The organism is Pseudonocardia sp. MH-G8 (assembly GCF_002262885.1).
Taxonomy (GTDB): Bacteria; Actinomycetota; Actinomycetes; order Mycobacteriales; family Pseudonocardiaceae; genus Pseudonocardia.
In genome coordinates, this window is sequence record NZ_NKYF01000042.1 from 1 (window position 1) to 57671 (window position 57671).

Below are 57671 nucleotides of genomic sequence, written 5' to 3' on the forward strand. Positions count from 1 at the left end.
CGATCACCGCGGACCGCGCCCCGACCGGCAGCAGCAGTCACAGGCGGACGATCATGATCGAAGATCGCCGACCGCCATGCGCCCATGCTCGAGGCAGCGCGGGAGCGGCACGGCCGGGACCGATTCTGCAACGCCCGCCCCCTGCCGCCCATGTCCCGATCCTGCCGACCATGGCCGGAAACACGCCTCGAACCTGCCCGATGATCACCGATAGGGGCTGGATCGGGACCACCGCAAGGTGCGCGAGCACGCGGCAGCGACGGGCTCGTCCCGGACAGGCCTGGGCCCGCGCCGGGAACGGCCGCCCACCCAGCCACGATATTCGGCAATTGCGCCAACCCGACCGCCCCGCCAACGAGCGAGAACAGGGAAAACCCGGCCGATCACATGGAAGGCCCAGACCTGGCGTGAGGCAGTGGCAGCGAGCCGGGAACGGCGCGCCCACAGGAGATTCCACGACGACGTAGACGTGAGAGGGGTTGGATCTTCCTCGATTCCCTGTCACGTCTATCTGATCATGAAAACGGGAATGTTCGGGGGAACGTGAGCGGCAATGATCGGCGAAAGTGCCGTCGAGTTCGGAACAGCCTTGTGTCGGGAACGGCCGCTCGCCCGGTCATCCTGCCGGTGGGGGAACGCGCAGATGACCGAGGTATGGGGCAGTGGCCCCGGGCCGGGGACGGCGTATCCACAGGAAATTTCATGACCATATAGACGTGAGAGGGCTGGATCTCAACCCCCTCACGTCTATCGGATCATGAAACGGGCGCGATAGCGGAGGGCAGGCTGCCATGATCGGCGAAAGTGGTGCGAGAGCGACAAATCTGACGCCCCCCACACCACTCCCGGCGATCATGACGGCGAGCCCGTGTGCGAGAAGTACGGGAGCGCGGCCACGAGGGCCCTGGTGTACGCCTCGCTCACCACGCGGCCGCTACAGCGAGCCGGGCCCGCTGCGAGACCACGTCCTCGCCGTCGAACACTGCGACCGATGGGACGACCCGCCGAACCCCGGGTGGCCCGCCGGGTTCGGGCCTTCGCCACGAACCCAGGGCGTCCCCTACCAGTCACTTCCGACGATCCGGACATTCGGGGTAAAGTCGGCGAGACCTGCATCACGGGTCGTCCTCCGAGAAGGGGTGGAGATCGTGCCGCCGCCCACGCCCGGCCCCGATGAACCACTGCCGCTGTCCGCCCACGAACGCGAGATCCTCGCCGGCATCGAGCAGGACCTCGACACCGACTCCCCCGCGCTCGCCCGGGCGATGGCGCAGCCGCTCACGAGCACCGTCCCGCTTCCGCGCCGCATGGTGCATGCGGGCTTCCTCGCCGCCGCGCTCTTCCTCGTGCTCGCGGTGACGGGCCTCGTCCCGGCCGTCGTGTGGGCGCTGCTCGCGGCCCTCGCCGCGATGGTCGTCATCCCGTGGGTGATGCTGCGCGCCTTCGAGCGGCTGGATCCGGGCCGCGACACCGATCGCGACCCCGGTCACAACACCGACCGCTAGCGTCGCTCGACGGTGCGTCGCCCCGTCCCGCGGACGGCGAGATCATCAGAGGTGACCTATCCTCGTAGTGCCGCCGAACAGCGGATACAGGCAGGTCAGGAGAGCTCGGCAGTGGTGGTTGTGACAACCGCAGTGGTTGTGATGTTGCAGTGGTGACCAATTCGCGGCACGCCGCCGATGCGCAGCACAACGCGCACGACCGGGGCCTGCGGCTGGAAAGCAACGGCATCAACGTCATCGGCGACAGCGAACGGAAGGGCACCCCTCGCCACCTGTTCTGGCCGTGGTTCGGGGCCAACATCTCCGTCTTCGGCCTGAGCTACGGGGCGTTCGCGCTCGGCTTCGGCATCTCCGTGCCCCAGGCCCTGATCGCGGGCGTGGTCGGGGTGGTCGTGTCGTTCCTGCTGTGCGGGTTCGTCGCGCTCGCCGGCAAGCGTGGGTCGGCGCCCACCATGGTGCTCTCGCGGGCCGCGTTCGGTGTGCGCGGCAACCGGCTGCCGTCCCTGATCTCCTGGCTGCTCACCGTGGGCTGGGAGACGGTGCTGACGATCCTCGCGACCCTGGCGACGGCCGCGGTGATCGAGCAGCTGGGCGGCAGCGCCGGCGCCGGCACCCACCTCGTCGCGCTCCTCGTGGTGGCCGCGCTCGTGATGGTGGCCGGCGTCATGGGATTCGACTTCATCATGCGGCTCCAGACCGTCATCACGGTGATCACCGCCGTGCTCACGGCCGTCTACATCGCGCTGGTCGCGGACCGGATCGACTGGTCGGCGGTCTGGGCGGCCCCGTCCGGGTCGGTGCAGCAGGTCGTCGGCGCGGTGGTCTTCCTCGTCACGGGGTTCGGCCTGGGCTGGGTCAACCTGGCCGCGGACTACTCGCGCTACCTGCCGCGCAGCGCGTCCAGCCGCGGCGTCGTCGGGTGGACGACGTTCGGCGGGGCGCTGGCCCCAGTCGTCCTGCTGGCGTTCGGGCTGCTGCTGGCCGCCTCCTCGGTCGAGCTGTCCGAGGCCGTCGCGGCCGATCCGATCGGCGCGCTGGCCGCCGCGCTGCCCACCTGGTTCCTCGTGCCGTTCGCGCTGGTGGCGGTGCTCGGCCTGATCGGCGGCGCCGTCCTGGACATCTACTCGTCCGGGCTTGCCCTGCTCGCCACCGGCGTGCGCGTGCCGCGCTGGGTCGCGGCCCTGATCGACGGTGTGCTCATGGTCCTCGGCACGGTCTACGTCGTGTTCGTGGCCGAGGACTTCCTGAGCCAGTTCAACGCCTTCCTGATCACGCTCGGCGTGCCTGTCGCGGCCTGGTGCGGCGTCATGCTCGCCGACATCGCGCTGCGCCGCCGCGACTACGACGAGGCAGACCTCTACCGCCCGTCGGGCCGCTACGGCGACGTGCGGGCCCTCCCGATGGGCATCGTGCTCGCCTGCACGCTGCTCGGGTGGGGCCTGGTCACGAACGCGAACGCCGGCTGGGTGTCCTGGCAGGGCTACCTGCTCGCGCCGCTCGGGCTCGGCGGGCGCGACGGCGCCTGGGCCGGCGCCAACCTCGGTGTGCTCCTGGCGATCGCGCTCGCCTTCGCGGCCACGCTCCTCACCGGGCGCGAGGCCGTGCGGCAACAGGAGGCACGGATCCGGTGACCGGTTCCTCGCCGACGACCGTCGGCCCCGACACCCACCACCTCGCCGTGATCGACATGCAGGTCGTCTTCGCCGACCCGGCGAGCGAGTGGGGTACCCCCGGCTTCGCGGCGATCCTGCCGCACGTCCAGGAGCTCGTCGCCGCACTGGCCCCGCAGGTGACGCTCACCCGGTTCGTCGCGCCGGCCACGCCCGAGGGCGCGTGGCGGGAGTACTACGCCCGCTGGCCGTTCGCACGGCAGCCGCCCGACGCGCCGCTCTACGACCTGGTGCCCGGATTCCCGCCGGCCGCCGAGCGGGCGCCGACGGTCACCGCCACCACGTTCTCCAAGTGGGGCCCCGACCTGGCTGCGGCCGTCGGGTCGCGCACGCTCCTGCTCGCCGGGGTGTCCACGGACTGCTGCGTGCTCTCCACCGCCCTCGCCGCCGCCGACGCGGGTGTGCCCGTGCAGGTGGTCGCCGACGCCTGTGCCGGCGTGGACGCCGCGAGCCACGCCGCGGCACTGCACGTCATGGACCTCTACGCTCCTCTCATCGAGGTGGTCGACATGGCCGCGGTGCGCGCGAAGGCCATCGGATGACGGATCCGGCCGGCCCGACGTTCCGGGACAAGCTCGCGCCCCGGATGTTCCTGATCCTGCACGACCCGTTCACCGGCAAGGCACTCGTGCGCGCGACCGCGGTGCGCCTCGCGGTCGCCGGTGCCGAGCTCGCCGAACTGGCGCTCGCGCGTCCCGACCGCGGCCAGCTCATCGCACTCGAGAACGACCGCGTGGTCCTGGCCGGCACCCGGCCGCGGCGCCTCGACTACATCTCCTCCTTCGTCGTCGACAGCATCCGCAACCAGCCGGAGGCGCACCCGGCGATGACCTGGGCCGCCGCGCTCGCCGACCACGTTTTCGACCTCGTCGTCACGCAACTGATCACCGAGGGGATCGTGCAGCGCCAGCAGAGCGGGCTGTTCGGCCGGGCCTCGCGCCGCTTCCCGGCCGTCGACCTGCTCGCGGCGGCGGGCCCGCGGGTCCGGCTGGAGCACGCCCTGCGCTCGGACGACGCGTTGACCGAGGAGACGTCCGCCTGCGTGGCCGTGCTCGCGGCCGTCGGCGGTGAACGCACCCTCGACATCGACCGCGCCGCCCGCCGGCGGCTCACCGCCGCGGCCCGCCAGGCCCTCCCGCTCGACCTGCGCAGCCTCGTCACCGGCATCGAGGTCGCGCACGCTTCCGGCGAGTTGCCGCAGTCGCTGCGCCTGCGCACCAGCGACAAGTAGCAGGCCCCAGGCCGGGGCCCGCACCAGGCCGGAGAGTCGTTCCGGCAGGATGTACGGCGGACAGGCGACGTTCGAACGTCGTCCATCTGCAGTTCACGGAGGTGTCGATGCCAGGATCGCGGGTCGCGGCCCTGCTGAACGGGTGGCGGGCACCGCAGCACCGCGACGGGCTCGCCCTCGTCGTCAGCTCGGGGCTCTCGTCGGCCGTCGGGCTGTTGTACTGGGTGCTGGCCGCGCAGATGTTCCCGCCCGACGTGGTCGGTGTGAACGCGGCGGGGTTGTCGGCGCTGATGCTGGTGGGCGGCATCGCGCACCTGAACATGTCGCACGCGCTGCTGCGTTTCGTCCCGATCGCGGGCGCGGCGTCGCGGCGGCTGGTCGTGCTCGGCTACCTGGTCGCGGTCAGCGTGTCCGCCCTGGCGGGCACCGGGTTCGCCCTCGGCGCGATCTGGTGGGCACCCGAGCTCGTCGACGTCGCCGGCTACGGCGCGCTGGTCGGGTTCTTCGCCGTGAGCTGCCCGGTCTGGACCCTGTTCAGCCTCAAGGACTACATCCTCACGGCCGTCGGCAAGGCCACCGCCGTACCGGTGCAGAACGTCGTGTTCTCGGTGCTCAAGATCGCCCTGCTCATCGCGGTCACGCTCGCGGCCGTCCCCGGCGGCATCGCGCTGTCCTGGGTGATCGCCACCGCCCTCGTCGTGCTGATGGCCAACGTCTGGCTGCTGGTGCGGCTGCTGCCGGCACACGGCGCGGCGACGGCGGACCGTGCGGTCCCGATCACCGTCGGGGCCGTCGGGCGGTTCCTCGGGGCCGACTACGTCGGCGCCCTTTTCTGGCAGGCCGCACTGATGGGCCTGCCGGTGCTCGTGCTCTCCCGGCTCGGTCCCGAGGCGGCTGCCGCCTACAACATGGTCTGGCAGTTCGGGATGGCGCTGTACCTCGTGCCCTCCGGCATGGGCCAGTCCATGATCGCGCACAACGCCGCCGATCCCGGGAAGGTGGAGAAGGCCCGCCGGGAGACCGTGCGCCGCGGTCTGATGCTCGTCGTGCCCGTCGCCCTCGTGCTCGCGCTCGGCGGGCAGTTCGTGCTGGCGCTGTTCGGCAAGCACTACACCGAGGCCGGCACCGGGGCGCTCGCCCTCGTCGCCCTCTCCGCCATCCCCAACGTGATCACCGGGTCCGCCACCAGCACGGCCCGGGTGCGCCAGCACCGGAGCGTGCAGTTCGGCGTGCCCACCGCGCTGTCCGTGCTGGCGATCGGGGTGTCCTGGACGCTGATGCCGCGGCTGGGCATCCTCGCGGTCGGCCTCGGCTGGCTGATCGCCCAGTGCGTCGTCGCCTCCGTCGTGCTCGTCATGTACGCGCGGTGGCTGCCCGGCCCGCTCGCCGGCTGGGTGGACGCCCTGCACAACACCGCCCTCCTGCGCCGCGTCGGGTCCGACGGCCTGCGCCGCACCGGCGGCCCGGCCACCGCCGGTTGGGAGATCGGGGACCGCATGGGCGGCGGGTCGGAGACGGTGGTCGTCGCCGTCGGCCCGCCCGGGGAACGGCGCGCCCTGCTCAAGGCCGCCGACACCGCCCACGGCCAGCACGAGCTGCGCCAGCAGACCGCCGCGCTCGCCGCGTTGCACGCCGACCCGCGGCTGCAGCACTGGACCCCGCTGCTGCCGCGCGTGCTCGGCACCGCCGAGGTCGGCGACACCTACTGCAGCACCGAGTCGATGCTCCCCGGCGGGTCCGGGCCGGAGGCGCTCGCCGATCCCGCGCGACGCGTGCCGTTCCTGTCCAGCGCGGTCGCGGCGATCAGCGAGCTGCACCGCCGCACGGCCACGCTGCGACGGGTGGGCGACGCCGAGCTCGACCGCTGGGTGCACCGGCCGATGGCGGAGGTCTCCCGCGTGCTGCCCGCGTCGCTGCGGCCCGACGCGGACCGGCTGGCAACCGTGCTGGACCTCCGGCTGCGCGGGCAGACCGTGCCCGTCGGCTGGACGCACGGCGACTACCTGCCGGTCAACCTCCTGGCCGCGCCGGACGGGCGGGTCAGCGCGATCGTCGACTGGTGCACGGCCGAGCCGGACGGCCTGCCCGTACTCGACGTCGCGCTGTTCCTGGCGATGGCCCACGCCGAGGTCGAGGGCGACGAGCTCGGGCCGCTCGTCCTGCGGTGGGCCGCCCGCACGCCACCGCGCGAGGCCGAGACGCTCGCCCGCTGCCAGGCCGCACCCGGCGCGAGCATCGTCTCCCCCGAGGTGCTCGTGCTGCTCGGCTGGCTCCAGCACGTCAGCCAGTGCGTCGCCCGCTCGGACCGGATGGCGGCCAACCCGGTGTGGAACCGCCGCAACGTCCGCCCCGTCGTGCGCGAGGCGGCCGACCTGCTCGCGAGCGGCCCGGTGCCGCCCGCCCGCTCCCCGGTCCGGGCCTGACCGGAACCCGTAGTCTGGCCAGCGGTCGAGGAGGGGCAGATGCACGGGTACACCCACGACAAGGACGCCTATCTCAAGCGCCTGCGGCGCGTGGAGGGCCAGGTCCGCGGGATCGCGAAGATGATCGACGACGATCAGTACTGCATCGATGTCCTCACCCAGGTCTCGGCAGCCACCAAGGCCCTCGAGGCCGTCGCCCTCGGGCTGCTCGACGAGCACCTGCGCCACTGCGTGGCCCAGGCGGCCGCGGAGGGCGGCCCGGTGGCGGAGGCGAAGCTCGCGGAGGCCAGCGCGGCCATCACCCGCCTCGTCAAATCCTGATCGAGCCCTGATCGCAGGCTGATCAGGGCGCGCGCACCCCGTCCAGCATCCGTCGGATCGTGACGCCGCACTCGTCGCGCACGGTCCGGCGATCGGCCTCGGCCGCCTCCGCGATGGTGCGCCCGGCACCGCCGAGCAGGTGGAACACGAGGTGCGTGGCGGTGTGCGCCGGCACCGGGGCGAGCAGACCGGCGTCCCGCGCGGCCTGCAGGAACGCGTCGATGAGCGCGTAGGCGTACTTCCGCTCGTACTCCATCCACCGCGTCCAGCCGAGCGCGATCGGCCCTTCCAGCCAGCACAGCCGCCCGTAGGGCGCCTCGCAGCACAGGTCGAGGAACGCGTCCAGCGCCGCCATGGCCGCCTCCCACGCGTCGGGCCGGCCGGTGGCCGCCGCCCCGACCTGGGCGGTCATCCGCTCCTCCAGCGCCTCGAACACCGCTTCGAACAGAGCCTGCTTGCTGTCGAAGTGGTGGTAGACCGCACCGCGGGTGACCTGCGTGGCGACGGCGATGTCGTCCAGCGAGGTCGCACCGAAACCGCGCTCGGCGAACATCGTGGTGGCCGTCTCCAGCAGCGCGGCGCGCGTGGCCTCCGAGTACAGCTCCCGGCGGCTCTTCGGCCTTGACATGCACGGAGTCTACGACATACTCAGAACACGTACGCAGTGTATGTAACAATCGCAGCGCTGGAGACCGACGCCATGTCTACCAAGTTCCGCCTGGTCACCGAGGTGTTGGCCGAGGTCGCACGCACCGGGCGCCCGGAGATCGCCCGTACCGACGAGGTCCGGGAGACGTTCGGCAGCGTCGAGGCGTTCCTGCTCGCCCTGCACCACCGCTGGCGCACCGCGCTCGTCGCCCACCTCGACACGCTGCTCGAGGACCCGCCCGCCGACCTCGACGCCGCAGTGCACGCCCTCTGGGCCGACCCGGGCCTCGGCGGTCGCGGTCTGCGCCCCCTGCTCGACGCCCACGCCGGGCACCCCGCGCTCGCCGCCGCCCAGGAACGGGAGCGCGTGCTGGTGCGCCGCGACCTCGGCGTCGAGATCTCCCCGGCGGTGGGGCTCCTCGCCGCCGGGTGAGCCGGTGCAGGATGGACCGCACCGATCCTCGGAGGTGCAGCAGTGGGGTTCCGCACGGTGGAGTGGCTCGACGGCACGGTCCCGGCCGTCCGCCTGCTCGATCAGACCCGGCTCCCGGCCGAGGAGGCCTACCTCGACGCCGCCGACGTCGACACGCTCGTCACCGCGATCATCCGCCTCGCCGTGCGGGGCGCCCCGGCGCTCGGCGCCGTCGGCGCGCTGGGCGTCGCGCTCGCCCTCGCCCAGGGCGCCCGTGAGGGCTGGCCCGACGCCCGCCTGCGCCAGGAGATCGGTCGCCTGCGCGACGCGCGTCCCACAGCGGTGAACCTCGCCTGGGGGGTCGACCGGGTGCTCCCGTTGCTCCCGCAGGGGCATGCCCCCGTCCTGGCCGAGGCCCGCCGCGTGCTCGTCGAGGACGAGGCCGCCAACCGCAGGCTGTCCGCGCTGGGCGCCGACTGGCTCGCCGAGCGCCTCCCCCGCCGTCCCATGCGGCTGCTCACGCACTGCAACGCCGGCACCCTCGCGACCACCGCCTGGGGCACCGCGCTCGGGGTTGTCCGGGAGCTGCACGGGCGCGGGCGGGTCGCGCTCGTGCACGTCGACGAGACCCGCCCGCTGCTGCAGGGCGCCCGGCTCACCGCGTGGGAGCTCGCCGCCGACGGCATCGACCACGTCGTGCAGGTCGACTCCGCGGCACCCGGCGCGATCCTGCGGGGCCTCGTCGACGCCGTCGTGATCGGAGCCGACCGCATCGCCGCCAACGGCGACACCGCCAACAAGGTCGGCTCGGTGGGGCTCGCCCTCGCCTGCGCCGACGCCGGGGTGCCCTTCGTCGTCGCCGCGCCGTGGTCCACCGTCGACCTCGCGACAGCCGACGGCACCCGCATCACCATCGAGGAGCGCCCGGACGCCGAGGTCACCAGCTACGGTGGGATCCCGAGCGCACCGGCCGGCACCCGCGCGTTCAACCCGGCCTTCGACGTGACGCCGGCCCGCATGATCGACGCCGTGGTCACCGAACGCGGCGTGGTGGAGCCCAAGACCCACGCGGACATGGCGGTGCTGGACAGGCCCGCAGACCCATCATGATCCGAAATATCGGTTGCTCATCGTCGTGCCGACAGCAATGGGCAACCGATAGTTCGGATCATGTGGCGCTGGACGGCTGTCAGAACCGCCGCTCGGGCCCGGCCTGGATGCGCTCGAGCTCGCTCTGGGCGCTGTCCTCGCGCACCGGCCCCTTGAACCACTTGCGGGCCGAGACCAGGTACCAGCCGCCGAACAGCACCAACGCCCCGCCCACCGTGATCGGCGCGTAGTTCACCGACTCCCACGCGAAGTCCTCCGCACCCGGCACGCCGTTCGGCGAGATCGGCAGCAGGAACAGCACGCAGACGATCGCGATCCACGCCACGGCGACCGTGGAGACCCACTTGTAGTGCTTGCCGAGGCTCCACGCACCCGGCTCGAACTTCGCGCCCGCCTTGATCCGCAGGATGATCGGCAACGCGAACGCGATGTAGAGCCCGATCACCGCGATCGAGGTGCCGACCGCGTAGCCGACCACGCCGTTGGCCAGCGTCGGGATCATCAGCGCCCACGCGGTGACGGCGATCGCGATCACCGAGTTGACGGGCACGCGGTTGCGCGCAACCCGGCGCCACAGCCGCGAGCCGGGGACCGCCTTGTCCCGGGAGAACGCGAACATCATCCGGGACGCCGAGGTCAACGAGGCCGTGCCGCAGAACAGCTGCGCGATCACTGCGATGATCAGCATGAACTCGGCCCACGCCTCGTTGGTGGCCTCGGTCCAGATGTAGATCACCGCGTTGCCACCCGCATCGAGCACGCCCTGCACGTCGGGCACCGCGAAGGTCACCGCGACCAGCAGGATGAACCCGAACACCACCGACGCCACGACGGCCCAGATCATGCCCAGCGCGGTGGCGCGGGAGGCCGAGCGGGTCTCCTCGCTCATGTGGGCCGAGGCGTCGTAGCCGGTGACGGTGTACTGCGACATCAGCAGCCCGAGACCGAAGACGAACCAGAACGCGTTGTCCGAGAAGCCCGAGTTGTTGATCGTCTCGGTGAAGACGAACGCGACCGACTGGTGCTCGGTGGGCACCACCAGCAGGATCACGACGATCAGTCCGACGCCGGACATGTGCCACCACGCCGAGAGCGTGTTGAGCTGGGCGAGCACGTTGACGCCGAGCAGGTTCAGCCCCAGCTGCAGGGCCACGATCGCGGTGAAGGTGATGAAGATCGCCGTGGTGTCGGTGCCGACCAGCGCCGGGAACCACAGGTTCAGCAGCGCCGTCATGAAGATCGCCGAGCCGTACTGGATGGCGGCGGTGACCGCGATCCCGCCGATCAGGTTGAACCAGCCGGTGAACCAGCCCCAGGCCGGCCCGCCGAGCTTGGACGCCCAGAAGTACAGCGCACCCGCGGTCGGCATCGACGAGGCGACCTCGGCCATCGCCATCGCGACCAGGATGCAGAAGCCCCCGACCAGCAGCCATCCCCAGGTGATCGCCACCGGGCCGCCGTTGTTGAACGCGAGGTAGTACGAGGTCAGGCAGCCGGCGAGGACCGAGATGATCGTGAAGGAGATCGCGAAGTTCGAGAACCCGCCCATCTCGCGGGTCAGGACCTGCGAGTAGCCCAGCCGCAGCAGCAACGCCTCGTCGCGGCGAGCGGTCTCGCGGTCGGGCAGGTAGCCGGGCACGGGGCGCGGCGGTGCGGTCGTCGACGCCGAACCCGATGGGGCGCCGGACGCAGGGCCGGGGGGATAGGCCGCCGGGGGGCGCGACGAGTAGCTGGGAGGGGAGCTCATACTGCCGCCTTCAGATCATCTGGGTCTGCGGCGCCGTCGGGGTGGCGCCGTCATCGCTTCAGTCGCGACGGGTCATGCCGATGCTCTCCGCACACTCGAGCAGCGCTTCCTGGTGCGGATGGCGCGGGGGGAGGGCCTGCTCGGCGTCGCGGAGCGCGGCCGCGAGCAGGGCGCTGGCCGACTCGAGGTCGCCCGCCGCGGCGTGGGCCCGTGCCATGCCCATGCGCGACGTGAGGGTCTCCGGGTGGGTCGGGCCCAGCGCGCGCCGCCGCTGCGAGGCGACCTGGGCGGAGAGCTCCACGGCGTCGTCCACGTCGCCCGCCAGCCGGTAGGCCACCGCGAGCGCGTCGCGGGCGGTGAGGGTGCGCGGGTCGTCGTCGCCCAGCAGGCGCGAGCGGTCGGCCAGGTTCTCCGCGATCAGCTCGATGCCCTCGCGGCGCCTGCCGGCCTCGACGCGGGCGGCACCGAGGTTGCCGGCGACCGTGAGCGTGGCGAGGTGATCACGTCCGAGCATCGCGAGACAGCCCCGCAGGGTGTCCTCGAACAGCGCGACCGCTTCCTTCACGTTCCCACCGGTGAACAGCGCCGCGGCGCGCGCGTTGCGCGCGGCGAGTTCGTGGATGTTCGTGCGAAGCGACCCCCGCGTGCCGTCCATGAAACCGGAACCGTCCGACGTCCGGGACCACCAGGGCATCCGACCCCCCGTTCGAGGATCCGTGACTTTCACGGAGACGCTGACGACGCTGATGCACCGTGCGTGACATCTGCTCGGCCAACCGGGGTAAGTAGACCCGATCTACCGATGGCAATGCAAGGCGCCCTGTGGTGGGCCCACCACAGCGTGCACCCAGGGCCCGATGCAGCTGCGCCGAACGGGCGATGCAGAATACGCGGCGATGGACGAGCCGGATCACGAGAAGCTCAGGCGGGAGCTGGAGTCCGCCGCGAGCAACGCGCGCGACGACACGGGTGCGCGCCGCTCCGTGTTCGGTCGCAACGCCCTGATCGGGCTGCTGGTCGCGGTGCCGGCGGCCACTGTGATCCTGGTCGCCGTCGGTGCCTCGGCCGAAGACGCCCCGCCCGAGCCGACCGGCCTCGCCCCCACCGACGCGGTCACGCCGCAACCGCCCCGGCCCACGAGCCCGCGCCCGCCCGCCACCTCGACCGGTCCCGGCGTCCCGCCGCACCCCGAGCCGCCGCCCGGCGCGGAGCAGCCGGTCGTCCACACCGTGGCACCCGGCGAGACCCTGGCCCGGATCGCCCTGCACCACGACGTCCCGCTCGAGCGGATCGCCGAGCAGAACGCCATCGCGGACCCCGACCACATCCGGGCGGGCCAGGAGCTCGAGATCCCCCGCGCGGCCCACGGCGAGGTCGTGATCGCCCCGGGCGCCACGCTCGGCGCCTACGCCGACCGCCACGGGACCACGATCGACTACCTCCTGAGCCTCAACCCGGACATCACCGACCCGAACCGGATCAGCGCGGGGGGCCGGCTGCGCGTGGCGTAGCGGCACGGCCCCTCCTGCCCGGTTGATCAACTCCGGCGCGACCCTACCGCGCGACGCCGAAAACCCGAGGCGAACGGTCGGTGCGGGCGGTTAGCGTTCGCGCGGAGACGAGATCGACGGCCTTCTCGGTGCGCGCCGGGCGGCACGGACGGGGGCCACGTGCGCGCGCAGCCACTGACCTGGCGACGGCTGGCCGAACGCACCTCGGCCATCGCCGTCACGCTCGCCGTGCTCGCCGCGGCGGCCGAGACCTTCGGCGCCGTCGTCGCCGGCGGGGTCGCCACCGGCCCGTCGGCGAGCGCGGTCGGCCTGCTCGCCGTGCTGCTGCTCGGCGCCACCCTGCTCGACACGCTGGGCCGCACCGCGTTCTCCGGGGTCGTCGGGCGCGCGGAGGGCCGGCTGCGCGCCGACCTCCTGCACGCCGCCCTGCACCAGCCCCTCCCGGTCCTGGAGAACCAGGCCGTGGGCGAGATGCTCGACCGCGTCGACGACGACGCCCGCCAGCTCGGCGTGCTGCTGCGACGCACGGGCTGGGCGGTGGGCACGGCCACGCTGCGCTCCCTGCTCGCGTGGGTCGTCGCCGGGCTCACCTGGTGGCCGGCCTGGGTCGCGTTCCCGCTCGTCACCCTGCTCGCGGCGGTACTGGTCCGCCCGCTCACCCGGGTGGTCGCCGAGCGCAAGCTCGCCGAGGAGACCGCCTGGTCCGACCACTCCGCGCAGTTCGAGGAGGCGGTGGCCGGGCGGGACGACGTCCGCTCCTCGCTGGGCCAGCCGCACGTCGTGCGCCAGTACGCGCGGCGGGCCCACGAGGTGCTGCGCCGCGTGCGGGCCACCTGCGCGGCGTCCACCCGCGTGGGGCGGCGCGCCGGTCTGGTGCTGCACGGGATGCTCGCCGCGCTCGCCGTGGCGGGCGCGGCCCTGGTGAGCGGCGGCCGGCTCGGTCTGGGCGAGCTGGTCACCCTGTGGCTGCTGGTCACCACGTTCGTGGGGCAGCTCGGCAACGTCAGCAACCAGCTGCCGGAGGTGCAGGCGGGCCTGGGCGCGCTGCAGCGCATCCGCAGCCTGCTCTCGGCACCACAGGAGCCGGTGGGCGGTGCGCCCGTGCCCGCGGGGCCGGCCGCCGTGGAGATCCGCGACCTCTCCTTCGCCTATCCCGGCGGGTTCGCGCTGCAGTCGGTGCACCTCACCGTGCCGGCGGGTACCACCTGCGCGCTGGTGGGGCGCACCGGCGCCGGCAAGTCCACCCTGGCCAAGCTGCTGTCGCGCGCCGTCGAGCCGCCGCCGGGCACCGTGTACGTGGCCGGGCAGGACATCACCGCCACGGACGTGGCGAGCCTGCGGCGCGCCGTCGGCGTGGTCACCCAGCGCACCGAGATCCTCGCCGCCACCCTCGAGGAGAACATCACCCTGTTCGCCGACGTACCCGTCGGCGCCGTCGACGCGGCGGTCGAGGCGCTGGGGCTCGACGAGTGGGTGGCGTCGCTGCCCGACGGGCTGCAGACCCGCCTCGGCGCGGCGGGCAGCACCCTGTCCGCGGGCGAGGAACAGCTCGTGGCCTTCGCCCGCCTGCTGGTCCGCGACGTCGCCGTCGTGGTCCTCGACGAGGCCACCGCGCGGATGGACCCGCAGACCGAGCGCCGCGTCACCGGGGCCACGCAACGGCTGCTCGCCGGGCGCACCGGCGTGCTGGTCGCGCACCGGCTCTCCACCACCCGACACTGCCACTCGGTGGCCGTGCTGGACCACGGGCGCGTCGTCCAGCACGGCGAACGCGCGCGCCTGGCCACCGAACCCGGTCCCTTCCGCGACCTGTTGGGCGCGGCCGGGGACGGCGCCGACGACGTGGCCGAGCGCCCGGCCCGGTTCGGCCGCGCGGAACGCCGCGCACCGGCCTCCCCTCCCCCGCCGACGCGTCCCCGCCTGTCCTCCGCCGTGCTGCGCACGGCCTTCGCCCACCCGCGCTGGGGCGTGCTCGGGGCCCTGGGCTTCCTCGCCTCGGCCATGCTGGGTGCCTATGGCGCCGTCACGGGCTGGCTGTGGGGCCGGCTGGTCGGCGCGCTGGAGCGGGGCGCCACCGCGTGGGCCGAGGGGGCGGGGCTCGCCGCCGCGCTGCTGCTGGCCCCCTTCGCGCTCGCGCTCGCCTTCCGCACCTACCCGCTGTGGTGGTCTGCGGTGACGCTGCGCATGCGCCTGGCCGTGCTGCGCGGCCAGACCATGCAGCGGCGCCTGGCGCGCACGCCTGCCGGCGAGGTGGTGGCGCGGGCCCTGGACTCCGACCGGATGGTGCTCTACGTCGACCGCTGGGTCGACGTCGTCAGCGGCATGGTCGTCGTGGTCGTCACCGCCGTCGCCGGGCGCAGTGTCCTGGCCGGCGCCGTGCTCGGTGCCGTGCTCGCCGTGTCGGCCGCCGTCTCGGGCCTCGGCGCGCCGCTGGCGGGCTCGGCGGCACGGGTGGCCGGCGACGCCCGCGCCCGGTTCGGGGCCACGCTCGTGTCCGTCCTCGACGCCGCCCGCACCGTCAAGCTGGCTGCGGCCACCGACGCGGTGCAGGCCCACCTGCGCCGGGTCGACGCCCACCGGGTGACCGCCATCGTCCGCGAGATGCGGGTGCGCATGCTGCTGGAGGGCGCGCCGGCGCTGCTCGTCCAGGCCGGCGTGGTCACCGCGTGGACGCTGCACCTCGGCGGCGTCTGGGACCTGGCCACCACCCTGCTCGTCACCACCGCCGTGAGCGGGGCGGGCTGGTTCGGCGTGGTCTTCGGCGCCGCCGTCACCGAGGCACCGGTCGCCCGGCGCTGGCTGCACGCCATGTCCGACCTGGCGGGTGGCGCCGACCTGATCGGCGTGCCGCCCGGCGTCGACCTCACGAACGGCGCCGCTCCGGCGCCGGTCTCCGCCGGGCGCGTGCCGCTGAAGCGCCTGTCGTTGGAAGGCGTCACCGCCGTGCACGACGACGGCACGGTCGGGGTCCACGACGTCGACCTCACGGTCGATGCCGGGTCCCTCGTCCTGCTCACCGGCCGGGTCGGTTCGGGCAAGTCCAGCCTGCTGGGCAGCCTGGCAGGGCTGGTCGACCACGAGGGCAGCATCCGCTGGAACGACCTCGAGGTTGACGATCCGCAGCAGTTCCTGCGTCCCGGCCAGGTGGCCTACGTCGGGCAGGTGCCGCGCGTGCTCTCGGGCTCCTTCTCCGACAACATCGGCCTCGACCACGACGAGCGCCTGGTCACCGCCTTCGGCACCGCCGTGGACGACGCCCGTCTGCAGACCGACGTCGAGGAGGCGGGCGGGCACACCGCCCTCGTCGGTCACCGCGGCGTCCGTCTCTCCGGGGGGCAGGTCCAGCGGCTGGCCCTGGCCCGGGCGCTCGCCACCGAGGCGGAGCTGCTGGTCGCCGACGACGTCTCCTCCGCCCTCGACGCCCGCACCGAGGTGGAGCTGTGGGACGCGCTGCGCCACCGCGGCGTCACCGTGGTCGGCGCCAGCGCGAAGCGCTCCGCGCTGGCGCGCGCCGATGTCGTCGTCGTCCTCGAGGAGGGACGCGTCGCCGCCACCGGTGCGTGGACGGAGCTGGCGCCCCGGTGGGGCCACCTGGCGGGCTGACCGCCGCTCAGGGCCGGGCGACCACGTGTTCGGCGACGGCGGCGTGACGCTGCCGGCTCTGCTCGTTCATCCCGGTGATCACCGCGGTCGTGCCGCGTGCGGCGTACTTCTCCGTGATGGCGCTCAGCGCGGCGACCGTCGAGGCGTCCCAGATGTGCGCCGCGGACAGGTCGATCACCACGTGCTCCGGGTCGTGCGCGTAGTCGAACCGGAACACCAGGTCGTTGCTCGAGGCGAAGAACAGCTGGCCGCTGACCCGGTAGATCTTGGTGCTGCCGTCGGGGTCGAGCACGCCGGTGACCTCGACGACGTGCGCCACCCGCCGCGCGAAGAGCACCATCGCGACCAGCACACCGACCCCGACGCCGTAGGCGAGGTTGTGGGTGGCCACGGTGACCGCCACGGTCGAGAGCATCACGGCCGTCTCGCTCCTGGGCATCCGCGGCAGGGAGCGCAGGCTGCGCCAGTCGAACGTGCCGACCGCCACCATCACCATCACGGCGACGAGCGCCGCCATCGGGATCCGCGCCACGACGTCGCCCAGCGCGACGACCAGGACGAGCAGGAACACGCCGGCGAGGAACGTCGACAGCCGGGTCCGGGCACCCGAGACCTTCACGTTGATCATCGTCTGGCCGATCATCGCGCAGCCGCCCATGCCGCCGAACAGGCCGGTGACGATGTTGGCGACGCCCTGGCCCCACGACTCCCGGGTCTTGTCCGAGTGCGTGTCGGTGATGTCGTCCACCAGCTTGGCGGTCATCAACGACTCGAGGAGCCCGACGAACGCCAGCGCCAGCGCGTACGGCGCGACGACGCCCAGGGTCTCCCCGGTCAGCGGGACAGCGGGCAGCCCGAGGACCGGGAGGCTGTCGGGCAGCGCACCCTGGTCGCCCACGGTCGGCACGGCCATGCCGAAGCCCACCGTGACCGCCGTGAGGACCACGATCGCCACCAGCGGCGCAGGGACGGCCCGCGTCAGCCGCGGCAACCCGACGATCACCGCCAGCCCCACCACGAGCAGCGCGTACACCGTCCACGGCACCCCGGCCAGGTGGGGCAGCTGTGCGAGGAAGATCAGGATCGCGAGCGCGTTGACGAACCCGACCATCACGCTGCGCGGCAGGAAGCGCATCAGCCGGGCCACGCCCGCCACGGCCAGCACCACCTGCAGCGCCCCACCGAGCACCACAGCGGCGATCAGGTACTCGGGCCCGTACTCGCGCGCCAGCGGCGCGACCACGAGCGCCACCGCACCCGTCGCCGCCGAGATCATCGCCGGGCGCCCGCCGGTGATCGAGATGGCGACGGCCATCGTGAACGACGCGAACAGGCCCATGCGCGGGTCGACGCCCGCCACGAGCGAGAACGCGATGGCCTCGGGGATCAGGGCGAGGGCCACGACGAGACCGCCGAGCACCTCCGTGCGCAGCACCCGGGGGGAGAACCAGGCGGGACGGGCAGGACGCAGTGGTGCAAGACGCAGTGGTGCAAGACGCAGGGCAGGACGCGGCATCGTCAACTTCCGGGGCGAGGAGGGAGCCACACGCACTGGGGCTCGACCTCGCAGCACCCTACCCTCACGCTACGGGAGGGTCGTCTCCGGTGCGCTGACCGATGCGACGGGCTACCAGCCCAGCCCCGCCTGCACCGGATCCGCCAACAACTCGGCCATCGACGTGCTGTAGGTGGCGGTGAGGTGGTTGTCGTCCATGTACACCAGGACGTTGCCGATCACCGGCGGGCAGCGGTCGATGGTGCAGATGGCGTCGGAGGTGTCGATGAAGGACACGTTCTCCGGGAGGTCGGGAAGGTCCGCCCACGGCGGGGTCGGCGCGTAGATCTCGGCGCGGTCCACCCCGCACCCGGCGATGTCCTCGGGTTGCATCTGCACGCAGTCCGGGATGGAGTGGTCGAACCTCGGGTTGTCACGCAGGGCGAGCACCGGGATGCCCTGGGCGTCGAGGCGGCGCCACTGCTCGACGAACCCGGCCGGGGTCTGTTCGGTGTGGCCCACGCGCGCGTCGCGGCTGGCCATGGTGACGACCGCGTCGGGCTGCAACGCGGTGATCTCGTCGGCGACCGCGGCGTTGAACGCCACGCATTCGGTTTCCTCGGGGTCGACCTCGGACACCGTGGAGTACGGGCACCCGCCGCGCAGCATGGCGATGAGCTGCCAGTTGTTCTGCTCGGCGATCGGCACCAACGCCGCGGTCATCTGCTGCGCGTGCGAGTCGCCGACCACCACGATCCGCCGCGACGGCGGCTCGGTCTCGTCGGCACCCTCCTCGGCGGGCGGCATCGGCAGCGCGCAGATGTCCCACGCGAACGCCGACATCGGGGAGCAGTCCCAGCGCTCGAGGCGCAGCCAGTCGTCGCCGACCTCCACCGGGGAGGGAAGCAGCGGCGCCGGCGTCACCTCCTCGTCGGAGGCCAGCGCGAGGGCACCGGGGTAGGCGAGGTCGCCGACGTCGGCCTCCGTGGTCGAGCGCAGCGCGCCCACGCCTTGCCAGACGGTGGCGGCGACCACCACCAGTGCGGTGCACGTGGCAGCCAACCGGAAACCCCGACGGGTGCTGGAGGAGCCGTGCCGCTGCAGCGGCTGCTCGACGAGCTCGTGGGTGAGCGCTGCGAGCACCAGGGAGGTGGCGATGATCAGCGCGCCCACGGCGAGGCTCGGGGTCTCGACCTGCCACGCGTGCAGGTACAGGACCAGCAGCGGCCAGTGCCACAGGTACAGCGCGTAGCTGATGTCGCCGAGGTAGCGGGCGACGCGCCCGGCGAGCAGCCGGTCGGCTCCGAACGCGGCGCCGGTGCGCCCGGCCAGCAGGACGAGGGCGGCGCACGTCGTGGGCCACAGCGCGGCGATGCCCGGGAACACGGTCGCCACCGGGATGAGGGCGCCGCACGCCACGAGCCCCAGCACCCCGGTCCACCCCGCCGCGACGCGAGCGCGGCGGGTGAGCACCACCCGGTCGCCGTGCAGGGCCAGCAGCCCGCCGAGCGCGAACTCCCACAGCCTGGTCAGGGTGTGGAAGTAGGCCAGCGGCTGGTTGCTGATCGTCAGCTCGATCGAGTAGATCAGCGACGCCGCGAACACGCCCAGCAGCGTGAGGGTGACCGAGTGGCGCAGCCGCGCCGGCGCCTGCCGGCAGGCCAGCGCGACGAGCGCGATCAGCAGCGGCCAGAGCAGGAAGAACTGCCCCTGCACGGACAGCGACCAGAAGTGCTGCGCGATGCTCGCCACGTTGTTGCGTGCCGCGTAGTCCACCGAATCGGCGGCGAGCTGCCAGTTCTCCAGGAACAACGCCGAGGCGACGACCTCGCGGACCGTCTGGCTCCACCGTCCCTCGGGCAGGACGAAGGCGGCGAGCGCCGCGGTGCTGATCAGGACCAGCGCGGTCGCGGGGGTGAGGCGCGCGAGGGTGCGGCTCCAGCGCTTCCGCACGTCGAGGTCCCCGCGCTCGGCCGAGCGCACCAGCTGGCCGGTGAGCAGGAACCCGGACACCACGAAGAACACGTCGACGCCGCCGGAGACCCGGTTGACCCAGACGTGGTAGACCACGACGAGGACGACCGCGAGCGCGCGCAGCCCCTGCAGCTCCGGCCGGTACCCCGGCGACGAGGCCGGCCCGGCCGCGCGACGGGCAGCCCCCTGCTCACGCGGCGTCATGCATCCCTCCCCCTCGGCGATCGATCCGCCATCCTAGGAGGCCGTTCGACGTACCGGTCACTCGGCCGCCCGGCCTCACGGCTCGACGAGCCCCGCACGGATGGCGTAACGGGTGAGGTCGAGCCGGTCGCGCATGCCGAGCTTCTGCAGGATGTTGGCCCGGTGGCGTTCCACGGTCTTCACGCTGATGCCGAGGGTCTCGGCGATCTCGCGGGAGGAATGGCTCTCCGCGATCAGCTTGACGATCTCCTCCTCGCGCGTGGTCAGGATCCGGTCCGGCTGCCGTTCGCCACGCCGGTCGCGCTGCAGGTAGTCGCGGATCAGCGCCGTCACCGCGCCGGGGTAGAGGAACGGCTCCCCGCGCACCGACGCCCGGCAGGCCTCGATCAGGTCCCGGTCCGCCACCGACTTCAGCACGTAGCCCGACGCGCCGGCCTTGAGGGACTCGAAGAAGTACTGCTCGTTGTCGTACATGGACAGCATCAGGATGTGGATCCTCGGGGCGCGCTGCGAGATCTCGCGGGCCGCCTGGATCCCGGTCAGCCGGGGCATCGCGATGTCCAGGATCGCGAGGTCCACCGATTCCGGGCCGGCGGCGTCGACGGCCTCGGCGCCGTCGGCGGCCTCCGCGACCACGACGAGGTCGGGCTCCGCGTCCAGGATGAGCCGCAGCCCGTGCCGGACCAGCGCGTGGTCGTCGGCGAGCAGGATCCGGGTCGGTGCCGGTGCCGGGGTCGTCACGCGACCCTCGCCGGCAGCGGCACGGTCAGCCGGACCTCGGTGCCGCGGCCCGGCACGGACGTGACCGCCAGCTCGGCCCCGATGAGCAACGCCCGCTCCCGCATACCCCTGATCCCGGCCCCTTCGTGGACGACAACGCCGTGCCCGTCATCGGTGATCGACAGTGTGACCGCTCCCCCGTGTACGTCCAGCGCGAGCTCCACCCGGCCCGCGTCCGCGTGGCGCGCCACGTTGGTCAGCCCCTCCTGCGCGATCCGGTAGAGGACGAGCTCGACGTCGGCGTCGAGCTCGGGCAGGACGCCTCCTGACCTGCGCTCCACCGGCACGCCCGCGGTCTCGGTGAACTCGGTGACCAGGGCCGAGAGGGCGCTCTGCAGCCCGAGGTCCTCCAGCACGCCAGGGCGCAGCCGCCGCGCCACCTGGCGCACCTCGTCGAGGCTGGCCCGCACGGTCTCCTGCACCGTGCGCAGCTCGTCGCGCAGGTCGTCGGGCGCCCGGTCGGCGGCCCGCTTGAGCCCGAGCAGCACCGCGGTCAGGCTCTGCCCGATCTCGTCGTGCAGCTCCCGGGCGATGCGCTGGCGCTCCCCCTCCTGCGCGGCGAGGGCGTGGGCGCTGCTCGCGGTGCGCTCCGCCTCGAGCCTGTCGATCATCGCGTTGAACGTCCCGATCAACCGCGTCAGGTCCCCGTTGCCGCGCTCGGCGAGCCGGTCGGTGGGCCGCAGCAGGTCCACGCGACCCATCACGGTCGTGAGCGCGTCGATGGGGGCGAGGCTGCGGCGCAGCAGCAGCGCGTTCGCGGTGAGGATCACTGCGAGTCCCACCGTCAGCACCGGGATCTCGGTGAGCTGCACGCGCGCGGAGACCGTGGCAGGCGAGACCGCCAGCACCAGCGTGCCGATCGTGAAGACCAGCCCGTTGATCAGCACGATCCGCCGGAAGAGGGGCCGTGCCGGGCTGCCCCCCGTCACGCCCGTGCCGGTGCCCGGCCCGGCTCGCTCGCTCATGCCGCCCAGCGTCGTCCCTCGCGCGGTGCCCGTCCATCGGTGGTGACCCCCGCCCGGACGTGCGGGCATGCATGTCCGACCCCCGGCGATGTGGGTGCTGGCACCGATGGTGCGAGGCCCGCTCGCTGCGAAGACTCGACATGTCCGACGGGGGGCGGACAGCGAGGGGCACGGGCGGCGACGGGTGGTGGTGCATGGGACAGGACGGCACGACCGCCGGCATCGGGCAGGCCGCCGCGTGGGTGGCCGTGCTCGCGATCGTCGCGCTGGCGATGCGTTCGGTGCGTTCCGTCGCAGCGGACGAACGCCTCGTCGTCGTCCGGCGTGGACGGGGCGCCCGGCTGCGCGGGCCCGGCCTGGTCGCCGTCGTGCCCGGCCTCGACCAGGAGGTGCGGGTCCCGTTGCGGGACCGCTGGTACGACGTCACCGAGCTGGACGCCACGACGCGGGACGCGGTCCGGGTCACCGTCACCGCGGCGGCGACCGGCGCGGTGTCCGACCCCCTCCGCTACGCACTGGCCTCCTGCCCCGACGCCGCGGTCGAGTGGGTGCTCGAGGCGGAGCTGCGCCGCTTCCTGGCGCAGCGGGACCTCGCGCAGCTGGCGACGCTCGCGACCACCGGCGTCCCCGCGCTCCCGGCCGCGGTGTCCGCCCGCACGGCCGGCTGGGGCATCGAGATCGCCGAGGTGCAGGTCGGCCGGCTCGACACGCGTGTCGATCCCGCCCTGCTGCGGTGGGCGGGCACGCAGCAGGGAGCGCCGTGATGGGCGCCGGACCCGCCCCCTCAGCCAGCTCCCGCAACGCAGAAGGGCACGACCTCTCCCGTGGAGATCACCCGAACCACCATCCCCGGCGTCGGCCACTCCCACGACTGCCGCACGCGCGCCGGTCAGCGATTCGGCGTGATCGTCGAACGCTCCGGACGACGCCGCCTGCTGACCTACGGAACGGGACGACCCGATGACGACGGCGCACCGGCGGAACAGATCCTCCTCGACGCGGACGAGGCCGACCAGCTCGCGGACCTGTTGCACCAGCGTTCCGTCGCCGACCGGCTCGCCGAGCTCGAGCGCCGCGTGGCCGAGCTCGGGACGAGCCCGGCGAACCCGCAGATCGACGCGTAGAGTGCCGGACGCCGCATTCGGGGTGCGCTCAGAGGGACGGTGTCATGAGGGCACGCGAGCTCGTCGAACAGGTGCCGACGGTCACGCGGGACGACCCGGTGGCCATGGCGGTACGGGTGATGGCGCAGGCGCACCTGCCCGGGCTGATCGTCGTCGACACGCGCTCTCGCCCCTGCGTGGTGCTCCCCGGCACCCAGGTGCTGCTGCTGACGGTGCCGCAGGCGCACCGGGAGGGCCAGGCCCTGGCCCGCACGATCGACGAGCCCCACGCCGATGCGTACTGGCAGGAGCTGGGCGACCTGTCGGTGGGCGACTGCCTGCCCCGCACACCCACCCGCCCGGCGACCGTCCGGGAGGACGCCACCCTCCTCGAGATCGCGGCGCTGATGGCGCGCATGCGCAGCCCGCTCGTCGCCGTCGTGGACGCCGCCGGGGAGCTGCTCGGCGCCATCACCCTCGATCGGCTGCTCAGCCGCCTCACCGCAGGAGGCCCGCCGACCTGACCCGCAGGCGGTGGTGCCCATGAGCGCCACCGTCGCCCTCGGGATCTTCGTCGTCGGCTTCTACTACATCGCCACCGAGAAGGTCGACAAGGTCAAGGCCGCCCTGGTCGCCGCGGGGGCGATGACGGTGCTGGGCCTGACGCCCGGTGCGGCCGTGTTCTTCTCCGAGCACGAGGGCATCGACTGGAACGTCATCTTCCTGCTGCTCGGGATGATGATCATCGTCGGGATCATCAAGCAGACCGGGCTGTTCGACTTCCTCGCGATCTGGGCGGCCAAGCGCTCCCGCGGGGAGCCCTACCGCCTGATGGTGATGCTGATGGCGATCACCGCCGTCGCGTCCCCGCTGCTGGACAACGTCACCATCGTCATGCTGGTGGCCCCGGTGACGGTCGTGATCTGCAGCCGGCTCGCCATCCCCGCCCAGCCCTACCTCATCGCGGAGATCCTGGCATCCAACATCGGTGGTGCCGCCACCCTCATCGGCGACCCGCCCAACATCATCATCGGCAGCCGGGCCGGGCTGAGCTTCAACGACTTCCTCGTGCACATGGCACCGATCGTCGTGGTGATCTTCGGCGTGTTCGTGCTGCTCACCAAGGTGATGTTCCGCAAGTCCTTCCAGTACCACCCCGACAAGGTCGCCGAGGTGATGGCGCTGCAGGAGCGCCGCGCCATCACCGACCCGCGGATGCTGGTGCGCAGCCTGGTCGTCCTCGCCGGCGTGGTCGCCGGGTTCGCGCTGCACACCGTGCTGCACCTGGAGCCCTCGATCGTCGCGCTGGTCGGGGCGGGCGTCATGCTGCTGGTCACACGGGCCGACACCGGCGACACCCTGCGCGAGGTCGAGTGGCCCACGCTGGTCTTCTTCATGGGCCTGTTCGTGATGGTCGCCGGGCTCGTGCACACCGGGGTGATCGCCACCATCGGCGAGTTCGTCATCGACGCCGTCGGCGACGACTACCTCGGGGCGGCCACCGCCCTGCTCTTCGGCTCGGCCGTGCTCGGCGCGTTCTTCGACAACATCCCCTACGCCGCCACGATGGCGCCCATCGTCGAAGGGCTCGTCGCCCAGGTCCCCGACCCGGACACCGGCCAGGCCCTGTGGTGGGCGTTCGCGCTGGGCGCCGACTTCGGCGGCAACGGCACCGCCGTCGCCGCCAGCGCCAACGTGGTGGCGATCGGGATCGCCGCCCGCATGGGCCACCCGATCTCGTTCTGGCAGTTCACCCGCTACGGCATCATGGTCACGGTGCTCAGCACCGCGATGGCGTGGGTGTACGTCTGGCTGCGCTACTTCGTGTGGGCCTGACGCGTGCCACGCCGTCGGGCACAATCCGACCGTGAGCCTCGACCACACCGCGGACCGGGCGGGCGACGACCTCGCGCGGGCCCGCGCCGGGGACGACGACGCCTTCACCCGGCTCGTCGAGCCGCTGCAGCGGGAGCTGCACGCCCACTGCTACGGCATGCTCGGCGCCGCCCACGACGCCGACGACGCGCTGCAGGACGCCCTGCTCAAGGCGTGGAAGGGCCTCGCGGGGTTCCAGGGCCGCAGCTCGCTGCGCTCGTGGCTCTACTCGGTCACCACCAACTCCTGCCTGGACAGCATCCGGCGCCGCGGCGCCCGCGCCCTTCCCGTCGACCTCGGCCCGTCCCACGAGCGGGCCGTGGTCGACGCCACGGCGCGCACCGACGTCGCCTGGCTGGGCCCGTACCCCGACACGGCGCTGCGCGACGGCCCGCTCGCCCCGGACGCCCGTTACGAGCAGCGCGAAGCCGTGGAGCTCGCCTTCGTCGCCGCGCTGCAGCACCTGCCGGCCAACCAGCGCGCGGCGCTGCTGCTGTTCGAGGTCCTCGCCTTCTCGGCCGCGGAGATCGCCGAGATCATGCAGACCTCGCGCGCGTCGGTGAACAGCGCGCTGCAGCGGGCCCGCGCGGTCGTGGCGGACAGGGTGCCCGAACGCACCCAGCAGCAGACCCTGCGCGAGCTCGACGACGACCGGCTCCGCGACGTGGTCTCCGGCTTCGCCGGCGCGCTCGAACGGGGCGACGCCGGCGCGCTCGTCGCACTGCTCACCGACGACGTCACCTGGTCGATGCCACCCCTGCCGCAGTGGTACCGCGGCCTCGGACCGGTCACCGACTTCGCCGTGCGGGTGCCCCTCACCGGATGCGGCAGCTGGCGGCACCTCACCACCAGCGCCAACGGCCAGCCGGCCGTGGCCTGCTACCTGCGCGGCGACGGCTCCGACACCCACCGGGCCTGGTCGATCACCGTCCTGACCCTGCGCGGCGCCCGGATCGCCGCGGTCACCTCGTTCATCGGCCCCGAGCACTTCGTGACGTTCGGACTGCCCCCGTCGCTGCCCTGACGGGACCACCCCGCCCGCACCTATGACGCATCCCACGACCGCGCGATCACAGCGGCCGCTCCCGGGCAGACTGGTCGCCGCTGTGATCACCGAACGCGCGCAGAAGGGCGTCCATGTTCTCGATCGGGTTCGTCGGGGCCGGCCAGTTCGCCGGCCAGTTCACCGAGTTGTTCCACCTGCACCCCGGCGTCGGTGACGTCCACGTCACCGACGTGATCCCCGAGCGGGCCCAGGAGCTCGTGGACCGGCAGGGGCTCGCGGGTACCCGACCGAGCTTCGAGGACATGCTCGCCTCCGACGTCGACGCCGTCGCCATCTTCACGCAGCGCTGGACGCACGGGCCCCTGGTCGTGCGGGCGCTGGAGGCGGGCAAGCACGTGTACTCCGCGGTGCCGATGGCGATCACCGCGGACGAGATCGCCGCGATCATCGACGCGGTGCGGGCCACCGGGCTCACCTACATGATGGGCGAGACGAGCTACTACCACCCGGCCACGGTCTACGCCCGCAAGCGGCTCGCCGACGGCGCGTTCGGCCGGGTCTTCTACGCCGAGGGCGACTACGTCCACGACATGGACCTCGGCTTCTACAAGGCCTACCAGTACAGCGGCGGCGAGAACTGGAAGTCCACCGCCAGCTACCCGCCGATGCTCTACCCCACCCACGCCATCGGCGGCGTCCTCGGCGCCCTGCCCACGCACGCCGTGAGCGTGAGCTGCATCGGGGTGCGCGACGAGCGCGGCGACGGAGTCTTCGACCGCTCGGTCAGCCAGTTCGGCAACGACTTCTCCAACGCCACCGCACTGTTCGAGCTGGCCGACGGCGGCGTGATGCGCACCAACGAGATGCGGCGCGTGGGCTACCCGTCGCACATCCGCGAGTCGCGGTTCCGATTCTTCGGCACCGAAGGCAGCTTCGAGCAGCTGGCGCAGGTCAGCGTGTGGCAGGACAAGGAGAAGGTCACCGACGTCTCCACCGAGCTCGAGCCCAGCTCCGCGCTCTCGGTGGACGACCCGTCGCTCGCGCACGTCGCCGCGGAGCTGCGCCCGGCCTTCGTCTCCGGGCACGCGCCCGTGCACGACGTCGCCCGGCTGCCCGCGTCCTTCCACGGCGCGCACAACGGCCACGAGGGCAGCCACCAGTTCCTCGTCGACGACTTCGTGCACGCGGTGACGACCGGCACGCCGGCCACCGTCAACCCCTGGGTCGCCGCCCGGTTCACGCTGCCCGGGATCATCGCGCACGACTCCGCGTTGCAGGACGGCGCGCGCCTGACCATCCCCGACTTCGGCGACCCGCCCGCGGCGCCCACCCGCTGATCACGTCACGGAGGCGACCGGCCTCACGCGGCGTGAGCGCGCCGCCCGACCAGCACCGACCAGCCCAGCTCGGCGCGCATCTCCCGCAGGTAGACGTCGCGGTGGTGGTGGGAGAGCCGCAGCAGCTCGGCGCGGTCGGGGTGGTCGGGGTGGTCGGGGTGCGCCTGCGTCCAGTCCGCGACGCTCGCCCAGTGCTGCGACTCGTAGTGGTCCCAGTCCGCGACGGTGGAGCTGACGAGGCCGGTCAGCTCCAGCCCGTGCGCGCCGAACGCGGCCGCGAGCCCGGCGAGGTCGTCCGCCTCGTGCCCGGCCACCTCCCGCGGGGCCCCGGCGGCGACGTGGATCTCGCCGATCGCGATCCGGCCGCCGGCCCCCATGGCCTGGGTCATCCACGCGAGGGCCGGGCCGGAGCCGTCGAGCGCGAACGAGGCACCCAGGCACGTGACGATGTCGGTGTCCCGCGCGTGGTGCTCGGCGGCCGGCCCGACGACGACCTCGACCCGGTCGGCCACCCCGGCATCGGCCGCCCGCCGCCGGGCCGCGTCGGCGAAGTCGGGGTTGATCTCGAGCACCGTGACCGACACCCCGTGGCGCACGGCGAGGTCCACGGCCCACCAGCCGCGGCCCCCTCCCACGTCGAGCACCCGCTCCCCCGGCTGCGGATCCAGGTAGCCCGCCACGCGCCGCAGACCGTCGACCGAGCACGGGTTCTGCTGCTCGTGCCCGGACTCGACCACCGAGAAGTAGTTGACCTCCACAAGGGCGCACCGTGCCAGCGACGATGCGGTGCGGCAATCGAGTTACCTACGCGGAGCACTCCTCCCGCTCCTCGGACCGAGAGGGACGGGCCGCCGGCCGCAGGCCCACCACCGCCACCGCCCCGAGCAGCATGAGGGCGGCCGCGGTGAGCGCGGTCGTCACGGAGAACGCCGTGTCGAACGCCTGTCGCGCGGCCACGAGCAGCGCGTCGCCGCCACGCCCGCCGGCCACCTCCACGGCTGCGCCGAGCGAGGTGCGCGCCGTCTCCCAGTCCGCGCGGTCCGATCCCGGCACCGGCGGGAACATGGACCGGTAGACCAACGACAGCACCGTTCCCAGCACGGCGAGCCCGAGGCCGGCCCCGAGGGAGAAGGAGGTCTCCTGGATCCCGCCGACCTCCCCGGCGCGTTCCGGCTCGGCCGCACCGAGCATGGCGTCGGCGCCCAGCGTCATCACCGCGCCCGCGCCGAGCCCGGCGGCCACCAACGCCACCACGGTGCCGGCCGGGCCGACCACGCTGAACGCCGCCAGCGCGAGCCCGAGCAGCACCAGCCCGCCGGACAGCCCGCGGTGCCGGCCGAACCGGGCGCTGAGGCGCGGCGCCAGTGCCGCACCGACCGCGTTGGCCGCCGCGAGCGGCACCAGCGCCAGCCCGGCCGCGAGCGGCGAGTACCCCTCCACGAGCTGGAGGCGCTGGGTGAGCAGGAACAGCAGCGTGGCGTAGGCGCCGTAGCAGCCCATCACGCACAGCGCGGCGAGGCTGAAGCGCCGGTCGGCGAACTGCGCGAGGTCGACCAGCGGGTGCCGGATCCGGCGCTGCCGCCGCACGAAGGCCACCAGCAGCCCGAGAGCGGCCGCACCGACGATCCACGTGACCGCCTCCGGCCCGCTCCCCTCCCCCAACTCCTGGACCGCGTGCACGAGACCGCCCAGGCCGAGGGCGGACAGCGCGGCGCCCGGCGCGTCCCACCGTCGAGCTCGCGGGTCCTTCGACTCCGGCACCAGGAGCACGCCGCCGACCAGCGCGAGCGCCACGACCGGCAGGTTGACCAGGAAGACCGAGCCCCACCAGAAGTGCTCCAGCAGCAGCCCGCCCAGCACCGGGCCGGCCGAGACGCCGACGCTGTAGGCCGCCACCCACAGGCCGATCGCGACCGTGCGTTCGCGGTCGTCGGGGAACACGACCCTGATGACGGCGGGCGTGCACGACATGATCATCGCGCCGCCGACGCCCAGCAGGACCCGCGCGGCGATCAGCGCCGCCGGGACGACCGAGGCAGCCGCGGCCACCGACGCCAGCCCGAACACGGCGAAGCCCAGCACCAGCACGCGTCGCCTGCCGTAGCGGTCGCCCAGCGTCCCGAACGTGAGGAGCCCCGCCGCGACGGTCAGGGCGTAGCCGTCGACGATCCACAGCAGCTCGGACCCGGACGGCAGGAGCTCGCGGCCGATCGTCGGGACGGCCACGTGCAGGACGGTCAGATCCATGCCGACCATCAGCAGGCTCGCGCACAGCACGGCCAGCGCGGCCCAGCGGCGGGGCGGGTTCGGGTCAGCAGGACCGGTCATGCCGCCACAGTGGGACGGGCGAACGGGCCGGACAAGTACGGTCTTTCCGGTGGCCTGGTACCACTCGGGACCGTGTGTACCAGCGTGGACGGGGGACGGGGGTCGGACGTGCGACGGGTGCGCGAGCGGGTGGAGGAGATGGCCGGCTACTGCGACACGGAGGTCCTCCTCGAGATCGTCGGCGGCAAGTGGAAGCTGCTGATCGTCAAGTACCTGCTGCGCGGGACCCACCGGTTCAACGCACTGCAGCGGGCGCTGCCCCCGATCACCCAGCGGATGCTCACCCGCCAGCTGCGCGAGCTCGAGGCGGACGGGCTGGTGGAGCGGACCGTGTACCCGGAGGTCCCGCCGCGCGTCGAGTACGCGCTCACCGACGTCGGCCGCAGCCTCGGCCCGCTCGTCGAGCAGCTCGACCACTGGGGCCACTGGTACCGCGAGCACCTGCGGACCCGGGCCGAGGCCCAGGAACAGGTTCCTCCCGCACCGAGCCGGTGATGGGCGGCGTGCCGGACCGGATCCGCTGGGCCGTCGACGTGCTCGACCCCGCCGGCGCGGACCGGGTCCTGGAGATCGGCTGCGGCCCGGGCGTGGCGGCGGCGCTGGTCTGCCCGCGCCTGCCGGCGGGGTGGATGCTCGCCACCGACCGCTCGGCCGTGGCCGGGCTGCAGATCCTGCGCCGGGTGCTGCGCCCCGGTGGCCTGCTGCACGTCCTCTTCGGTGCGGGCGGGCCCACCTCGGCCGCACGGATCACCGACCCGATCACGGCCGCCCCCGGGCACACCGCACCACAGGGCGGCCGACGTCTACCCGGCCCGCGCCCCGGGTAGACGTCGGGCATGGACGCAACCCTCGTCGTGGCCACCGAACCCGCACCCCCGATGCCGGGCCCCGATCCCTCGCCCCCGCCGGCGCCGCCGCCCGAGCCGATCGACCCCCGTACATGAGCGGAGAGACCGCGCGAGAACGCGCTGCGATGGTCGACCGTCTTCGGGCGCACGGCGTCACCGACGAGCGGGTGCTCTCCGCGATGTCGGAGGTCCCACGGGAGCGGTTCGTGCCCCCCGGCGCCGCCGCCGACGCCTACGAGGACACCCCGCTCACCATCGGGCTCGGCCAGACGATCTCCGCGCCGCTGATCGTCGCGTTCAGCGCGGCCGCGCTGCAGGCCGGGCCGGACGCCCACGTCCTCGAGATCGGCACCGGGTCCGGGTACGCCGCCGCGGTGCTCGCCCGCAGCCACGGCTCGGTGGTCACCATCGAGCGCCACGCCGAGCTCGCCGAGCAGGCGCGCGCAGCGCTCGCGGACACCGGCTACGACACCGTCGAGGTGCGCACTGGCGACGGCTACCGCGGCGCGCCCGACCGCGCCCCGTTCGACGGGATCGTCGTCACCGCGATGGCCGACGCCGCGCCGCCACCTGCGCTGCTGGAGCAGCTCGCCCCCGGCGCGGCGCTGGTCTGTCCCGTCGGCCACGGCGGGCACGGGGTGCTGACCCGCTACCGGGACGGCCGGGCCGAGGAGCTCCTCGACGTCGCGTTCGTGCCTCTGGTGCCCGGTTCCCCTCAGCCCGGGTCGTCCTGAAGCGGGCCGTCCTCGAGCAGGTCGCGCACCTGTCCGGCGATCACCAGGTCCTCCCGCGCCTCGAGCACGACGACGGCGCCGGGGTGGCCGTCCGCGCCGATGACCGCGTCGACCTCCCCGTCCACGCCCGCCGCGGCATTGCGCTCGGCGTCGAGCGCGAGCCCGAGGAACCCGAGGCCGTCGACGATCGCGGCGCGCAGCCGCGGCTGGTGCTCGCCCACGCCGCCGGAGAACGCCAGGACGTCCACACCTCCCATCGCCGCCGCCATGGCCGCGACGAGCGCCCGCGCCCGGTGCACCCACACGTCGAGCGCGAGGGTGGCGTCGTCGTCGCCGGTGTCGACGCGGGCCAACACGTCGCGCAGGTCCGACGAGCCGGCGAGCGCCTGCAGTCCCGACTTCCGGTCGAGCGCCGTCGCCACGTCACCCGCGTCCAGGCCCTCGCCGATCACGTACGGCGGCACGGACGGGTCGAGATCGCCGCTGCGGGTGCCCATCACCAGGCCCGCGGTGGGGGTGAAGCCCATCGTCGTGTCCACCGAGCGGCCCCGGTCCACCGCACACAGCGACGCGCCTGACCCGAGGTGCGCGGTGACGGTCCGCAGCTGCTCCAGCGGCCGCCCGAGCAGCTCCGCGGCCCGCCGGGCGGACCACTCGTGCGCCAGCCCGTGGAAGCCGTAGCGCCGCACGCGGAGCTCGTCGCGCCAGCGCGCCGGCACCGCGTAGGTGTGGGCCGCGGCGGGCATCGTGGTGTGGAAGGCGGTGTCGAAGCAGGCGACCTGCGCCACGTCGGGCAGGGCGGCACGGGCCTGGCGCAACGCGTCCAGGGCCGGACCCTGGTGCAGCGGCGCCATCGCGCGCAGGTCCTCGATCCCCGCCAGCACGTCGTCGTCGACGAGCGTGGGTCCGGTGAAGCGGGTGCCACCGTGCACCACCCGGTGCCCGACCGCGTCGACCCGCTCCTCCAGCACCTTCCCGAGCGCGTCCTGGGCATCGTCGGGCTCGACGGTCTCACGCGAGACGACCTCGTGCCCGTCGAGCAGGGCGATCTTCACCGACGACGAACCCGCGTTGATCACCAGTGTTCTCATCCTGGCCACACCCAGTCGGCCACCTCGGGCGCGTCCTCGCCGTGCACGCGCGTGTGCCGGCGGCAGCGCAGTCGCTGGTCGACCATCTCCTGGCGCAGCCCCGCGTGGCGCACCGCGAGCCCGGGCACGCGGTCGATCACGTCCATCACCAGGTGGTAGCGGTCCAGGTCGTTGAGCATGACCATGTCGAACGGCGTGGTGGTCGTGCCCTCCTCCTTGTAGCCGCGCACGTGCAGGTTGGCGTGGTTGCGCCGCCGGTAGGTCAACCGGTGGATCAGCCAGGGATAACCGTGGTAGGCGAAGATCACCGGCTTGTCCGTGGTGAACAGCCCGTCGAAGTCGCGGTCGGGCAGGCCGTGCGGATGCTCGCGCTCGTCCTGCAGGCGCATCAGGTCCACCACGTTCACCAGCCGGACCTTCAGCTCCGGCAGGTGGCGGCGCAGCAGGTCGACCGCGGCCACCGCCTCCAGCGTCGGGACGTCACCCGCGCACCCGAGCACGACGTCCGGTTCGCTGCCCTGGTCGTTCGACGCCCAGTCCCAGACGCCGATGCCGCGCGCGCAGTGCGCCACCGCCTCGTCCATGGTCAGCCACTGGGGGCCGGGGTTCTTCCCGGCCACGACGACGTTCACCAGGTCGCGGCTGCGCAGGCAGTGGTCCATCGTCGACAGCAGGGTGTTCGCGTCCGGGGGCAGGTAGGCGCGCACGATCTCGGCCTTCTTGTTCAGGACGTGGTCGACGAAGCCGGGGTCCTGGTGGGAGAAGCCGTTGTGGTCCTGGCGCCAGACGTGGCTGGTGAGCAGGTAGTTCAGCGACGCGACCGGGCGCCGCCAGGGGATCGCGCCGCTGGTCTCGAGCCACTTGGCGTGCTGGTTGAACATCGAGTCGACGATGTGGATGAACGCCTCGTAGCAGTTGAACAGCCCGTGCCGGCCGGTGAGCAGGTAGCCCTCCACGAGGCCCTGGCACAGCTGCTCGTTGAGCACCTCGAGCACCTGCCCGCGCTGCGCGGTGTGCTCGTCGCCGGGCCGCAGCTCCCCGAGGAACTGGCGGTCGGTCACGGTGAAGACGCCCTGCAGCTTGTTCGAGACGGTCTCGTCCGGACCGACGATCCGGAAGTTCTCCCGGTTGGCGCCCACCACGTCCGCGAGCCAGTTCCCCAGCGTGCCGGTGGCGCTCTCCGGGCCGGCGCCGGGCGTCGGGACGTCCACGGCGTGCGCCCGGAAGTCGGGCAACCGCAGGTCGCGCAGCAGCAGCCCGCCGTTGGCGTGCGGGGTGGCGCTCATCCGGGCGTCCCCGCGCGGGGCCAGCGCCGCCAGCTCCGGCCGCAGCCGGCCGTCGTCGTCGAACAGCTCCTCGGGCCGGTACGAACGCAGCCAGTCCTCCAGCTGCGCCCGGTGGCCCTCGTCGGTGCGGACCTCGGCGAGCGGCACCTGGTGGGCGCGGAACGTGCCCTCGACGGGGGTTCCGTCCACCTCCCGCGGCCCGGTCCAGCCCTTCGGGGTGCGCAGCACCAGCACCGGCCAGCACGGTCGTTCCACCGGCTCCCCCGCCGCGTCCTGCGCGGCGGCCCGGTCCCGGATCCGGCGTATCTCGGCGGCGATCTCGTCGAGGACGTCGGCCATCCGAGCGTGGACCGCCATGGGGTCCTCGCCCCTGCCGTTCTCGTCGGGGAACCCGCCGTCCAGCACGTAGGGACGGTGGCCGTGACCGCGCAGCTGGCCGAGCAGCTCCTCCTCGGGGATCCGCGCCGACACCGTCGAGTTCGCGATCTTGTAGCCGTTGAGGTGCAGGATCGGCAGCACGGTGCCGTCGTGCACCGGGTGCAGGAACTTGTTCGCCTGCCACGAGCCGGCGAGCGCGCCCGTCTCGGCCTCACCGTCGCCGATGACGCAGGCCACCAGCAGCTCGGGGTTGTCCAGGGCGGCACCGTAGGCGTGGGCGAGGGAGTAGCCCAGCTCGCCGCCCTCGTGGATCGAGCCCGGCGTCTCCGGCGCCGCGTGGCTGGGGACGCCGCCGGGGAAGGAGAACTGGCGGAACAGCTCCCGCATCCCCTCCGCGTCCGCGGGCACGTGCGCGTACCGCTCCGAGTAGGTGCCCTCCAGCCAGGCGGTGGCGACGACGCCGGGTCCGCCGTGGCCGGGCCCCGTGACGTAGAGCGCCGACAGGTCGTCCCGCGCGACCACCCGGTTCAGGTGCGCCCACAGGAACGTCAGCCCCGGTGTCGTGCCCCAGTGCCCGAGCAGGCGCGGCTTGATGTGCTCGGGCGCCAGCGGCTCGCGCAGCAACGGGTTGTCCATCAGGTAGATCTGCCCCACCGACAGGTAGTTGGCCGCGCGCCACCACCGGTCGAGCAGATCCAGGTCGGTGCGGCGGGCGGTGTCCGGACGGTCGGTCGCCTCGACTGCCATGCAGTGCACGTACCCGCGGACGGCGGCCTCCAACTACCGCTGCTGCGCGAGCTCCCGGATCCGGCCGCCCGCCAGCAGCGTCTCGACCTGGCGCGGGGAGAGCCGGTGGGTGACGGTGAAACTGGACCCGTCGCAGGCGACGGCGAGCTCCGTGGACGCGGGCAACGTCGCGTGCAGGTCCCGCAGCTGCAGGACGTCACCCGGGTGGATCGCGTCGAGGTCGGCAGCGTCGGTGAAGGTGAGGGGCAGCACCCCGAAGTTCACCAGGTTCTGCCAGTGGATGCGCGCGAACGAGCGGGCGATCACCACGGCCAGCCCGAGGTGGCGCGGCGTGATGGCGGCGTGCTCGCGGGAGGATCCCTGCCCGTAGTTGCGCCCGGCGACCACGGCGTGCGGGCCCGTCTCCCGCGCGCAGGACGGGTAGTCCGCATCGATCCGGGTGAACGTGAAATCGGCGAGCTTCGGGATGTTGGAGCGGTAGGGCAGGGCGCGGGCTCCCGCGGGGGAGATCTCGTCGGTCGAGACGTCGTCGCCCATCACGAGCAGGACCGGGAGTTCCAGCGCGTCCGGGAAGGGCTCCAGCTCGGGCAGCGAGGAGATGTTGGGGCCCTTCACCAGCTCGACCGTCGCGGCTTCCTCGGCCGGGAGCGGCGCCACGAGCATCGAGGTGTTCACCGACGCCCGGGCGGGCAACTCCAGCACCGGGTACGCGAGGTCGTTGTCCCGGGCGAAGTCACGGGGATCGGTGATCACGCCGGTCAGCGCCGAGGCCGCTGCCGTCTCCGGCGAGCACAGCCACACCGCGTCGTCGGCCGTGCCCGAGCGCCCCGGGAAGTTGCGGGGGAAGGTGCGCAGCGAGTTGTGCCCGGCGGCGGGCGCCTGGCCCATGCCGATGCAGCCCAGGCACCCCGACTGGTGCATCCGCGCACCCGCCGCGATCAGCGGGAAGGTCGCGCCCATCCGCATCATGTCCTGGAGGATCTGACGCGACGTCGGGTTGACGTCGAAGCTGACGGTGTCGCTGGTCTGGCGGCCGTCGACCATCGCGGCGACGATCGCGAAGTCGCGCAGGCCCGGGTTCGCCGACGAGCCGACGACGACCTGGTGCACCGGCTCGCCCGCGCACTCGCGCACCGCCACCACGTTGCCGGGCGAGGACGGCCGCGCGATCAGCGGTTCGAGCGCGGACAGGTCGATCTCGTCGATGACGTCGTAGCTCGCCCCCGCATCGGCGGTGACCTCGCGGAAGTCCTCCTCCCGGTCCTCGACGCGCAGGAAGTCCCGCACGGCGTCGTCGGCGGGGAACACCGTGGTCGTGGCGCCCAGCTCGGCGCCCATGTTGGCGATGACGTGCCGGTCCATGGCCGTGAGCCCGGCCAGCCCCGGGCCGTGGTACTCGATCACCCGGTCGACGCCGCCACCGACGCCGTGGCGGCGCAGCATCTCGAGAACCACATCCTTCGCCGACACCCACTCCGGCAGCTCGCCGACCAGCCGCACCCCCCAGACGTGGGGCATCCGCAGGTGCAGGGGCTCACCCGCGATCGCCTGGGCGACGTCGAGGCCGCCGACGCCGATGGCGAGCATGCCGAGCGACCCGGCCGCGCACGTGTGCGAGTCGGAGCCTGCGAGGGTGGCGCCGGGCACCCCGAACCGCTGCATGTGGGTGGGATGCGAGACGCCGTTGCCCGGCTTGGAGTACCACAGGCCGTAGCGGCGGGCCGCCGAGCGCAGGAACTCGTGGTCCTCGGCGTTGCGCTCGTCGGCCTGCAGGAGGTTGTGGTCGACGTACTGGACGCTGACGTCCGTGCGCGCCCGGTCCAGCCCGATCGCCTCGAGCTCCTGCATGACGAGGGTGCCCGTGGCGTCCTGGGTGAGGGTCTGGTCGATGCGCAGCGCGATCTCCTCACCCGCCACCGCCTCGCCGTGCAGCAGATGGTCGTCGATCAGCTTCCGGGTCACCGTCCGCGCCGCCACGACCGGCGCGTACCCGGCCCGACCCGCCGCTATGCGAGAACGCGCGGATCGTCAGACGTGGTCGCGCGGCACGGTCAGCCGCCAGCTCTGCGCGTGCACCCGCTCGGCGCCCTCGTAGGCGTCGAGCTGGGCGTAGAGCCGGAAGTCGGTGGCCGTGGACGTCAGCACCGTGCGCGTGACGGTCTCGACGGCCCAGTCACCACGGGCGAACCCCATGCGCCAGGCGGTCTCGCCCCGCACGGAGTCCGTGTCGTCGGCGACCCAGGAGTAGCGCTCGTCGGCGCGACGGGTGACCGCCAGGTCGATGTCCTCGAAGCGCACCACCCCGAGGTCCTTGACGACCTCCAGCGCCGACTCGTACCCGATCAGGTCGCGGGTGACCGCCCAGCGCTGCCGGCCCGGCTCGACCTGGGTGGTGGCCAGCGGCCGGGCACCCTCGGGCTCACCCAGGGGCGGCACCGTGAGCTCGTCGGTCCCGGGGTCGGGGCGCAGCGGCAGCACCAGGGCGCTCGCGGCGGGGAACACGGTGAGCCGCACCGGTTCGGGAGGCGGCCAGGCCAGCGGCCAGTAGGAGGTCGAGAGCGCCAGCCGCAGCCGGTGCCCGGGCGAGAGGGCCTGCGCCATCGCGTTGAGCGTCACGCGCACCCGGTAGCACTCGCCGGGCCGGAGCGCCTCGGGCCGGTCGTGACCGTCGCGGTGGGTGAGGTTGAGCAGCCCGTAGCTGATGCGGGTGGCCCGCCCGTCGGGGCCGACGTCGGACAACCGCGCCGCGACCATCGCCACCGGCCGGTCGACCGCGAACTCCAGCTCGACGACGGGGGAACCGAGGATCTCCATGCGCTCGGTGAGCACCTCGCCGTCGAAGACCAGCGACCCGCCGTCCTCCTCGCGCTGGTCATACGGCAGGTCGGGCGGCGCGTTGTAGGAGCACCACTTGCCGGCGAACTGGCCCACCGACAGCGGTGACTGCACCGTGAGGCGCTCCGGGACGTTGTCGGACCGTTCCCGGTTCGCCGGGAGGACGCGGTGGTCGCCGAGCGGGTGGGCCACCGCGTGCACCCGTGGTGACGGCCAGCTGGGCTCGCCGACCCAGCGCCCGGGCCGCTCCTCGTACGCCGTGGACGGCGGGACGCTCTCCTGCATCCAGATGCGCAGCATCGGCTCGTCCATCACGCCGTTGTCCTCGTCGCGCAGCCACCGGCCCCACCAGCGCACGAGCTCCTGCAGGAAGCCGACCGCGGGGCCGGGCTGGCCCAGGTGCGGGTACTTGTGCGACCACGGGCCCACCAGTCCCCTGCGCGGCACGTCCAGCTCGGCGAGCAGCCGGAACACCGAGTTCGAGTACCCGTCGGCCCAGCCGCTGACGGCGAGGACGGGGGTCCGGATCGCCGAGAAGTCCTCGCAGACCGAGCCGTGCCGCCAGTACGCGTCCCGGTGCTGGTGGCGCAACCACTCCTGCAGCCACAGGCCGCTGCCCTGCAACCGCTCGTGCCACATGTCGCGCCAGCGGTCCCCGACGACCTCGGGGTCGGGCGGGCAGGAGGTGTAGGCGAACATCGTCGACGCCCACGACAGGTTGTCGGTGAGCAGGCAGCCGCCCATGTAGTGCACGTCGTCGGCGTAGCGGTCGTCGGTGGACGACGCCGTGACGACCGCGCGCAGGCTCGGCGGGCGCCGCGCCGCCACCTGCAGCGCGTTGAACCCGCCCCAGGAGATGCCCATCATCCCGGTGCGCCCGTCGCACCACGGCTGGGCGGCGATCCAGGCGAGCACCTCCTCGGCGTCGCACAGCTCCTGCTCCAGGTACTCGTCGGTGAGCACGCCCTCCGAGTCGCCGCTGCCGCGCAGGTCGATACGCACCCCGGCGAACCCGTGCCCCGCGAAGTACGGGTGGTGGATGGAGTCGCGGACGGCGGTGAGATCGCGCTGCCGGTACGGGATGAACTCCAGCACGGCGGGCACCGGGTGCGCATCCGAACCCTCCGGGCGCCAGACCCGCGCGGCCAGGCGCTTGCCGTCCGGCATCGGGATCTCCAGGCAGACGTCCTCCCGGACGGCGTGCGGGAACTCGTCGACGATCTCCATGGCGATCTCCACGCTCGGCGGGTCAGGCCTCCTCGAACTCGAACGGCAGACCCGCGACGACCCGCTCGTACTTCTCCCGCAGCTCGTCCTCGCTCCCGGAGCCGACGAACACGTTCGCGATCGCGTAGCTGTAGCTGTCCTGGTCGTGCAGCTCCGAGAGCCGGTCACCGACCTGCACGCCCACCGTGACGGTGCAGCCCGGGACGTCGCACTCCACCCGCCCGATCTCCTCGGCGGTGGGCACGCGGACGGCCACCCCGTCCTCGGCCCGGCGCAGGAACCACTTGGCCGCCACCGCGAAGGGCCCCTCCCCGTGCAGGGGCCGAGGCTCGCGGCCCAGCGCGAGCTGCAGCATGACGTCGTGGTGGGCGAAGCCGTCGACCTGCTCGAACAGCTCGGCGTGCGACTGGGAGTGGCGGGGGTTCACCTCCAGCAGCGTGATCGCGTCCCGCTCGGCGTCCCAGAAGTACTCGATGTCGAACGTCGTGCCGTCCAGGCCGATCCGGCCGATCACGCGCCGCGAGATGTCGGCGAGCCGGTCCGCGACGGCGGCCGGCACCCTGGACGGGTACTGGTAGCGCTCGAAACTCGGGCTGTCCGGGCAGTTCACGGAGTCGACGACGCCGTACACGCGCACCTCGCCCCGGAAGCTGTAGCCCTCCACCGTCACCTGGGCGCCGGTCGCCGACTCCTCGACGAGGCAGGCGCTGCCGCCCGCCTCCGCGATCTCCGCCGGCAGGTCCACCAGGTCGAGCACGAACTCGAAGGGGTCACCGATGCGCCCGACGCCCTCCCGGATCTCGACCGCCGCGTCGTGCAGCTGCTCGTGGTCCTCCACCCGGAACGCGAGCTTCGACGACGCGGACTTCACCGGCTTGATCCACACCGGGTAGCGCAGCCCGTCAGGGAGGTCCGGGTCCTCGTCGTCGAGGTCGAGCAGCCCGAACCGCGGCACCTCGTCGATCACCTTCCGCTGCTCCAGCCGGCTCCAGTACTTGTGCTCGCACTTCAGCACGGCCTCGAGGCTGGGCCAGGGCAGACCGCGGCGCCCGGCGAGGATCGGCACCATCGTGCTGATCGGGAAGTCCCAGAACCCGATGACGGCGTCCACGCGCCCGTCGAACTCGTCAAGCTGCCGCTGCGCCTGCTCCAGCAGGTCGGGCACCGGGATCGTGTCGCGGTGCAGCAGGTCGTCGATGTCCAGCAGCGGGTGGAACCGGTACTGATCGGCGTTCGGCAACGCCTCCAGCAGCTGGGCGTTGTGCTCGTCCAGGCCCAGCACGAAGACGTTCCGCACGTCGCTCGTCCCTGTCACGACCGACGATGCTCGCAGAGTCCCGGCGCACCGGCAGCCCGGCGGCCGCGCCCCTCACCCGGTCGGGTCGTCCAGCAGCCCGCCCGCCGGTCCCTCGACGAATCGGGGGTCGAACTGCGGGAGCTCGGCGCCCGCACCGTCGGTCCCCTGCGGTTCCGGGCCGTCGGCGGCGTCGAGGAGCGAGGTCTGCGCGTCGGCGGCGGTCGCCGCGCCGGCGCTCACCGCCTGTTCCAGGTCGCTCGCGGCCGCGGTGCCCGCCGCCAGCGGCAGGGCCGCGCCGGACAGCAGCAGGCCGGCGATCATGCGCTTACCCATCGGACGTGCTCCTCACATGTTCTCCGCGCCGGCCGTGATGGCCTCGCGGATCCGGTTGTAGGTACCGCAGCGGCAGATGTTGCGGATCTCCTCGATCGCGTCGTCGTCGACGTCGCGGCCCTCGGCCACGCACTGGCGGACCTTCGCCACCGCCGCCATGATCTGGCCGGGCTGGCAGTAGCCGCACTGCGCGACGTCGTAGGAGATCCAGGCCTGCTGCATGGGGTGCAGGTCGTCCCCGTCGACCGTGTCGGCCAGCCCCTCGATCGTGGTGATCTCGTCGTCGGCGGCCACATCCGCGACGCGGACCGAGCACGGGTTGAAGGCCTTGCCGTTGATGTGGCTCGTACAGGCTTTGCAGACGTTGATCCCGCACCCGTACTTGGGGCCGGTGACTCCGAGCAGGTCACGGATGACCCAGAGCAGGCGCACGTCGTCCTCGGTGTCCACCGAGACGCGCTCGCCGTTGAGCGTGAAGGTGTGGGTGGGCATGCGCGCTCCTTCAGAAGGTGAGCTCGAGGCCGTTGGTCGGCGACTCGGGGATCGGCGGCACCGTCGGGTACGGCTCGAACGGGAACGGGTCCTTGTGGTTGACCGGGAAGTAGGTCGGCACCTCGCCCGTGGCGCGGGCGTAGGCGCAGGCGATCGCTCCGCAGGGCGCCGCCACGCCGAACTCACCGGCGCCGCCCGGCTCGTCGGCCGTCGAGTCCACGATGATGATCTTCATCTCGGGCGGGGTGTTCCACTGGCGCGTGTAGAAGTAGTTGTCCCAGCTGGCCTCGACGAAGTGGCCGTCCACCAGGTGCAGGCTCGAGGTGAGGATCAGCGCGATCGCGTCGTTGATCCCGCCCATCATCTGGGCCTCCAGGCCACGCGGGTTGATCACGAGGCCGACGTCGACGGCGAGCACCGCCTTCGTGACGCGCGGCCCCGTCACCGCCTGGCGGATCTTCCGGTCCACGACCCGCGGCCTGCAGTCGATCTCCACCAGCGCCGCGCACACGCCCTTGTACTCGGTGTGGACGCCGAGGCCCTGTGCCGTGCCGTCGGGCATCGAGCGGCCCCAGCCACCCTCCTCGGCCACGGCGTCCAGCACCGCGCGGAGCCGGTCGTTCTTCAGGAACTCGCGGCGGAACTCGTAGGGGTCGCGGTCCATGGTCGCCGCGATCCGGTCGACCATCAGCTCGCGCGCGGTCGCCACGTTCGGCGAGTAGATGTTGCGCATGCTGCTGGTGTTGAAACGCGTGTCGACCTCGTTGAGCAGCCGGGTCGAGGCCCCGAAGTCGTACGGGTGACCTGCGTCAGCTCGAACACGGCCTCCGACAGCGCGAGGTTGCCCAGCGGCGCCTTCACCGCGGCGGCGGTGACCGCCTCCCCGAGACCGGGGTTGACCTGGGTCGCGACGCTCGTGTGCCGCTGCTCGTAGCTCAGCACGGAGCTGCCGCTGACCTGGGCCCGCACCCGCGCGGTGCACATCGGGTGCACCCGGCCCTGCCGCGAGTCGTCGGCGCGGGTCCACATGAGCTTGACCGGCTTGCCCATGGCCTGCGAGACCTCGGCGGCCTCCAGCGCCGCGTCGAAGAACAGCTTGCGACCGAACGACCCGCCGCCCTCGGTGACATGCACGGTCACCCGGTTCTGCGCCAGCCCGAGCAGCTTCGCGATCTCCGCCTGCGCCGCGATCGGGTTCTTCATCGCGCCCCAGATCTCCGCGCGGTCGCGCCGCACGTCGGCGATCGCCGAGTTGGTCTCCAAGGAGCTGTTGGAGGCGAAGTAGAAGGTGAACGCGCCCTCGACCGTCTCGCCGACGCCTGCGGGCACGGCCAGCGGCAGCTCGGCCGCCTCGAGCGTCGCGAGGACCGAGTCGTCGTCCTCGCCCGCGACGGTGCCGGCGTTCCAGTCCACCCGCAGCGCGTTGACGGCGTCGATCGCCTGCCCGAACGTCCGCGCGCGCACCGCGACGCCGGTGGAGACCACCTCGACGTCGGTGACGCCGGGCATGTCCCGGACCTCGTCGCGGTTGCGGACGCGCTCCGGGGTGCCGTTGAGGTCGGGGGCCCGGCAGATCACGGTCGGCAGCGCGTCCGGGACGGCCAGGTCGGTGGCGAACTTCTTGCGGCCCGTGACCATCGCCCGCGCGTCGGTCTTGGTCTGCGGCTTCCCGATGACCCGGAAGTCCTCACGCGGCTTGAGCACGACCTCGACGCGCTCGTGCGCGTCGCTCGCGGCCTTCTCGGTCAGCTCGGAGAACGGCAGGGCCGAGCCACCGGCACCGCTGATCAGCCCGCCCCGGCTGGTCAGCGTGCGGACGTCCTGCTGCAGCAGCTGGGCCGCGGCCGCGAGCAGGCGGCCCTTCGCCAGCGCGGCCGCCACCCGGATCGGGGTGTAGGTCGTGAACGTCGTGCTCGACCCGCCGGTGAGCTGGTTGAACACCAGCTCGGGCCGGGCGTCGGCCAGGGTGACGCGCACGTCGGCGACGTCGAGGTCCATCTCCTCGGCGATGATCATCTGCGTCGAGGTGATGATGCCCTGGCCGTTGTCGGAGCGGGGCAGGGCGAACGACACGCTGCCGTCGCGCTCGACCTCGATGCGGATCAGGTTCGCCGTCGGCCGTGCCGCGTCGCGCAGCGCGTCGAGCAGGTCGTAGACCTCCGGCGTCTGCGGCGCGGACGGGATCGCGGCCGCGGAGGCCGGCTCCGCGAACACCGACTGCCGGGTGAGCTCGGCGGCGACCACGAGCGTCGGCGCGGCGACGAGGTAGCCGAGGAAGCGCCGGCGACTGGTGCCGGGTCGGGGCGGGGACGCGAAGCGGTGCTGCGCCTGACGTTGCTGAGCCATCCGGGGTCCTCTTCATCGGGGAACTGCCCCGGGGAACGAGGACCTCGTTCGACAGGTACGCCTCGCAAGAATGATCAGCTGTAGCAGCTTTACCGCACAACAACAGCCTGACCTGCTCCGATGCGGCGTCCGGACCGCAAACACCGCCCGAGGGAGTTCACCCCAAAGGGACGTCGGTGACCGGTACGCCGGACTTGCCCAGCAGGTAAGTGTTGATCTGGTGTACGGGCCCGGGCGGCAAGTACGGTCTGAGCTCGTGGAAGGAGCGGGCGCGTTGTCGGCGGTGGCCGCCGCGTGGCTGCCCGACGTCGAGGTGCTGACCGAGCGCCTCGTCACGGCGGTCTTCACCGACAACCCGGAGTGGACCGACTACCGTCGGGTGCCGCCCGAGGACCTGCGCGACGGCTGCCGGCAGTACCTGGGCCGGGTGCTGGAGCTGGTCGCCGACCGGCAGCCCGGCGACGCGGACGACGACCCGGTGGCCGGGCGGATCGGCCGGCACCGGGCCGAGCAGGGCGTCCCGCTCGAAGTGATGCTGCGGACGTTCCGGCTGGGCGGCCGGGTCGTGTGGGAGGCGCTGCTGGAGCGCGCGGCGCCCGTCGACGTCGCGGCGCTGGGCGCGGCCGCCACCACCATGTGGACCGTGGTGGACGGGCTGTCGTCGGCACTGTCGACGTCGTACCGGCGGGCCGAGGCCGAGCAGCTGCGCCGCGACGACCAGCGCCGGCACGCGCTGCTGGAAGAGGTCGTCGCGGGCGGCACCACCGGGCAGCGGGTGGCCGACCAGCTGGACCTGCCACTCGACGGCGGCTACCTCGTCGTGGTCGCCGATCTGGACCCCGACGGCACCGCGGCGCTACCCAGCCCGCAGACGGCGCTCGCCGCACTCGGCCTCCGCTCGGTGTGGCACGTCCGGACCGACACGCTCGTCGGGCTCGTCCCGACCGAGGGGCACGATCCCCGGTTCGTCCACGGCCGGTTGCGCTCCCTCGCGCGCGGGCGCGCCGCGGTCGCCCCCACCGCGCACGGTCTCGCCGGGGTGGCCACCGCCCACCGGCTCGCGGTCCTCGCATTGGGCGCGGTGCCCAGGGGCACCGCCGGCGTCGTCTCCGTCGACGACCGCTACCCCGAGGCACTGCTGCTGCGCTCCCCCGAGCTCACGCGGCGCATCGTCGAGACGTGGCTCGGGCCCGTGCTGCGCCTGGCGCCGCGCGAGCGCGACGTCCTGCTGGAGACGCTCACCGCCTGGTTGGAGGCCGACCGCTCGGCCGGGGTCGCCGCGGAACACCTCTACTGCCACCGCAACACCGTGCTCAACCGACTGCACCGCGTCACCGAGCTCACCGGCCGCCCGCTCACCGGCCGGCAGGCCTTCGTCGAGCTCTCGCTGGCCCTCTCCGCGCTCACCCTGCCCGCGGAGGTGCTCGGCCGCTGATTGGGCAATGTGCCCAATCCACACCGCCCGGCGCTGGGCATCCGATCATGGTGCGCCGGGCCCGCGGCGACGAGGCTCGCGTGCAGCGACGCCGCGATCCGGAGGACCCACGCATGAGTACGACGACGAGCGCGAGGAAACCCACTCGCCCCCGGAGGAAGCCCGACCCGCTGGCCGCCGAGGACCCGGCGCTCCTGCGGGACTGGTTCCGCCAGATGGTCCTCGTGCGCCGGTTCGAGGAGCGTGCGGCACAGGGCTACACGCAGGCCAAGATCGGCGGCTACTGCCACCTCAACCTCGGCGAGGAGGCCACCGTCGTCGGCCTGCTCGCGGCGATGCGCTCCGACGACTACCTGTTCACGAACTACCGCGAGCACGGCTACGCCCTGGCCAAGGGCATCGAGCCGGGCCGGGTGATGGCCGAGCTCTACGGCCGCACGACCGGGACGTCCAAGGGCTGGGGCGGGTCGATGCACCTGTTCGACGCCCGGGCCCGGCTGCTCGGCGGCTACGGCATCGTCGGCGGGCAGGTGCCCCTCGCGACCGGCGCGGCGATGGCGATCGACCACCGCGGCGGTGACGAGGTCGTGGTCTGCCAGATGGGCGACGGCACCACCAACATCGGGGCCTTCCACGAGTCGCTGAACATCGCCGCGCTGTGGAACCTGCCGATCGTCTACGTCGTGGTCAACAACGGCCTCGGCATGGGCACCACGGTGGAGCGCTCCTCCGCCGAACCCGAGCTGCACAAGCGCGGGTCCGCGTACCGGATCCACGGCGAGCGCGTGGACGGCAACGACGTGCTCGCGGTCCGCGACGCCGCCCGCCGCCTCGTCGAGCGCGCGCGCACGGAGGGGAAGCCGGCGCTGCTGGAGTCGATGAGCTCCCGCCTGAAGGGTCACTCCGTGGTCGACCCGGCCCGCTACCGGACGGGTTCGGACGTCGAGGCGGCGCGCGCCGCCGACCCGATCGCCCGCTTCCGGGCCGCGCTGCTCGCCGCTCGCGTCGCCGACGAGGACGGGCTCGCCGCGCTCGAGGCGCAGGCGAAGGCCGAGGCGGACGAGGCGGTCGCGTTCGCCGACGCGAGCCCGCACCCGGACGTCGCGACGCTGTTCGACCACACCTACGCCACCCCCGTGGCCAACGAGTCGCGCCGGCTGCCGGCCGACGCCCTCTTCCGCTGATCCGAGGAACTCCCGTGCCCCAGATGACCTACCGCGAGGCCCTGCGCAGCACCCTGCGCGAGGAGCTGCTCCGCGACGACGACGTCCTGCTGATCGGCGAGGAGATCGGCGTCTTCGAGGGCTCGTACAAGATCACCGCAGGGCTGCTCGAGGAGTTCGGCGAGAAGCGCGTGCGCGACACCCCCATCGCCGAGGAGGGGTTCGTCGGCGCGGCGATCGGCGCCGCGATGCTCGGGCTGCGCCCGGTCGTCGAGATCATGACGATCAACTTCTCGCTCATCGCGCTCGACCAGATCGTCAACCACGCCGCGAAGATCTACGGGATGTTCGGCGGGCAGACGCCCGTGCCGATGGTCATCCGCACACCCGGCGGTGGCGGCCAGCAGCTCGGGGCCACCCACTCGCAGAACATCGAGCTGTACTACGCGTTCGTCCCCGGGCTGAAGGTCGTCGCGCCGAGCACGCCCGCCGACGCGAAGGCCCTGCTGCGCGCCGCGATCCGCGACGACGACCCCGTGCTGTTCCTGGAGAACCTCGCGCTCTACAACACCAGCGGCGAGGTGCCCGACGACCTGCCGCCCGCCGAGATCGGCCGCGCGGCGGTGACCCGCGAGGGCACCGACGTCACGATCATCGGCTACTCCCGCATGGCGACGGTGGCCACGGAGGTCGCGCAGCGGCTGGCGGAGTCCGGGATCTCCGCCGAGGTGGTCGACCTGCGCAGCCTGCGGCCGCTCGACCGCGACACGATCGTCGCGTCCGTGCGGAAGACGGGCTGCGCCGTGGTGGCCGAGGACGACTGGCTCACCTACGGCATCGGCGCCGAGATCGCTGCGACGATCTCCGAGGGCGCCTTCGACCACCTCGACGCCCCGGTGCGCCGGGTCGCCGCCGCGGAGGTGCCGCTCCCCTACGCCAAGCCGCTCGAGCAGGCCGCGCTGCCGTCCGCCGACTCGCTGCTGACCGCCGTGCGCGAGACCCTCGCCGCGGTCGGCCGCCTCCCCCGATCCGCCTGAGGACACCGATGCCCGAGATCACCATGCCCCGCCTCTCCGACACCATGGAAGCGGGCGTCATCGCCGCCTGGCACAAGAAGGTCGGGGACGCCGTCAGCGCGGGCGACGTCGTCGCCGACATCGAGACCGACAAAGCGATCATGGAGCTCGAGGCCTACGACGACGGCGTTCTCGAGCGCATCCTCGTCGCGGAGGGCGAGAGCGCCCCGATCGGCACGCCGATCGGTGTGCTCGGCGACGGCAGCGGGACCGGCCCCACCCCGGCCGCCACCAGCGCCCCCGAGCCTGCGGCCCCCGAACCCGCGGCCCCCGAGCCTGCAAACGCGGAACCCGCCGCCGAGCCGCCCGCTCCGGCCGAGGTGCGCGACGCGCGGCCGCCCGCCTCGCCGCTGGCGCGCAGGCTCGCCCGGGAGCGGGGCGTGGACCTGCAGTCCGTGCAGGGCAGCGGCCCGCACGGGCGCATCATCCGGGCCGACATCGAGGCCGCGGCCGAGGAGGCACCGGCCGCCGCCCCGGCAGTGGCCGTCACGGCACCGGCACCGGCACCGGCGGACGTCGACGAGGTCCCCCTCACGGCGATGCAGCGCATCGCGGCCGCGCGGCTCACGCAGAGCAAGCAGGAGGCGCCGCACATCTACCTGACGCGCGCCGTGGACGTCACCGACCTGCTCGCGCTGCGCGCCACCCTGAACACCACGCTGGTCGCGGCGGGCGGCCCGAAGGTCAGCGTGAACGACCTCGTCGTGAAGGCCGTGGCCGCGGCCCTGCGGGCCCACCCGGAGGTCAACGTCTCCTTCGCGGGCGAGGTCGTGCGCCGCCACCGGGGCGTGCACGTCGGCGTGGCGGTCGCCGTCGAGTCGGGGCTGCTGGTGCCGGTCGTGCGCGACGCGGATCGCCACAGCGTCTCCGAGATCGCCGCGCAGACCCGCGACTTCGCGGCGCGGGCCCGCGATCGCAGGCTCCGGCCCGACGAGATGACCGGGGGCACGTTCACCGTGTCGAACCTCGGGATGTACGGCATCGAGCAGTTCACCGCCGTCATCAACCCGCCCGAGGCCGCGATCCTGGCGGTCGGCGCGGCGGCCGAGGAGCTGCGCCCGCGCGACGGGGTGCCGGTCGTGCGTTCGATCATGCGCGTGACCCTGTCCTGCGACCACCGCGTCGTCGACGGCGCCACCGGCGCGGGTTTCCTGCGCACGCTCACGGAGCTCCTCGAGACCCCGTTGCGCATCCTGGCCTGACGGCCCGCGCCACCCACCTGGGGGTTCACCCGGTGGGGCGCCAGGCGCGGTACCGGTGTCGCACTCGGCGGGCGACCCCGGCATCATCGTGTGCGGAGTGTGCTCATCCGAGCACGCCGGAATGGAACGGGTATCCAGTGGTCCGCAGTACGTCTGCCGGGACGTCCCGGCACGCAACGGTATGGCGCAACGTCGCGATCGGGGCCGCGCTGGCCGTCGCCGTGCTCGTCGTCGTGCTGCTGGTGCGCAGCCCGGCGTCCGAACCACCGCCACCGGCCACACCTCCACCTCCGCCGGTGGCCGCCGGCCCGGCGCTGTACGTCGACCCCGCGACGGGCTCCGACAACGACGACGGCTCGCAAGGCGCGCCGCTGAAGACGATCCAGGTGGCGCTGGAGCAGGCCGAGCCCGGTACGACCATCAACCTGGCGCCCGGTGAGTACCGCGAGGCGCCGGTGACGGTGAAGCCCGGCGCTCCCGGGGCGCCGATCACGATCAAGGGTCCGGAGACCGGCCAGGACCAGGCGGGCCGCTACCAGGCCGTGCTGTACGGCGAGGGCAGGGTCTTCAGCATCAACCACAGCCACTACGCCCTCGAGGGCTTCACGATCGACGGGCAGGAGGGGCTCAAGGGCCGGCAGCTGCCCACCGAGGTGTCGGCCATGACGGCGTTCAAGAACAGCGTCCGCGACGTGGTCACGGACGGCCGGCTGATCTACATCGGCGCGGCGGACGACTCCAAGGACATCACGGGCATCACGATCCGGGACATGTTCCTCAGCGGGGCCGGCGGCGAGTGCGTGCGGCTGCGCAACAACGCCTTCGACAACGTGATCGCCGACTCGGTGATCCAGTACTGCGGGTTGTTCGGCAAGAGCGAGGACGACAGCGACCGGTTCGAGTACCACAACGGCGAGGGCGTCTACATCGGCACGAGCCCGAAGTCGGACAGCCAGCCGATGCACGAGAACGACACGAGCTCCGGCAACCGGATCACCGGCAACATCATCCGGACCTTCGGCTCGGAGTGCTTCAACGTCAAGGAGAACGCCCACGACAACGTGTTCGAGGACAACACCTGCTCGGGCAACACCGAGTCCACGGAGTTCGACGGCAGCAACATCGAGCTGCGCGGTCACGACAACGTCGTGCGCAACAACACGATCAGCGACAGCGCCGGGGTCGCCGTCAAGATCAAGAGCGACGAGGACGAGTACGACAAGGGCGGCAACATCGTCGAGGACAACGAGATCACCGGCATCAGCGACGTGGGCTTCCAGGTCGAGTCGGAGGCCCAGCAGGGCGCGATCTGCGGCAACCAGGTCGACGCGGCCGGCGTCCCCGACGAGGACACCCCGCAGGGCGCCGACCGGCCCTGCTGATGATCACGATCGGGTGAATCGACCGGCCCGCCGAGGTGTCGGATGGCGTCGGGCGGACCGGCGATCGAGTCTGGCGATCATGTCGTTCCCGCCCCGCCCGCTCGCCGCGCTCCTCCTGACCGGGGTCGCCGTCCTCGCCGGCTGCCAGTCGCCCTCGCCCGCCGCGCCGTCGGCGCCGACCACCGCTGTGCCCACGTCGACCGCAGCGGCACCGACGACGGCCGCGGGCGGTGACAGCTCGGCGACGGCGACGCCGGGCGGGGGCGGTGGTTCCGACGACACGCGGTGCACGCTCGACGAGGTGAGCGCATCGCTCGGGCGGACCACCGGCGAGGCAGGTCAGCGCCACACCGCGATCGTCTGGACCAACACCTCCGCGCAGCCCTGCACGATGACCGGGTTCGGCGGGGTCGACCTGCAGGGTCCGGACGACCCGATGGGACCGACATACTCGCTGCGCCGTGCCGAGCAGCCGGCCTCGCCGGTGCGGCTCGAGCCGGGCAGCGCCGCGCACACCACGATCACCTGGCTGCCGCCGCAGGACGGGTCGGAGTGGACCCCCAGCGGCATGCTGGTCACGCCGCCCGACGAGACCCGCTCGGCGAGCCTCGAGTGGCCCGGCGGAGCGGTGCTGCGCCAGGACGGCGCGACCCGGCCCGGCACCTACATCAGCCCGGTGCGGCCCGGCGTCGAGGGCTGACCCCGGGCCGGTCCGGCTCACCCCCTCGGGTTCGTCGACGGCGCGCGTCACAGCGGACGGCTCTTGCGGGCCCGGACCGCCGCCGCTACGTTTTATCAAATGTTTGACACAAGTAGCGGGCCACTCTCGGGCGTGCGCGTCGTGGACGCCGCGACGATCTACGCGGGCCCGATGCTCGCCACTCTGCTCGGCGACTTCGGCGCCGACGTGGTCAAGGTCGAGCACCCCCGCGGCGACGGGCTGCGCAGCTGGGAGTGGCGCAAGGACGGCGAGTCGCTCTGGTGGGCGCTCGTGGGCCGCAACAAGCGGGCGGTCAGCCTCGCGCTGTCCGACCCCCGCGGTGCGGAGGTGCTGCGCCGGCTGCTCACCGAGGCCGACGTGTTCGTCGAGAGCTTCCGGCCGGGCACGTTGGAGCGCTGGGGGCTCGATCCCGAGGACCTGCTGCGGATCAACCCGCGGCTCGTCGTCGTGCGGGTCTCGGGCTTCGGCCAGACCGGCCCGTACCGCTCACGTCCGGGCTTCGGCACCCTGGCCGAGGCCATCAGCGGGTTCGCCGACACCAACGGCGCCGCCGACGGCCCGCCGGTGCTCCCCCAGTGGCCGCTGGCCGACGGTGTCGCCGCGCTCGCGGGCGCGTTCGCCACGATGACCGCCCTGCGCCACGCGGAGCGGACCGGCGAGGGGCAGGTCGTCGACCTGTCGATCTACGAGCCGCTGTTCTGGATCCTCGGCGCGCAGACCTCCGCGCACGACCAGCTGGGTCTGCACCCCACCCGGCAGGGCAGCCGCACCGACTTCAACGTGCCCCGGGAGTGCTACCGCACCCGCGACGGCCGCTACGTCGCGCTGTCCGGGGCGACGGCCGCGACCGGGCGCCGGATCCTGCGGGCCGTCGGGCGTGACGACCTCGCCGACGCGCCCTGGTTCGACGACATCGCCGGGCGCGTCGCCCACCGCGACGAGATCGACGACGCCATCGCGAGCTGGGTCGCCGACCGCGACAACGACGAGGTCCTGGCCGCGTTCGACGCCGTGGGCGCCACCGTCGGGCCGGTCTACTCGGCCGCCGACATCGCCGCCGACCCGCACTTCGCGGCACGCGGCAGCGTCACCACGATCGACCACCCCGCACTCGGCCCGCTGAAGATGCAGGGCCTCATCGCCCACCTGAGCCGCACTCCCGGCGCCGTCCGCAGCGCGGGCCCGCTCCTCGGCGAGCACAACGAGGAGATCCTGCGCGACCAGCTCGGGTGCACGGACGACGAGCTCGCGCAGCTCGAGGCCGACGGCGTGATCGGGCCGGCCACCGCCCGCTCCCCCATCGATTGACCCCTCCCCACAGCCCCTCACCGATGAGAGGACATCCGAGGATGTCGACCCCCACCCCCGATCCCCGGCTCGTCCGCCGGGTCGCCCTGGCCAGCAGCATCGGCACGATGCTCGAGTACTACGACTTCTACCTCTACGGCGCGCTGTCGGCGACGATCTTCGGCAGCCTGTTCTTCCACAGCACCGACCCGGCGGTGGGCACCCTGCTCGCGCTCGCGACGTTCGGCGTCGGGTTCGTCGCCCGGCCCCTCGGTGGCATCATCGCCGGCCACTTCGGCGACCGGGTCGGGCGCAAGTCCGTGCTCATCGCGACGCTCGCCCTGATGGGCGCCTCGACGGTCGGGATCGGACTCCTGCCCACCTACGCCGTCATCGGTACGTGGGCGCCGGTGCTGCTGGTCCTCCTGCGCCTGCTGCAGGGCCTCGCCCACGGCGGCGAGTGGGGCGGCGCCGCGATCATGACCGTGGAGCACGCCCCCGCCGGGCGCCGCGCCTTCTACGGCACCTGGCCGCAGATGGGCGTCTACGCGGGCATCGTGCTGTCCAACCTCGTCCTCGGCGCGTTCCTGCTGCTGCCCGAGGAGCAGTTCCGCGCCTGGGGCTGGCGGGTGCCGTTCCTGCTGGGCTTCGTCCTGGTCGTGGTCGGCATGTACCTGCGGCGCTCCATCACCGAGTCGCCCGAGTTCGCGCAGGCGACGGCAGCGGCAGGCGAGCCGGTGAAGGTCCCGATCGTGGAAGCGCTGCGCACCAGCATGCGCGGCATCCTGGTCACCTTCGGCGCCAAGGCCGCCGAGACCGGCGCGTTCTACCTGATCACGGTGTTCGCCCTGACCCTCGCCGCGGACGGCGCGGGTCGCAACGCCGCGCTGAACGGCGTGCTGGTCGCCAGCCTCGTCTCGATCGTCACGGTCGGGGTGTTCGGGGTGCTCGCCGACCGCGTCGGGCGGCGCCCGGTCTACGCGTTCGGCGCCGCGTTCGTGGCCGTCTTCGCGTTCCCCTTCTTCTGGCTCGCCGGCAGCGGCTCCACCGTGGCGTTGTGGCTCGCGCTGATCGTCGGGCTCGCCGTCGGCCACGCCTCCATGTACGGGGCCCAGACCCTCTACTTCTCCGAGCTGTTCGACGCCCGGGTGCGCTACAGCGGCGCCTCGCTGGGCTACCAGCTCGGCGCCGCCCTGATCGGCGGGTTCACCCCGCTCATCGCGGCGTCCCTGCTGCTCTGGAGCGACGGCGCGCCGTGGCCCGTCGCGCTCTACATCATCGCGCTGTGCCTGATCACCGTGCTGGCCGTGGGCGTGTGGGGCCAGGTGCGCGCCGGCACCGGGGCCGGGCGTACCACTGCAGACATCCCCACCGCTTCCTGAAGGAGATCCACCCATGACGACCGCCATCCCCGACCACACGCGCGCGGCGGTGGTCCGCGCGTTCGGCGAGCCGATCGGCATCGAGGACGTCCCCGTGCCGCCCCGCGTCGAGGCGGGCGGGCTGCTCGTCGAGGTCGTGGCGTGCTCGCTGTGCGGCACCGACGTGCACTGCTGGGAGGGCTCGCTCGCCCTCGACATCGCCCTCCCGCTGATCCTCGGCCACGAGATGGTCGGGCGGGTCGTCGCGATCGGCGAGGGCGCGCAGGTCGACTCGGTGGGCCAGGACCTGCGCGTCGGCGACCGCGTGATCTGGACCCACGCCTTCTGCGGGCGCTGCGTGATGTGCGCCCGCAAGCGCCCCGCGATGTGCCTGAACCGCAGCGCCTACGGCCACGTGTCGATGCAGGAGTGGCCCTACCTGATGGGCGGGTTCGCCCAGCACGCCTACGTCCTGCCCGGCTCGGGCCGGGTGCGCGTGCCCGACGCCGTGCCCGACGCCCTGGCCAGCATGGCCAGCTGCGCGCTGCGCTCGGTGGTCAACGCCGTGCAGCAGGCCGGGCGCGTGGGCCCCGAGCACACCGTCGTCGTCCAGGGCGCCGGGCCGCTGGGCATCCTCGCCACCGGGCTGTTCGCGCAGGCCGGGGCCGGACGCGTCGTCACGGTCGGGGCACCGGCCGCGCGCCTGGAGCTCGCCTCCGCGTTCGGGGCCGACGAGGTGGTCTCGCTGGAGGAGGTGCCCGACCCCGCCGAGCGGCTCGCCCGCGTGCGCGAAGCCACCGCAGGCCTGGGAGCCGACCTGGTGGCCGAGTTCTCCGGGCACCCCGCCGCCTTCGCCGAGGGCGTGGAGATGGCCGGGCTCGGTGCCCGCTACCTGGTGGTCGGCCAGCTCGGGGCCGGCACCACCCCGATCGCGCCCGGCACCATCACCAAGAAGAACCTGACCGTGATCGGCTCCTTCTCCGGCGACACCACCCACTACTACGAGGCGCTGCGGGTGCTGGAGCGCTACGCCGACCGCCTGCCGTTCGAACGCCTGATCAGCGGGCAGTACCCGCTCGAGGACGTCAACGCCGTGATCGGGCGCATGCAGGCGTTCCAGGAGATCAAGCCGGTGCTGCTGCCCGGAGTCCGCGCATGACCTCGTCCGAGGAGGACCACCCCGCGATGACCGTCGCCGACCTCGTCGCCGCGCCCGCCGCCGACACCGACGCCCCGCTGCACCTGCCGATGCTCGTCGGCGGCGCGTGGGTCCACGCCGACAGCGGCGCCACCTTCGACTCCCCCGAACCGCGCACCGGCCGGGTGTGGGCCACGCTCCCGAACGCGGCCGCTCCCGACGTGGACCGCGCCGTCACCGCGGCGCGGCGGGCGCTGCGCGGCGAGTGGTCGCGGGTCACCGCCGCCGACCGGGCACGGTTCCTGTTGCGCATCGCGGCCGTCGTCGACCGGCACCGCGAGGAGCTCACGATCATCGAGTCCCGCGACAACGGCAAGCCGGTCCGCGAGGTGCGCGCGGAGATCGACGCGATCGTGCGCTACTTCGAGTACTTCGCCGGCGTCTGCCAGACGGTGCTGGGCGAGACCCACCCGCAGGCGGCGTCGGCGTTCAGCTACACGCGCCGCGAGCCGGTCGGCGTGGTGGGCGCGATCGTGCCGTGGAACTCCCCGCTGCTCATGCTCGCCTGGAAGCTCAGCCCGGCGCTGGCCGGCGGCAACACGATCGTGCTCAAGCCCGCCGAGCAGACGTCTGTGTCCTCGGTGGTCTTCGCCCACCTGATCGCCGAGGCCGGGCTGCCGGACGGGGTGTTCAACCTGGTCACCGGGCTCGGCGAGTCCGCGGGCGCCGCGCTCGTGGCCCACCCGGGCGTCGACAAGATCGCCTTCACCGGCTCCACCGCGGTCGGCAAGCAGATCGCCGCCACCGCCGCGAACGACCTCAAGCTGGTGACGTTCGAGCTGGGTGGCAAGTCCCCGACGCTGGTCTTCGCCGACGCCGACCTGGACGCGGCCGTGCACCGCACCGCCTACGGGATCTTCTCCGCGGCCGGCCAGACCTGCCAGGCCGCCTCCCGCATCCTGGTGCAGGACAGCGTCCACGACGAGTTCCTCGACCGGTTCACCGCGCTCGCGCGGCGCATCCGCGTGGGCGACCCGCTGTCGGAGAAGACCCAGATGGGGGCGCAGATCTCCGCGCCGCACCGCGAGACGATCGCCGGCTACGTCCGCAGCGGCGTGCAGGACGGCGCCACGCTGGTGTGCGGTGGCGCCGCGCCCACCGACCCGGCGCTGGAGGGCGGCTACTACTTCACGCCGACCGTGCTCGACGGCGTCGACAACTCCATGCGGATGATCCGGGAGGAGATCTTCGGCCCCGTGACGGGCGTGATGAGCTTCTCCGACGAGGCGGACGCGCTGGCGAAGGCCAACGACACGCAGTACGGCCTCGCGGGCTCCGTCTGGACCCGCGACATCGCGCGCGGCCACCGCGTCGCGGCCGGCATCGAGGCCGGGCTGATCTGGGTGAACACCACCCGCACGATCAACCACCTCGTGCCGTTCGGCGGCTACAAGCAGTCCGGGTACGGGCGCGAGGGCGGCATGCAGGTCATGGAGCACTACACGCGCGTCAAGTCGGTGTGGGTGGACCTGCAGGACGAGCTGCCGAACTGGTACGCCGACTGATGGGCGCGTCCATGCCGCTCCGCCTGCGAACCCTGCTGTTCGTGCCGGCCGACCGGCCCGACCGCATCCCCAAGGCCGCCGCCGCGGGCGCCGACGGGATCGCCGTCGACCTCGAGGACGCGGTCGCCCTCTCCCGCAAGGACGAGGCCCGCGCCGGGCTCGCCCCCGCGCTCGCGGCGCTGCCGCCGGACGGCCCGGTGGTCGCGGTGCGGATCAACGCGGTCGCCTCCGGGCTCGCCGAGGCGGACGTCGCTGCACTGGAACCGGTGCTGGCGCGCGTCGACCTCGTCGTCGTGCCGATGTGCTCGGACGCGGCCGCGGTCCGCGCGGTGGCCACGCTCCTGGACCGGGCCGAGGCCCGCGCCGGGCTGGAGCCGGGCCGCACCGGCCTCCTCCCGCTGGTCGAGACCGCGGCAGGCGTCGCCGAGGCCCGCGCGATCGCCGCCGCCGACCCCCGGGTCCGCACCCTCACCTTCGGGCCGGCCGACCTGTCGAACGAGCTCGGCGTCACCCCGACGGCCGACGGCGAGGAGCTGTTCGTCGCGCGCAGCACCGTCGTTCTCGCCGCCGCCGCGGCCGGGCGCCCCGGGCCGATCGACGGACCGCACCTCGACCTCGACGACGCCGACGGGCTGGCCCGCTCGGCCGCGCGGGCGCGGCGGCTGGGCTTCGCGGGCAAGCAGGTGATCCATCCCCGCCAGGTCCCGGTCGTCATGGCGGCGTTCGCACCCACCGAGGCGCAGCTTTCGTGGGCGCGCCGGGTCGACGAAGCCTTCCGTGAGGCCGAGGCGGCCGGTGTCTCCTCGCTGCGGCTCGACGACGGTACGTTCATCGACTATCCGATCGCCCACCGCGCCCGCGCCCTGCTCGCGCAGGGCTCCTTGCTCGCGGAGGGCACCGACCCGACCCGGAGGACACCACCCGCATGAGCCCCGACACCCCGCGGATCGTGGTCACCCGCGCGCTGCCTCCCGCGGCGCTCGAACCGCTGCACACCGTCGGCGACGTGTGGGTCTCGCCGCACGACCGGCCGCTGTCGGCGCAGGAGCTGCACGACGCGGTGCGCGGGTCGGCCGCGGTCGTCAGCATGCTCACCGACCGCATCGACGACTCCGTGCTCGCCGCCGCCGGGCCGGAGCTGAAGGTCGTGGCCAACACCGCGGTCGGCTACGACAACCTCGACGTCCCGGCGATCACCGGGCGCGGGGTGCTCGCGACCAACACGCCGGGCGTGCTCGTGGACGCCACCGCCGACCTCACGATCGCCCTGCTGCTGGCCGTCACCCGCCGGGTCGCCGAGGGCGACCGGCTCGTGCGTTCCGGCACGCCGTGGTCCTGGGACGTGTCCTTCATGCTCGGCTCGGGTCTGCAGGGCAAGCAGCTGGGCATCGTGGGCATGGGCGGCATCGGCCGCGCCGTCGCACGGCGCGCCGCGGCGTTCGGCATGGACGTCGTGCACCACAACCGCCGCCCCGTCGACGTGGCGGGTTCCCGGCAGGTGGGGCTGGACGAGCTGCTGGAGACATCCGACGTGGTGTCCCTGCACTGCCCGCTCACGCCGGAGACCCGGCACCTGATCGACGCCGCCGCGCTGCACCGGATGAAGCGCGGCGCGTACCTGGTCAACACCGCCCGCGGGCCGATCGTCGACGAGGCGGCGCTCGCCACGGCGCTGGCCGACGCCACCATCGCCGGGGCCGGACTGGACGTCTACGAGGACGAGCCGCAGGTCCACGAGGGGCTGCGCCGCCTCGACAACGCCGTCCTCGCCCCGCACCTGGGGTCGGCCACCGTCGAGACGCGCACCCGGATGGCGGAGCTCGCCGTCGAGAACGTCGTCGCCGTGCTCACCGGGAAGGACGCCGTCACCCCGATCTCGGTACCGTCCCGGTGACGGAAGGGGCAGGATGGCGAGGAAGCCGGCCCGGACCACCACGAAGGCCGAGGAGGCCTTCAGCGTGGTCCGGCGCAAGATCGAACGCGGGGAGCTGCCAGGTGGCGCCAAGCTGACCCTGCAGAGCCTCTCCGACGAGATGCAGATGAGCCTCACCCCCATCCGGGAGGCGCTGCGGATGCTGCAGGCCCACGGCCTCGTGGAATACCGCCCGCACCACGGGCACGTCGTCACCCGCTACTCCATCCCCCGCGCCGAGGAGATCTACCTGCTCCGGGTCACCCTCGAACCGCTCGCCACCCGGCTGGCCGCGGAGAACGCCACCGAGGCGGAGCTCGCCGAGATCCGGGGGCTACACGAGGAGTTCCGCGCCGCCGCGGAGAAGGAGGACGGCGCGCAGGGCGTGATCGTCGACCTCAACGCGCTGTGGCACCGCGCCGTCTACGAGGCCGCCCACTCCTCCTTCCTCGACGACTTCATCGACCGTCTCTGGACCGGGGTGCCCTACCAGGCGATCTGGTTCATCCACCGCCGCCACCGCTCCGTGCAGGACCACGCAGCGGTGACCGAGGCGCTGCTGGCCCG

48 protein-coding genes and 1 pseudogene (1 of these 49 running past the window's edge) are annotated in these 57671 nt (G+C 73.1%); 32 read left to right on the forward strand and 17 right to left on the reverse strand.

Translation table 11 applies throughout. The annotated features are described in order from the left end of the window. The first annotated feature begins 1148 nt into the window (after positions 1 to 1148). The 6 genes from CFP66_RS48340 (at position 1149) to CFP66_RS44100 (ending at position 7150) form a co-directional block, all read left to right on the forward strand. Positions 1149 to 1505, forward strand: coding sequence for a DUF3040 domain-containing protein (locus CFP66_RS48340; protein WP_158228453.1), 357 nt, complete (start codon positions 1149 to 1151; stop codon positions 1503 to 1505). A gap of 152 nt (positions 1506 to 1657) precedes the next feature. Further along, complete coding sequence (locus CFP66_RS44080) at positions 1658 to 3136, forward strand: cytosine permease (protein ID WP_233160235.1); 1479 nt, start codon at positions 1658 to 1660, stop codon at positions 3134 to 3136. Beyond that, positions 3133 to 3717, forward strand: coding sequence for a cysteine hydrolase family protein (locus CFP66_RS44085; protein WP_233160236.1), 585 nt, complete (start codon positions 3133 to 3135; stop codon positions 3715 to 3717). Before CFP66_RS44080 ends, CFP66_RS44085 begins: the two co-directional genes overlap by 4 nt. Next, positions 3714 to 4406, forward strand: coding sequence for a GPP34 family phosphoprotein (locus tag CFP66_RS44090; RefSeq protein WP_094931356.1), 693 nt, complete (start codon positions 3714 to 3716; stop codon positions 4404 to 4406). The genes CFP66_RS44085 and CFP66_RS44090 overlap by 4 nt, the downstream gene beginning before the upstream one ends. A gap of 107 nt (positions 4407 to 4513) precedes the next feature. Next, complete coding sequence (locus CFP66_RS44095) at positions 4514 to 6829, forward strand: phosphotransferase (protein ID WP_143517605.1); 2316 nt, start codon at positions 4514 to 4516, stop codon at positions 6827 to 6829. A gap of 39 nt (positions 6830 to 6868) precedes the next feature. Continuing rightward, positions 6869 to 7150, forward strand: coding sequence for a metal-sensitive transcriptional regulator (locus CFP66_RS44100; RefSeq protein WP_094931358.1), 282 nt, complete (start codon positions 6869 to 6871; stop codon positions 7148 to 7150). Positions 7151 to 7172: 22 nt separating this feature from the next. On the opposite strand, the gene CFP66_RS44105 is transcribed toward CFP66_RS44100, so the two are convergent. Then, on the reverse strand, positions 7173 to 7778 hold the full coding sequence (locus CFP66_RS44105) for a TetR/AcrR family transcriptional regulator (RefSeq protein ID WP_094931359.1): 606 nt from the start codon (positions 7776 to 7778) through the stop codon (positions 7173 to 7175). A gap of 72 nt (positions 7779 to 7850) precedes the next feature. Here CFP66_RS44105 and CFP66_RS44110 point away from each other — a divergent pair, with 72 nt between their 5' ends. Both CFP66_RS44110 and mtnA read left to right on the forward strand, forming a co-directional pair. Further along, positions 7851 to 8231, forward strand: coding sequence for a hypothetical protein (locus CFP66_RS44110; protein ID WP_094931360.1), 381 nt, complete (start codon positions 7851 to 7853; stop codon positions 8229 to 8231). A gap of 42 nt (positions 8232 to 8273) precedes the next feature. Beyond that, positions 8274 to 9320 carry an S-methyl-5-thioribose-1-phosphate isomerase gene (gene mtnA / locus CFP66_RS44115; RefSeq protein ID WP_198962103.1) on the forward strand — a complete coding sequence of 349 codons (1047 nt, stop codon included), beginning with the start codon at positions 8274 to 8276 and terminating at the stop codon, positions 9318 to 9320. A gap of 79 nt (positions 9321 to 9399) precedes the next feature. Here the strand turns inward: mtnA and CFP66_RS44120 are convergent, their stop codons facing one another. Then, positions 9400 to 10959: an amino acid permease gene (locus tag CFP66_RS44120; protein WP_198962104.1), complete on the reverse strand. Its 1560-nt coding sequence runs from the start codon at positions 10957 to 10959 to the stop codon at positions 9400 to 9402. Between the two features lie 166 nt (positions 10960 to 11125). After that, entirely contained in the window at positions 11126 to 11722 is a 597-nt protein-coding gene (locus CFP66_RS44125) for a tetratricopeptide repeat protein (RefSeq protein WP_158228454.1), read from the reverse strand. Positions 11723 to 11963: 241 nt separating this feature from the next. Here CFP66_RS44125 and CFP66_RS44130 point away from each other — a divergent pair, with 241 nt between their 5' ends. Together CFP66_RS44130 and CFP66_RS44135 are read left to right on the forward strand one after the other, a co-directional pair. After that, the gene (locus tag CFP66_RS44130; protein ID WP_158228455.1) at positions 11964 to 12578 is read left to right on the forward strand and encodes a LysM domain-containing protein; all 615 of its coding nucleotides are present in this window, start codon (positions 11964 to 11966) and stop codon (positions 12576 to 12578) included. A gap of 159 nt (positions 12579 to 12737) precedes the next feature. After that, positions 12738 to 16181: an ABC transporter ATP-binding protein gene (locus tag CFP66_RS44135; RefSeq protein ID WP_094931364.1), complete on the forward strand. Its 3444-nt coding sequence runs from the start codon at positions 12738 to 12740 to the stop codon at positions 16179 to 16181. Between the two features lie 7 nt (positions 16182 to 16188). Here CFP66_RS44135 and CFP66_RS44140 read toward each other — a convergent pair whose 3' ends face one another. From CFP66_RS44140 to CFP66_RS44155, 4 genes are all read right to left on the reverse strand, one after another. After that, positions 16189 to 17616, reverse strand: a complete 1428-nt coding sequence (locus tag CFP66_RS44140; RefSeq protein ID WP_369805284.1) for a SulP family inorganic anion transporter — start codon at positions 17614 to 17616, stop codon at positions 16189 to 16191. 192 nt (positions 17617 to 17808) lie between these two features. Beyond that, complete coding sequence (locus CFP66_RS44145) at positions 17809 to 19854, reverse strand: acyltransferase family protein (RefSeq protein WP_094931366.1); 2046 nt, start codon at positions 19852 to 19854, stop codon at positions 17809 to 17811. Between the two features lie 75 nt (positions 19855 to 19929). Continuing rightward, positions 19930 to 20595 (reverse strand): response regulator transcription factor, encoded by a 666-nt coding sequence (locus tag CFP66_RS44150; RefSeq protein WP_094931367.1) that lies wholly within the window; start codon positions 20593 to 20595, stop codon positions 19930 to 19932. Next, positions 20592 to 21599, reverse strand: a complete 1008-nt coding sequence (locus CFP66_RS44155; protein WP_094931368.1) for a sensor histidine kinase — start codon at positions 21597 to 21599, stop codon at positions 20592 to 20594. The genes CFP66_RS44150 and CFP66_RS44155 overlap by 4 nt, the downstream gene beginning before the upstream one ends. Positions 21600 to 21793: 194 nt before the next feature. On the opposite strand from CFP66_RS44155, the gene CFP66_RS44160 reads away from it, so the two are divergent. From CFP66_RS44160 to CFP66_RS44185, 6 genes are all read left to right on the forward strand, one after another. Beyond that, positions 21794 to 22363 (forward strand): SPFH domain-containing protein, encoded by a 570-nt coding sequence (locus CFP66_RS44160; protein ID WP_158228456.1) that lies wholly within the window; start codon positions 21794 to 21796, stop codon positions 22361 to 22363. Positions 22364 to 22423: 60 nt separating this feature from the next. Then, complete coding sequence (locus CFP66_RS44165; RefSeq protein WP_094931370.1) at positions 22424 to 22723, forward strand: hypothetical protein; 300 nt, start codon at positions 22424 to 22426, stop codon at positions 22721 to 22723. A gap of 44 nt (positions 22724 to 22767) precedes the next feature. Next, positions 22768 to 23226 carry a CBS domain-containing protein gene (locus CFP66_RS44170; protein ID WP_094931371.1) on the forward strand — a complete coding sequence of 153 codons (459 nt, stop codon included), beginning with the start codon at positions 22768 to 22770 and terminating at the stop codon, positions 23224 to 23226. A gap of 19 nt (positions 23227 to 23245) precedes the next feature. Next, complete coding sequence (locus CFP66_RS44175) at positions 23246 to 24538, forward strand: SLC13 family permease (RefSeq protein WP_094931372.1); 1293 nt, start codon at positions 23246 to 23248, stop codon at positions 24536 to 24538. Between the two features lie 31 nt (positions 24539 to 24569). After that, positions 24570 to 25601: a sigma-70 family RNA polymerase sigma factor gene (locus CFP66_RS44180; protein ID WP_094931373.1), complete on the forward strand. Its 1032-nt coding sequence runs from the start codon at positions 24570 to 24572 to the stop codon at positions 25599 to 25601. A gap of 113 nt (positions 25602 to 25714) precedes the next feature. Further along, complete coding sequence (locus CFP66_RS44185; RefSeq protein WP_094931374.1) at positions 25715 to 26920, forward strand: Gfo/Idh/MocA family protein; 1206 nt, start codon at positions 25715 to 25717, stop codon at positions 26918 to 26920. Between the two features lie 23 nt (positions 26921 to 26943). Here CFP66_RS44185 and CFP66_RS44190 read toward each other — a convergent pair whose 3' ends face one another. Together CFP66_RS44190 and CFP66_RS44195 are read right to left on the reverse strand one after the other, a co-directional pair. After that, positions 26944 to 27678, reverse strand: coding sequence for a cyclopropane-fatty-acyl-phospholipid synthase family protein (locus CFP66_RS44190; protein ID WP_233160238.1), 735 nt, complete (start codon positions 27676 to 27678; stop codon positions 26944 to 26946). 46 nt (positions 27679 to 27724) lie between these two features. Beyond that, positions 27725 to 29248 (reverse strand): MFS transporter, encoded by a 1524-nt coding sequence (locus CFP66_RS44195; protein WP_198962105.1) that lies wholly within the window; start codon positions 29246 to 29248, stop codon positions 27725 to 27727. Positions 29249 to 29365: 117 nt separating this feature from the next. On the opposite strand from CFP66_RS44195, the gene CFP66_RS44200 reads away from it, so the two are divergent. The 3 genes from CFP66_RS44200 (at position 29366) to CFP66_RS44210 (ending at position 30830) form a co-directional block, all read left to right on the forward strand. Further along, positions 29366 to 29743, forward strand: coding sequence for a helix-turn-helix domain-containing protein (locus CFP66_RS44200; RefSeq protein ID WP_304528792.1), 378 nt, complete (start codon positions 29366 to 29368; stop codon positions 29741 to 29743). After that, the gene (locus CFP66_RS44205) at positions 29743 to 30075 is read left to right on the forward strand and encodes a class I SAM-dependent methyltransferase (protein WP_094931376.1); all 333 of its coding nucleotides are present in this window, start codon (positions 29743 to 29745) and stop codon (positions 30073 to 30075) included. Before CFP66_RS44200 ends, CFP66_RS44205 begins: the two co-directional genes overlap by 1 nt. Positions 30076 to 30188: 113 nt before the next feature. Beyond that, positions 30189 to 30830 (forward strand): protein-L-isoaspartate(D-aspartate) O-methyltransferase, encoded by a 642-nt coding sequence (locus tag CFP66_RS44210; RefSeq protein WP_094931377.1) that lies wholly within the window; start codon positions 30189 to 30191, stop codon positions 30828 to 30830. Here CFP66_RS44210 and CFP66_RS44215 read toward each other — a convergent pair. From CFP66_RS44215 to CFP66_RS44250, 8 genes and pseudogenes are all read right to left on the reverse strand, one after another. Then, the gene (locus CFP66_RS44215) at positions 30812 to 31921 is read right to left on the reverse strand and encodes an acetate/propionate family kinase (protein WP_094931378.1); all 1110 of its coding nucleotides are present in this window, start codon (positions 31919 to 31921) and stop codon (positions 30812 to 30814) included. The genes CFP66_RS44210 and CFP66_RS44215 overlap by 19 nt on opposite strands. Beyond that, a complete protein-coding gene (locus tag CFP66_RS44220; RefSeq protein WP_094931403.1) occupies positions 31918 to 34332 on the reverse strand; it encodes a phosphoketolase in 2415 nt (804 codons plus the stop codon). The genes CFP66_RS44215 and CFP66_RS44220 overlap by 4 nt, the downstream gene beginning before the upstream one ends. 33 nt (positions 34333 to 34365) lie before the next feature. Continuing rightward, positions 34366 to 36294 carry an aconitate hydratase gene (locus CFP66_RS44225; protein ID WP_233160239.1) on the reverse strand — a complete coding sequence of 643 codons (1929 nt, stop codon included), beginning with the start codon at positions 36292 to 36294 and terminating at the stop codon, positions 34366 to 34368. A gap of 66 nt (positions 36295 to 36360) precedes the next feature. Further along, positions 36361 to 38394, reverse strand: a complete 2034-nt coding sequence (locus CFP66_RS44230) for a CocE/NonD family hydrolase (protein WP_094931404.1) — start codon at positions 38392 to 38394, stop codon at positions 36361 to 36363. Positions 38395 to 38416: 22 nt separating this feature from the next. After that, on the reverse strand, positions 38417 to 39709 hold the full coding sequence (locus CFP66_RS44235) for an acetyl-CoA carboxylase biotin carboxylase subunit family protein (RefSeq protein ID WP_198962107.1): 1293 nt from the start codon (positions 39707 to 39709) through the stop codon (positions 38417 to 38419). 54 nt (positions 39710 to 39763) lie between these two features. After that, positions 39764 to 40024 (reverse strand): hypothetical protein, encoded by a 261-nt coding sequence (locus CFP66_RS44240; protein ID WP_143517606.1) that lies wholly within the window; start codon positions 40022 to 40024, stop codon positions 39764 to 39766. Positions 40025 to 40036: 12 nt separating this feature from the next. Continuing rightward, positions 40037 to 40516: a (2Fe-2S)-binding protein gene (locus tag CFP66_RS44245; RefSeq protein WP_094931382.1), complete on the reverse strand. Its 480-nt coding sequence runs from the start codon at positions 40514 to 40516 to the stop codon at positions 40037 to 40039. 10 nt (positions 40517 to 40526) lie between these two features. Then, positions 40527 to 42862 (reverse strand): annotated as a pseudogene (locus tag CFP66_RS44250) (molybdopterin cofactor-binding domain-containing protein). Between the two features lie 256 nt (positions 42863 to 43118). Between CFP66_RS44250 and CFP66_RS44255 the strand changes: the two are divergent. The 13 genes from CFP66_RS44255 to CFP66_RS44315 all read left to right on the forward strand — a co-directional run. Further along, positions 43119 to 44297: a CdaR family transcriptional regulator gene (locus CFP66_RS44255; RefSeq protein WP_233160240.1), complete on the forward strand. Its 1179-nt coding sequence runs from the start codon at positions 43119 to 43121 to the stop codon at positions 44295 to 44297. Between the two features lie 113 nt (positions 44298 to 44410). Continuing rightward, positions 44411 to 45481, forward strand: a complete 1071-nt coding sequence (gene pdhA / locus CFP66_RS44260; RefSeq protein WP_094931384.1) for a pyruvate dehydrogenase (acetyl-transferring) E1 component subunit alpha — start codon at positions 44411 to 44413, stop codon at positions 45479 to 45481. Between the two features lie 23 nt (positions 45482 to 45504). Next, complete coding sequence (locus tag CFP66_RS44265; RefSeq protein ID WP_369805285.1) at positions 45505 to 46497, forward strand: alpha-ketoacid dehydrogenase subunit beta; 993 nt, start codon at positions 45505 to 45507, stop codon at positions 46495 to 46497. A gap of 8 nt (positions 46498 to 46505) precedes the next feature. Continuing rightward, entirely contained in the window at positions 46506 to 47738 is a 1233-nt protein-coding gene (locus CFP66_RS44270) for a dihydrolipoamide acetyltransferase family protein (protein WP_198962108.1), read from the forward strand. Positions 47739 to 47875: 137 nt separating this feature from the next. Next, complete coding sequence (locus CFP66_RS44275) at positions 47876 to 49120, forward strand: nitrous oxide reductase family maturation protein NosD (protein WP_158228457.1); 1245 nt, start codon at positions 47876 to 47878, stop codon at positions 49118 to 49120. A gap of 79 nt (positions 49121 to 49199) precedes the next feature. Next, a complete protein-coding gene (locus CFP66_RS44280) occupies positions 49200 to 49820 on the forward strand; it encodes a DUF4232 domain-containing protein (RefSeq protein WP_094931387.1) in 621 nt (206 codons plus the stop codon). 99 nt (positions 49821 to 49919) lie between these two features. Continuing rightward, the gene (locus tag CFP66_RS44285) at positions 49920 to 51149 is read left to right on the forward strand and encodes a CaiB/BaiF CoA-transferase family protein (RefSeq protein ID WP_094931388.1); all 1230 of its coding nucleotides are present in this window, start codon (positions 49920 to 49922) and stop codon (positions 51147 to 51149) included. A 41-nt stretch (positions 51150 to 51190) separates the two neighbouring features. Continuing rightward, a complete protein-coding gene (locus CFP66_RS44290) occupies positions 51191 to 52510 on the forward strand; it encodes an MFS transporter (RefSeq protein WP_094931389.1) in 1320 nt (439 codons plus the stop codon). Between the two features lie 13 nt (positions 52511 to 52523). After that, positions 52524 to 53648, forward strand: coding sequence for a zinc-binding dehydrogenase (locus CFP66_RS44295; RefSeq protein ID WP_094931390.1), 1125 nt, complete (start codon positions 52524 to 52526; stop codon positions 53646 to 53648). After that, positions 53645 to 55192 carry an aldehyde dehydrogenase gene (locus CFP66_RS44300; RefSeq protein WP_233160241.1) on the forward strand — a complete coding sequence of 516 codons (1548 nt, stop codon included), beginning with the start codon at positions 53645 to 53647 and terminating at the stop codon, positions 55190 to 55192. Before CFP66_RS44295 ends, CFP66_RS44300 begins: the two co-directional genes overlap by 4 nt. A gap of 11 nt (positions 55193 to 55203) precedes the next feature. Beyond that, on the forward strand, positions 55204 to 56121 hold the full coding sequence (locus CFP66_RS44305) for a CoA ester lyase (RefSeq protein WP_198962109.1): 918 nt from the start codon (positions 55204 to 55206) through the stop codon (positions 56119 to 56121). Then, on the forward strand, positions 56118 to 57086 hold the full coding sequence (locus tag CFP66_RS44310) for a D-glycerate dehydrogenase (RefSeq protein ID WP_094931392.1): 969 nt from the start codon (positions 56118 to 56120) through the stop codon (positions 57084 to 57086). Before CFP66_RS44305 ends, CFP66_RS44310 begins: the two co-directional genes overlap by 4 nt. 13 nt (positions 57087 to 57099) lie before the next feature. Beyond that, positions 57100 to 57671, forward strand: the 5' portion of a protein-coding gene (locus CFP66_RS44315; RefSeq protein ID WP_094931393.1) for a GntR family transcriptional regulator. The gene runs 100 nt beyond the window's last position; the window shows 572 of its 672 coding nt (coding positions 1-572); the start codon lies at positions 57100 to 57102; its stop codon lies off the right edge, out of view.

Excerpts from the sequence above, each read along its gene's own strand:
- CFP66_RS44090 (WP_094931356.1), top strand. The coding sequence starts at position 3,714 with ATGACGGATCCGGCCGGCCCGACGTTCCGGGACAAGCTCGCGCCCCGG.
- CFP66_RS44095 (WP_143517605.1), top strand. The coding sequence starts at position 4,514 with ATGCCAGGATCGCGGGTCGCGGCCCTGCTGAACGGGTGGCGGGCACCG.
- CFP66_RS44100 (WP_094931358.1), top strand. The coding sequence starts at position 6,869 with ATGCACGGGTACACCCACGACAAGGACGCCTATCTCAAGCGCCTGCGG.
- CFP66_RS44105 (WP_094931359.1), bottom strand. The coding sequence starts at position 7,778 with ATGTCAAGGCCGAAGAGCCGCCGGGAGCTGTACTCGGAGGCCACGCGC.
- CFP66_RS44110 (WP_094931360.1), top strand. The coding sequence starts at position 7,851 with ATGTCTACCAAGTTCCGCCTGGTCACCGAGGTGTTGGCCGAGGTCGCA.
- CFP66_RS44125 (WP_158228454.1), bottom strand. The coding sequence starts at position 11,722 with ATGGACGGCACGCGGGGGTCGCTTCGCACGAACATCCACGAACTCGCC.
- CFP66_RS44130 (WP_158228455.1), top strand. The coding sequence starts at position 11,964 with ATGGACGAGCCGGATCACGAGAAGCTCAGGCGGGAGCTGGAGTCCGCC.
- CFP66_RS44145 (WP_094931366.1), bottom strand. The coding sequence starts at position 19,854 with ATGACGCCGCGTGAGCAGGGGGCTGCCCGTCGCGCGGCCGGGCCGGCC.
- CFP66_RS44155 (WP_094931368.1), bottom strand. The coding sequence starts at position 21,599 with ATGAGCGAGCGAGCCGGGCCGGGCACCGGCACGGGCGTGACGGGGGGC.
- CFP66_RS44160 (WP_158228456.1), top strand. The coding sequence starts at position 21,794 with ATGGGACAGGACGGCACGACCGCCGGCATCGGGCAGGCCGCCGCGTGG.
- CFP66_RS44170 (WP_094931371.1), top strand. The coding sequence starts at position 22,768 with ATGAGGGCACGCGAGCTCGTCGAACAGGTGCCGACGGTCACGCGGGAC.
- CFP66_RS44175 (WP_094931372.1), top strand. The coding sequence starts at position 23,246 with ATGAGCGCCACCGTCGCCCTCGGGATCTTCGTCGTCGGCTTCTACTAC.
- CFP66_RS44185 (WP_094931374.1), top strand. The coding sequence starts at position 25,715 with ATGTTCTCGATCGGGTTCGTCGGGGCCGGCCAGTTCGCCGGCCAGTTC.
- CFP66_RS44195 (WP_198962105.1), bottom strand. The coding sequence starts at position 29,248 with ATGACCGGTCCTGCTGACCCGAACCCGCCCCGCCGCTGGGCCGCGCTG.
- CFP66_RS44205 (WP_094931376.1), top strand. The coding sequence starts at position 29,743 with ATGGGCGGCGTGCCGGACCGGATCCGCTGGGCCGTCGACGTGCTCGAC.
- CFP66_RS44210 (WP_094931377.1), top strand. The coding sequence starts at position 30,189 with ATGAGCGGAGAGACCGCGCGAGAACGCGCTGCGATGGTCGACCGTCTT.
- CFP66_RS44215 (WP_094931378.1), bottom strand. The coding sequence starts at position 31,921 with ATGAGAACACTGGTGATCAACGCGGGTTCGTCGTCGGTGAAGATCGCC.
- CFP66_RS44220 (WP_094931403.1), bottom strand. The coding sequence starts at position 34,332 with ATGGCAGTCGAGGCGACCGACCGTCCGGACACCGCCCGCCGCACCGAC.
- CFP66_RS44230 (WP_094931404.1), bottom strand. The coding sequence starts at position 38,394 with ATGGAGATCGTCGACGAGTTCCCGCACGCCGTCCGGGAGGACGTCTGC.
- CFP66_RS44240 (WP_143517606.1), bottom strand. The coding sequence starts at position 40,024 with ATGGGTAAGCGCATGATCGCCGGCCTGCTGCTGTCCGGCGCGGCCCTG.
- CFP66_RS44245 (WP_094931382.1), bottom strand. The coding sequence starts at position 40,516 with ATGCCCACCCACACCTTCACGCTCAACGGCGAGCGCGTCTCGGTGGAC.
- pdhA (WP_094931384.1), top strand. The coding sequence starts at position 44,411 with ATGAGTACGACGACGAGCGCGAGGAAACCCACTCGCCCCCGGAGGAAG.
- CFP66_RS44265 (WP_369805285.1), top strand. The coding sequence starts at position 45,505 with ATGACCTACCGCGAGGCCCTGCGCAGCACCCTGCGCGAGGAGCTGCTC.
- CFP66_RS44270 (WP_198962108.1), top strand. The coding sequence starts at position 46,506 with ATGCCCGAGATCACCATGCCCCGCCTCTCCGACACCATGGAAGCGGGC.
- CFP66_RS44280 (WP_094931387.1), top strand. The coding sequence starts at position 49,200 with ATGTCGTTCCCGCCCCGCCCGCTCGCCGCGCTCCTCCTGACCGGGGTC.
- CFP66_RS44285 (WP_094931388.1), top strand. The coding sequence starts at position 49,920 with ATGTTTGACACAAGTAGCGGGCCACTCTCGGGCGTGCGCGTCGTGGAC.
- CFP66_RS44290 (WP_094931389.1), top strand. The coding sequence starts at position 51,191 with ATGTCGACCCCCACCCCCGATCCCCGGCTCGTCCGCCGGGTCGCCCTG.
- CFP66_RS44295 (WP_094931390.1), top strand. The coding sequence starts at position 52,524 with ATGACGACCGCCATCCCCGACCACACGCGCGCGGCGGTGGTCCGCGCG.
- CFP66_RS44300 (WP_233160241.1), top strand. The coding sequence starts at position 53,645 with ATGACCTCGTCCGAGGAGGACCACCCCGCGATGACCGTCGCCGACCTC.
- CFP66_RS44305 (WP_198962109.1), top strand. The coding sequence starts at position 55,204 with ATGCCGCTCCGCCTGCGAACCCTGCTGTTCGTGCCGGCCGACCGGCCC.
- CFP66_RS44310 (WP_094931392.1), top strand. The coding sequence starts at position 56,118 with ATGAGCCCCGACACCCCGCGGATCGTGGTCACCCGCGCGCTGCCTCCC.